Below are 43058 nucleotides of genomic sequence, written 5' to 3' on the forward strand. Positions count from 1 at the left end.
GGAAAGCTACCTCGCCGGCCTCCACCTCCGCGGCGCAATGATCTGGATCAAGGACCTCACTCGAACCCATTGATCACGACCGAATACGCGTCCTAGGGCGCGGCCGGCGCGGTGAGCGGACTCGACCAGGGGGCTGTATTCGACGTCGAGCATGCCGTCCTGGGGGAGGTTGGGCCGGGTGATGGCGCCGGGGACCTCGTCGAAGGACTTGCGTTCCTCCGCGCGGCGCCAGCCCTCGGAGTTGGGATCCTGGGAGGCGGCGGCGCTGGCCGGGTGGGTGTAGGTGCGCCACGCGGTCTCGGGCAGGTGGGTGAGGGCGCGGGCCAGGCGCATCAGCGCGCCGGTGTCCGTGTCGGCGGGGAGGGCGGCGATGCGGGTGGCGAGGTCGCCCTCGCCGGTTCCCCAGGTGGCGATCAGTTCGTGCCGGGAAGGGTCGACGCTGTAGCGGGTCATGAAGCCGCACCTCCGGTGATCTGCTCGGCAACGCCGCCGGGCATCGAGCCATTCTGACGCACCGCCAGATAATGCCGGACCGTGCAACCGGCGGGCACAGACGGCTGCGAGAGGCCGAGGCCCCCAGGGGTAGAGGCGCTTGAACCCCCATGTTGCAGGCTCCTCGACGGGCTCGGCTGAGACCAGCGGTGCGGGGGAAATCACGGAAACCGGCGTGCTTGAGAGATCACCGGATGGGAGGTGACTTGCTGGTGCAATGGGCAGGCTCGGCCTTCTTGTGCCGGGATTCGTCGACTACACCTGGCGGCGTTCTCGGTCGGTTCCAGGAGGCTGCGACTGCGAACGGCCGAGTGGCCGGGGGGCTGGGTGTTCTCCGCTTGGTGGGACGCGCGGCTGGAGTGGGCGGTGGCTCGAAGGGGCGATCCATGAGTGGCGGGCTCCCTTCTCGGGATGAGACATTTCGAAGCATGTCATATGGTGCAAATCTGAACTATTGGTGCCGCCATCTCGGGCTCTGGCGCGGAAAGGGGAGGAGGGCAGTGCCGTGTCCGACAGTGCTGAGCCGATCCATGCGCGCCTTGCGGAGCTTGCTGGCCCCCAGGATCCCGACCAGGTTGTCGTTGATCTTGGCTGCGGTGCGGGACCGACGCTGCAGGCTGTCAGTCGGATAGCGCCGCTGGCTTCGCTCGTAGGGATCGACCGTTCGGCGGAGTCGCTTCGCCAGGTCCACGCGGCTCTGGCAGGACACAGGGGGGCGACGGCGACGATCGTTGCGGACTTGCGCGACCCTCTTCCATGTTTCGATGAGAGCGTGGACGTCGTTCTGTCCTACAACACCATCGAGTGCCTGCCGAACCCGCAGGAGATGCTGGCCGAGGTGGCGCGGGTCCTGCGGCCTGGCGGGCGGGCGGTCATCGCACACGTCGACTTCGACTCGATGGTCATCGCGGGCGCGGACGCCGATCTCGACCGACGGGTATGCCACGCGTTCGCGGACGACGCGCAGAGCTGGATGGACCACGCGGACGGCAGGATCGGCCGCAAGCTCGGGCTGCTCCTCGCCCGTAGCCCGCTGGATCTCGTCGGCGTCGAGCCGTTGCTGGCGTGGTCGACTGAGTTCACGGGGCATGCGAAGGACCGGATTGACCAGATCCGGAAGGCTCTGGTGTCCGCCGCCCGGCACGGTCGTGGCGCGGTTGCCCCTCAAGAGGTCGAGGCTTGGTACACCGCGGTGTGCGAGGCGGACCGGCTGGGCGGTTTTTTCTTCTCCGAGCTGGCCTTCATCGCGGTGGCGGAGAAGGCCAGGAGCGGTCGCAGCGGGCATGGGGCCGCCTCGCACGACGGCCGGCAGGCGGCACCCGTGCGAGCCGGATCGATGCCGCATCTCCCGACTGCTGCTTGACCAGCGTCTATGGGGAAGCGGCGTTCGCGAGGGCGGTGGCGGCGAAGGCGCACAGGGCGTTCGCGGTGGTGCTGAGCGGGGCCGTGGTGTCCAGCGCCAGCGTGGGCTGTTCGGGGTCGGACCAGGACAGCTCTGGTGCGTCCGGTGCCGGGTTGGTCCGGTAGGCGCGGACGGTGCGGAGGGCGTCGCGGGTGTGGCGCACTGGTTCGGGTGCGTGGACGTGGATGAGGTGGAGGCGTTCTCCGAGGAGGTCTGCGGCGAGCTTGCGCTCCGCCTCGGTGGAGGTGACCAGGGTGACGATGCCGACCTGGTGCTGGCTGGCCGCGTGCGCGAGGGCGTGGATCGTGGCGATGCGGTCGGAGGGTGACCAGCCCAGATCTCGCAGGACCCCGGTGGCGCGTTCGACGTCCGCGTCGTAGAGCCCGCAGTCGGCGCCGTGTTCGGTGCTGAGGTAGTCGAGGAGGTGGCGAGCGAGGGTGGTCTTGCCGGAGGCTGGCAGTCCAAGGAGCCAGAAGACGGTTGATGATCGCGGCTGGTTCACGAGGTGTAGCCCCAGTTCTGGCACCAGGAGTTGAGTAGCGGCGGGATGTCGGCGTCCGCGGGCGGCGGGGTGGCGGCCTGGATGTGGCCGGAGGCGATCTGGGGTGACCAGTCGCCGATGCCGTAGACGAAGGGGCCGTGGTCGTGGCGGCCGTAGTCGAGCATGCTCGGATCCCAGGGGATGCCGATGTGCTCGCACAGGGCCTTGCAGGTGGCTTCCGGATCGGCGGTGAGCTGCTCGTAGGTGACGTGGACGGCGCCGGGTAGGTTGGCGGCGGCTTCGTCGAGGGCGGTGGCGAACTTGTCGACGGTGACGGCCGCTTCGGCGAGGTCGTTGGCGTCGCCGGCGCGGCGGATGGAGTCGGCGATGGCGACCGGGTGGCGGCGCAGGACGATGTAGCGGGCCTGGGGCCAGTAGGCGGCGAGGCGTTGCCAGATGAACACGTTGCCTGGGGACTTCTCGACGAGCACATTCTTGCCGGCCTCGGTGAGTTGGCGGTGCAGCAGGCGGTCCCAGAGCAGGTGCTCGAGGTCGGTGCGGGCGAGGCCGAGGGTGCGCATGGACAGGTCGGTGAACTCGTCGTCGACGGCCACGGTGTAGCCGGCGAGGTGGAGTTCGTGCGGGGCGTGGACATCGGGGTGGGAACCGAGCAGGCAGCGCAGCAGGGTCGATCCGGAGCGGATCGGGGAGAGGAGGAACACGGGCGACGGGACGAGACGGTGGTCAGGCACCGAGTTCCTCCTTCACGGCGTGCTCGCGTTCGGCGAAGACACGCAGGCGGGTGCCGATGTCACGGCGGTAGTGGGCGGAACCGGGGGTGGTCTTCTCGTCGCAGTGGTAGATCCGGAGCGGGAGGCGGTGCAGGTAGCCGATGCCGGGGCCGGTGGGCTGGGCGAAGGTGTGGGAGAGCCAGTCCTCGTAGTTCATCCAGCGCTGGCCGTCGTCGTGGAACTGGTCGCCGGGGATGCCGCCGGCCGCGGTCATGACGGGGCGGGCTCGCTGGGTGTCGTAGATCAGGAAGTGCGAGGAGACGCGGTTGACTGAGCGGGCTCGGTCGCTCAGCGGCGGGCCGACCTCTTCCAGCTTCCACTGCCAGCAGTCGTGGTCGTCGATGCGCTGGGCGAGTGCGAGCTGAGGGCACTGGTCGAACGTCTCGGCGATCTCGGCGAGGACATCGGTGGCGTTCGGGTCGCGGAAGGCGACGACGTCTCCTTCGACGGTGATCAGGAAGCGGCTCTTGTCGCTGACGAAGTGGGTGTGGATGTTGTTCGCCTGGTCGCCGGAGGCCCGGTGGCGGGTGCGCCAGCGCAGCCGGACCTCGTCGAATCCCCAGGTGGCGTGGGCGAGTTCGAGGATCTCGTCGGCCGGGGCGCCTTCTGCGCCGTCCACGACGAGCACCAGGTCGTACGGGTGGCGGGTGCCGCGGGTCAGGGCGTCCAGGGTGGTGGGGATGGTGTGGCGCAGGAGTTCGACGTCGCTGTGGACGAGGTAGGCGATCGTGAACGCAGGTGGATAGGTCACGGCGGTCACCATCCCGCCGGTCCGGTCACGTCCGACCCCCGGGTGCTGTCGGCCAGGTCCGTGGACGTGAACAGGACGCGGAGGTCCGCCAGCATGCGGCCCGTGAACTCGTGGGCAGCTTCGGTGATGTCCCGCTCGATGCCGCGCTCAACCTCGTCGGGGATGTGTGGATGGCCCACGCACATCCCCATGACCTGGTACTTGGCGCTGCTGCCGAGCCCGACGCGGTCGGCGAGGTCCTGCAGCGCGAACAGGTCGAAGACGACCGTGCCGGCGCGGTACAGACGGTTGGCGAAGGCGGCGGTGTAGCGGGAGATGAGGTCGCGCACCGCGGCGTGGTGCGCGGTCGGCAGGGTGCTCTGTTCGAGGGCTTCGGCGACTGGGGTGGGGAGGAAGACGAAGGCGCACCGGTAGAAGTCGGAGGTGCCGAGCATCCGAAAGCAGCCGGTGTGCTCGAGCAGGTCGACCATCTTCTGGAAGGTGGCTTGACGGGCTTCGACGAGTCGGCCGATGCCCTCGGCGCCCTGGTGCTTTATCAGTGCCCAGAGCTTGAGCGATTCGAAGCCGCGGGATCCGTAGAACGGAGTGATCAGTCCGAGGTCGAGGCAGTCGGGGTCGTGGGCGCGGTCCGGGTAGCGGGCGAAGCGGCCGAGCTCGGCGGGGTCGCGGAAGAGGACGTAGCTGGAGGGGTAGCTGACGAACAGGCCCTTGTGCGGGTCGAGGGCGACCGAGTCCGCGTGCTCGATGCCGGCGAGCTGGGCCTTGAGTTTCTCGGAGAACAGCAGGCTGCCGCCGTGGCAGGCGTCCACGTGAAACCAGACGTTGTGCTGCTTGCTGAGCTCGGCGAGGGCCTGCAGGTCGTCGATGCCGGTGGTGCGGCAGTTCCCGGCGACGCCGACGACCATGAAGATCCGCTTCCCAGGAGGCGGCGAGGCCAGCAGACGGGCGATGGAGGCAGGGTCGCTGGTGAAGTCCGCGGTGGCGTCCGCCCAGAGGAGCCCGTCGGTGCCGAGGCCGAGGGCCTGGGCGGCGGCGAGGTAGGAGAAGTGCTCGACGCCTCCGGCCAGCAGGATCACCGGTTGCTCGGGCAGGGCTCGCAGGCCGGTGGTGCGGATCTCGGGGTAGGTGTGGGCGAGGGCGGCGGCGATGGCGATGTGGTTGCTCATGTTGCCGCCGGAGGTCCACATGCCGCCGAGCGAGGCGAGTCCCTGGTAGTCGGTCAGCGGCGTGACGGGGTAGCCGATGAGTTCCCGGAGCCAGGTGATCAGCTGGGCCTCGATCACGCTGGCGGCGGGAGCGCTGCGGTCGTAGGCGATCAGGTTCTGGTTGAGGAAGGGCGCGACGATGTCGGCCGCGAGGGCGGCGATGCTGTCGCCGGTGTCGGGGAACGCGAGATAGCGCGGGTCTGCCTGGGAGATCGACCATCTGGCGATCTCGGTCAGGGACTCCAGCAGCTGCTCGTCGTTCTCGCCGGCCTGGGGGAGCGGGGCGGCGAAGCGGTCGATGAGTTCGCTGACGGTCGCGTGCCGCAGGACGAGGTCGTCGCGCAAGGCTCCGGAGGCGAAGTCGAGGCCGAGGTCGACCGCCCGGTGCAGTAGCCGCCGGCCTTCCCCGGTCGGGCGATTGTCCAGGAGGGCGGGTGGTTGGGTGTCAGACACGTCCGAACTCCATTCGGTACACGCAGTCTTCGCACGAGGACCAGGCAGGGGCCTGGGAGAGGAAGGAGTCCCGCAGAGCCCCGTACGGCTTCGAGGTCCAGATCTCGGCCATCGGCGCCTGGTGGATGTTGCCGAGCACGTTTCCGGGTGAGGACTCCATGTGGATGCAGCACGGCGTGACGTCGCCGTCCTTGGTGATGTAGCTGGCGTCCCAGGGCCACGGGCACACGGCCCGGCCTGCGGACGGGGAGGCCAGCCGGGAGTAGTCGAAGATCGAGAGCTGCAGCCCCAGCTCGTCGGCGCGGGCGAGGCCAGCCTCCAGGTGCGGCACGACCTGCGAGGGTGGGGCGGCGACCAGGGACTCGGTGTTGAGGGTCTTGTCCTCGCCCCAGTGGTGCAGGCTCTCCACGCTGATGCGCGTGACGCCGTGGTCCGCGACGAAGTCGACGATCGCCGGGAACTGGTTGAGGTTCGCGGTGGAGAGCGTCACCGCGGCCGACAGCTCGGTGTCGCGCTGGTGCGTCATCTCCGCAGCTTCCCGCAGCGCGGTGGACAGTTGGGAGCGGCGAAGGCTGGAGCGCATCCGCCCGAGCGTGGCATCGTCGGCACCGTCGACGCTGATGGCGAGCAGGCCCAGTCCGGCGTCGAGGACCGGCTGGAGACGACGGCGCACGAGCAGGCCGTTGGTGTTCGTCGAGGTGAAAACGGACCGGTCGGTGCATGCCTGGACGTAGGCGGCGAAGTCGCGGACGATCAGCGCTTCACCGGCGCCGACGAAGGAGACGTGGCCGAGATCGGGCAGCTGTTCGAGCAGCGCGACAAAGGCGTCCAGCGGCAGGTGCCCGCCGCTGCTGTCGTGTACCGCTCGCACGCATCCGGCGCAGGCGAGGTTGCACAGGTCGGTGAGTTCCACCTGCAGGTACTGGGGAGTTGGCGTTGGCTGACCCGGTTCGAGCCCGTAGCGGTCGAAGTCGTCGGTGACGAGGAACTTCCGAAAGCGCTCCGGTACCACGATCGCAGGCACCTGCTCCGGCATCACCTGGTCACCTCCTTCTGGTAGACGGAGACCGTCTCGTCGACGAACGCCTCGAACGCCGACGTCCGGCGGCCGAACGACGGCACCCGCGGCCCCGGGTATCCGGCCGCGGCATCGATCGCCTGTCTCCACGAAGCCGGGTCGGCGTACTGCTCGACGAGGTGGACGCCCTCGTCGTCCGCGAGGTGGCTCATGGACGGCACCGCCGAGGACCACACCGGCACGCCCAGGGCACGGGCCTCGTGCGCCACGATCGGATGGTTCTCCCACCACTGCGAGGGCACCAGCAGTGCCCGGGCGCTGGCTATCACCGGTCCTACGTCGGAGCGGGAGAGCGGCGGGAGCCAGCGCACCCGCCGGTCGGCTGCGGCGACCAGGCGCATTCGTTCCTCGTACGCGGCGTCGTCCGGCACGGTCGCGACCAGGAGCGGCAGCGTGGTTGGGCTGTCGGCGAGGGCGTCGAGCAGGACGTGGAGGCCTTTTTCGGGTGAGCACCGGCCCAGGAACAGCAGGTACTCGCCGCTGGCGCTGCTCTCGGCCAGCGACTGCCAGCTGTCGGGCAGCCCGTAGCAGGCTCGGTCCCGGACCATCTTGTCCACCGCGACGCCGGCCTTCGTGAGCTCCACAGCCTGGTGCGGGGTCTGCGTCCACAGCGCCCGCACCCGCCTGTTCAGCCACGCGACATTGCGCACCCGCCACGACTCCACGTCCCCAGCTGCCGCAGTCGGCGCACCCAGGCATCCCAAGCAGCCGGTCGAGGGCGCGGTGCTGGTGCACTGGCCACCGGTGGAGCGCACGAGGAGCTGGTGGTCGGGACAGACGGCGGTGTAGTCGGTCAGCGTCGCGACGACCGGCACGTTCCGCAGCGGCGCGGTGTCGAGGAACGCCAGGCCGATGCGGCTGAAGTGCAGGACGTGGACGAGGTCGACGGCAGGTCGCGAGGCGAGCAACTGCTCGATGCGCGCTGCCTGCTGGGCCTCTTGGGCGCGCCAGCCAACCGGGTAGTCGCATGCGAAGACCGCGGGCACGCTGATGTGCTCGGCTGCGGTGCGTCGCTGTGGCGACGGCGGGTTGTCGGCTGCCAGCCACGCAATGTCCAAGCCTCGGGCCATCAGGGCCCGGGCGAGGTCGTCGGCCAGGATCTCCGTCCCGCCGGCCTCCTCGCCCGCGAACCGGTGGGTGACCAGAAGAATGCGCATCTCGCCTCCTGTCAGCAGGTGTTGCCCTGGAGCCCGGTCCAGCGACCGAGCGGGGTGAGCTCAACGGGCATGCGGCCGTTGACTCCATCTGCGATCGGTCGCCCGGGTGCTTCCGGGCCGGACAGGCGAAGCGGACCCCCGGTGTTGTCGGCCAGGGCGGCGAACGGCTCGTGCAGCGTCAAGGCCGTCCACCCGCCGTCCGTGAAGTCCGCGAACACGTTCACACCGAGCTCCTCGCCGGAACCGGCCGGTTCGGGAAGCGGTACCACCAGCTCCATGTGATCGGCCTCCCAGGAGAGGCGGACATCAGGGGCGTTCTCCCAGACAGGATCGGGGTGCGGAACACGGCGGAACCGGGCGGAGGGTGCTTCGAGCCACCAGGCGCCGTCGCGGGTGCATCGCAGGAACCGTTCATCGGGCCACTGGCCTGCGGCGAGATCATGCAGGGTGAACTCGCCCTCGCTCAACGGCTGCAGGCGGACGCGGACGGCGTGGACGATGTCGGGCGTATCGCCCAGCTCCAGCCGCACTATGAGCCCTTCGGTACGCCGGGTGAGCGTGACAGTGAGTCCCGCAGGGTTGGCCAGTCCGTCTCGCACCCGGCCCGGACCGGCGAGCGGGATGGACATCGGCTGATCGTCGACCGTGGCATCGAGGCGGGCCGCCGGCAGGTATGCGGCTTCGGGGGAGGAGGCCAGTGCCTCGGCGGTGAGCCCGTACGGAGATGGCAGCGCGTCCAGCACCTCGGGGTGCTCCTCGCGCAGGGCGACGACGAGGCGGATCGACAGGTCGGTCAGGAACCGGATCAGGTCGCACTTCACGCCGTCGGGCTTGGTGATGTCGTCATTGGCGAGCACCGCCTGGTAGTAGCAGCCGCCGCCGCACACGTACCGCGACGGGCAGGAGGAGCACTCGTCCCGCTGGTCGACGACCAGGTCGAGGTACTTGCGGCGCTCGGAGTCCTCGACGCCAGTGGAGGCGTGGCCGATGTGCCAGCCGGACTTGCCGATGAAGTGCGCGCACGGGTAGAGGTTGCCGTTGGTGTCCAGGTAGGTGCCGCTCTTGCCGGCCCCGCACCGGTAGACCTGAGCCGCGCGGTCCTTCACGCGGTAGAAGAACCGCATGAAGAAGTCCTCGGAGTTCAGCGCGAGCAGGCGGGCGAGGATGCCCTCCGGGGGCTGGGTGAGGATGTGCTCGACGAGGTCGGCGTAGCCCTGGCGGAAGGCCGGCAGGGTCTCGGCGTTGAGCACGTAGTCCTTGTCGTGGGTGGCGTTGACCGGCTTCATGTAGATGTTGCGGGCCCCGACGTCCTCAAAGAGGTGGCGGAAGATCGCCACGAAGTCGGTGCAGTACGCGGTCAGGACCGCCGAGACCCCCATGTCGGGGTGGCGGGCCAGCACCTGATCGAGCACGGAACGCACGTGGTCGTACGTGCCCCCGCGGCCACCGGTGTAGAAACGCACCCGGTCGTGGACGTCCCTGGGCCCGTCCAGGCTGATGTCCTGGGGCGGGCCGAGCTGCTCGGCGAGCTCGGCCGTCATCGACAGCGTGGCGTTGGTGACCATGGGCCCGGCCCAGACCACCGTGACGGGGGAGTCGGCGAGGTTGTCGGCGACCAAGTCTTGGACCGTGTCGTGCATGTGGCGCACGAGCATGGTCTCGCCGGCCAGGCCGAAGTCGATCCGGCTGTACCGGGCGTTCTCCTCGACCAGCCGCTCGCGGTGGGTGCGAAGGCCCTGCACCACGGTCTCCAGCGGGATCGTGACGGGCTTGCCGTCGGCGTGCACCCGGTCCCGGAACGAGCAGTACGTGCAGCCCATGTTGCAGACGTCGGTCAGCGACAGCTGGGCCTGCGGGTACGCCTCCCGGTAGGAGGTGATCTGGTGGACCGGCTCCAGCGCGCCGCACGGACACGGCTGGCCCGGGGCGGTGATCTGGCCGCCGCGGACATGGAAGGTGTAGCCGTCCGCGAAGGAGACGTGCGAAGCATCGCTGGTGGACAGTGGAATCGCGTCGCTGATCACGGTTGACCTCTCGGGTTGAGATGGCGCGGATCGGGGCGGAACGGGATTACAGGTTGAGCGGGCCGGGCAGACCGAGGCGGCGACGCAGCACGTCCAGCCGGCCGGCCAACTGCTCCACCTCCGTGTCCGGGCCGGTGGTCGGCGGCGCGGGGTCGGCTGCCTCCCGCAGGGCGAACGCCTGGCGCACCAGGGCTTCGACTTCGGCGGCTTCGCCGGCCGGAACGAGCTCGTGCAGGAGCGACAGCTGGGGGACCAGCTTCACCGGAGGCGGCACAGCTGCTCCACGGGTGAACACGAGCCGGGCCAGCAGCGCCCGGGCCTCGAACCACAGGTACTTGGCGGTGAGTTCGCGGCCCCGCCGCTCGTACTCGCTCGGGCAGGTGATGATGGTGGTAGACGGGGCGGCGATGGCGCCTGCGATCCAGCCGGGGCTGTGACGGTCCGCGCCGGGCCGGCGCAGCTCGAACCATTCGTGGAGATCGCGGCTCAACATCCCGTCCGCGCTGACGACATCCCGCTCGGTCGGCCGGGCGGCGGAGCCCTCGGCCGCAAGACCCAGACAGGCGAGCGCCTCGATCACGAGGTCCTCAAGCGCCCGATGCCCGTTGGGGTGGTTGGGTGAGCTCAGTTCGAAGTCGACGTCGCTGCCGTGTCCGAGGACTCCCTGCGCGCACGAGCCGCGCAAGATGAGCTCCAACCCCTCCAGTCCCAGGATGGCTTGAGCAGTCCGGGCAATGCGGGCGGTGACTTCCTCGGCGACCTCGGCGCGCTTACATGCCGCATTCCACCCGCCGGTGCCCCGCAGCTCCTCCAGACGTGCGGCCAGCTGTTCGAGCGATCGGAGGCCAGCGGCCAACGGGCGCTCGGCCGTGGAGAACATCGCGAGGACCCACGGTCGGCGTAACCGCTCCAGGCGACGGCTGCCACCGCTACCGGCGCATTCGGTGAGGGCATCCAGCCGGTGAAGGAGATCCGCATAGGCGTCCTCGCCCTGGTCTGCTCGCAGCCGCGAGGTCAGCACCGTGTGGAAGACACCGAGGCCGGGCGACAGGACGTCCTCGGCGAGATGCCCCAGACGGGCAGCGCTTGCGGACTTCGGCCCCGCAGCGGGCAGTTCGCTCGCGAGCGTCAACTCGATGCCGCGACGACGCACCTCCTGCGCGGCCAGTCCGGCCGGCAGCCAGGCAGCGAGTACGGACTCGAAACCGTCCAGCGTCGGCTCGTCGACGCTCCCCGCCGTGATGCGCCTTCTGAGTCCCAGATCGCGGCCGAACAGGTCAGACCACCCGATGTCCCACTTCATCACGGTCAGCGCACCGGGGGCGGCGGTGCCCGCCGGGACGAGCAGCGCGTCTTCCCAGTCGATCAGGACCGTCCGGCCGCTCTGCCGGAACATGTTCCGCGGAATGCACCCGGACGCCTCCACACCGCGTCCCAGCACCGCCAGGAGGAGATCCTCGATCTCCTCCGTTGACAAGCCGGCCAGGCCGTCCGTTGAGGCGGAGAGCGGGATCCCGAGGTAGGGCGACACCAGAGCCGCCGTACGGTCATCCAGTGGCACCAGGTCGGGCACGCACACCTCGATGCGCCCGAACCCGTCCACCGCGAGCGCACCCAGGCGGCGCACTGCCTCCGCAGCGAGGGCGCGCTCCGCGTGCGCCGCCGCCCACGACCGACGCTTGGCCACAAGGTCTCGGCCGTCATGGCGCAGCCGCCGCACGGCACCGGTGATGTCACCGAGTTCCGGATCGTCGAGCGCATGCACTGCGCCGTCGCTGACGAACACCGCCCGGATCGCCGCAGCGATGCCCAGCGAACCATCCGCACCCCCAGACAGCCTGCTCACCCCACTCCCCTCCCGAGTGCCGCACGGCAGGCTTGCCACCGTAGCCGCTCCATCACGCTGTGTTCGATCGAATTTGCGGATTCGGCTCAAGGGGATGCGGAGCGCCGGCTTCCTCGCGAGCTGGCGGAACTTGCGGGGATTGCTGATGAACACTCAGGATGATCTACGGCCAAGGGCCTTGAGCGGGCCGGGTTCGCTCTGCGGCGCCCTTAATCGGGCCGCCGGCTGTGCGGAGCATGGGATACTCGGCAGACGGCGCCGACCGCTCGACGGAGCTGCGCCGTGCGACTCCCGCGACCCGTCCGCGGATCCGCCCTCTCACAGAAGTGGTCCTTCGATCTATGCCTACGGTCCTCTCCATCGCCGACGCGCTGCGCGAGCGCTTCGCACAGGCGATCTCCACTGCGTTCCCCGACGCCGCGGACAGCGACCCCCAGCTGCGACGAAGCGACCGCGCCGACTTCCAGGCCAACGGCATCATGAGCCTGGCCAAGCCACTGCGGGCCAACCCCCGCGAGGTGGCCGCGCGCGTGCTCGAGAACCTCGGCTCTGACCAGGTGATCGCGAACCTGGAGGTCTCCGGGCCCGGCTTCATCAACGTCACCGTCACCGACGCCGCCATCCTCGAACGCCTGGCCGCCCGCGCGGCCGACACCCGACTCGGTGTCGGCAGCAACGCCGAGGCCGGCGTCACGGTGATCGACTACAGCCAGCCGAACATCGCCAAGGAGATGCACGTCGGCCACCTGCGCTCCACGATCATCGGGGACGCCCTCGTGCGCGCCCTCGAGTTCAGCGGCGAGAAGGTCATCCGGCGCAACCACCTCGGAGACTGGGGCACCCAGTTCGGCATGCTCATCCAGTACCTCATCGAGCACCCCGCCGAGCTCGACGAAGGCACCGAGCCGGACGACTCCGGGCCGTCGATGTCCCGACTCAACCGCCTGTACAAGGCATCGCGCGCCAAGTTCGACAGCGACGCAGACTTCGCCGACCGCGCCCGCCGGCGCGTCGTCGAGCTGCAGGCCGGCCACGCCGAGACCGTCGCGTCCTGGCAGGGCATGGTCGACGAGTCGAAGGTCTACTTCGAAGCCGTCTACGCCCGCCTCGGCGTCCTCCTCGAAGACGCCGACGCCATCGGCGAGAGCTACTACAACCCCATGCTCGCCGACGTGTGCGCCGACCTCGAAGCCTCTGGCGTCGCCGTCCGCTCAGACGGAGCGCTGTGCGTCTTCTTCGACGACATCAAGGGCCCCAACGGCGAACCGACCCCGCTCATCGTCCAGAAGAGCGACGGCGGCTACGGCTACGCCACCACCGACCTCGCCGCCATCCGCGACCGCGTCGGCATGCTCGGCGCCAACCAGCTCCTCTACGTCGTCGACAGCCGCCAGGCCCTGCACTTCCAGATGGTCTTCGAGACCGCCCGCCGCGCCGGCTGGCTCCCCGACAACGTCCGCGCCCTCCACCTCGGCTTCGGCACCGTCCTCGGCAAGGACGGCAAGCCCTTCAAGACCCGCTCCGGCGAGACCGTCCGCCTCATGGACCTCCTCGACGAAGCCGTCGACCGGGCCCGGACCGTCGTCGCCGAGAAGAGCCCCCAGCTCGCCACCGAGGAACTCGAAGACCGTGCCAAGCAGGTCGGCATCGGCGCGGTCAAGTACGCCGACCTCTCGACCTCCCGCACCCGCGACTACATCTTCGACGCCGACCGCATGGTCTCCCTCAACGGCGACACCGGCACCTACCTCCAGTATGCCTACGCCCGCATCCAGTCCATCCTGCGCAAGGCCCCCGACGGCGTCACCCCGACCGCCCACCAGGACCTCGCGCTGGAGCCGGCCGAACGCGCCCTCGGCCTCCTCCTCGACGAATTCGGCGCCACCATCGACCTCGTCACCGAGACCTTCGAACCCCACCGCCTCTGCGCCTACCTGCACAGCCTCGCGGCGGCATACACCACGTTCTACGAGCACTGCCCCGTCCTCAAGGCCCCCAGCCGCGAGGTCATGGAGGCCCGGCTACTGCTCTGCCAGCTCACCGGCCAGACCCTCCGCCAGGGCATGGACCTCCTCGGCATCGGAACGCCCGAGCGGCTGTAGCTGACGAAGAGCCTTCGAGTGAGCCGATCACGGCTGGCCCACTCGAAGGCTCTTCGGCCAGTGGTGGGCGAGGTCCGCTTGCATGGAGTCGGCGGCCTGCTGGGACTGCGTACCGCTACCCGGTGGAGCGCATCAGGCTCATGCTGTGGCCTCGGTCCTCGATGCCGACGTAGGCGTTGACGAGGAAGGGAGCCAGCTTCGGGGTTGCCCGGTCGGCACCGGTGCGGGCGTCGAGGATGACATTGCCGTTTGTTGTCCGGCCGTACGCCGCTCCATGCCACACGGCGGTGACCACCGGCACGAGTCGTCCTCCCGGAGTCTCTGTGATCGACCAGAGCCATTTCATCGACGTCGCGTCCAAGGCCGCGATCGAGTGCGTCTGGCCGAACAGCTGGTCGTTGCAGAGAATGACGGACGTTCCGTCGAAGTCACAGTGCCACGGGTGCACATACGCCCCTGGCCCCGGGTGGGCGCGGACCGCTCCGGTACGGGCGTCAACGATGACGAACCCATCGGAAGCCGACATCGCGAGCAGGCCAGGGCCGGCGGAGGAGGCGACGGCGTGGCTTTCCGTGTGGACCGCCGACCACCGGGGACTGCCGTCTGATGCGCCGTAGCCCGCGAGCTGACGCTCGCCGTACGTCGGAGCCTCGGCACCCGCCACGATGCCGTCGACAAGCTGCATCGCGTGGAAATCCGCCCTGGTCCATCGAAGCTGCCCGGATCCCGCGTCGACCACATAGGTCGTCTCGTCGTCGGACACGACCACGCTCTGGTCGTCCACGGCCACCACCTGGGCCGCCCTGATGCCGTCGGCGAGCAGCGAATCGTCGCGGCTCAGAGCCTCCTTGTCCAGAGGCGTTATCACGAGGTCGACCTGAGCGGTCCAGACGGTCTTGCCCGTCGTGGAGTCGGCGGCCAGGACCTCGATCACGTTTCGGCCCCTGCCGGTACCCGTGCCCGGGATGAAACGGGAGAACGCCACGAGCACGGCGTCAACGCCGTGGAAGCGGGTGGGCAGTGGCGCGGCCCTCTCGGACCCGAAGCCGCTCTTCGTAGCGGGGATGGTGCTGCTCGCACTCCAGAGTGTGTTCCTGGTGACGGCGTCGACGGCTTTCATGCCGTCCTCGGTGGTCACGAAGGCGGTCGTGTCCTTCAACGAGATCGCCGGCCGTTGCCGTGTGGGGCTCGATGTTGAGGGCTGGACGCCCTCGTCGAGTGCGTCCCCCGTGCCGTTGCCGTCGCCGAAGTCGAATGACGTCGGCGGGTCGTATGCCTGGAGATGCCGGGCCGCCGGAGGAACCCCGTCCGCAGACAGGGGAGTTGAACCGCTACAGCCCGACAGCGGGCCAGCCAACGTCACCGCCAGGGCGACAGCACCAGCCCAGCGCCGATGCCGAGAGCGAGCCGCGAAGATCATCATTCCCCCTTTGCTTGATCACCGAAGCAGTGCAGACTGTACCTGACAGTGATCGACCGGTTCCGGAGTGCCGCCCTGGAAGGATCCACGGCACGGCGCAGCGAGAACCGTAGGGCCGGTTGATCACGGGAAGGACTACACGCCTCCACCTGTCGGCCCCGACCGATAGGGTCAAGGCCGTGGAGGAAGGCCGTGGTTCGTCCGCGGCCGAAGGTAAGGAACAGGGAGGGTGCAGGGGTGTCGGCAGTGGGCAAGGACGGCAACTCGGGGGCGCGTCGGCCGAAGCCTGCACCGCCGCGCGTGCAGCGCTGGTTCCAGGAACGCCCCTCCCCGTTCCCGCACGAGCAGGAAGCGCTCGACCACGTCAAGGCGTTGATGCCGCAGGCGGAGCCCTTCCGGTCCTGGGCAACCTTCTCGTTCACGGCCTCCTCGGGGCGCGTCAACGAGTGCGACCTGTTCATCCTCGTGCCGCGCGGCCTCTTCCTCGTGGAGCTCAAAGCGCACCCGGGGCGCCTCGTCAACAACGGGAGTACCTGGAACTTCCACGGCCCCGACCGACTCCGCACGATCGACAACCCGCTGCACCTGACCGACCTCAAGTCCAAGGAACTGCGGAGCAAGCTCTCCTGGGCTGCCGGGAAGTTCCATACCGGCGTGCGCATCCCGTTCATCTCCCCGGCGGTGTTCCTGTCCGCCCCGAGCCTGCGATCCGAACTCGACGCCGGCCAGCAGACCAACGTCTACGGCCGTGACGACGGCGCCAGCGGCCTGCCCCGCATCTGGCAGGACTTCCTCGGACTGCCGCCGCAGCGAGACTCCGAGGCCGCCCGGCGCGAGCGATTCGAGCTGGCGCGGGCCCTGCCCGATCTCATGAAGAGGATCGGCGTCAAGGCATCCACCGCCCACCTGACCTTCGGCGACGGCTGGAACCTCGCAGGGCGTCCCCTCGATGGTGGCCCCACCTGGGAGGACCGCCTTGCCATCCGCGAGCAGCCCATCCGCGAGGAAGGCCGCGTCCGCGTCTACCTGGTGAGCCTCCAGGCAACCGCGGAGACCCGAAACTCGGTCGAACGAGCCGCCCGGCGCGAGTACCAGGTCCTCCAGGGAATCAGCCACCGCGGCATCGCCCAGGCCCGTGAGTTCCGCGACCATCAGGGTGGCCCGGCGATCCTCTTCAACCACCGCGCCGCCGACCTGCGCCTGGACGCCTACCTGGCCACCTACGGCGCTTCGTTGACCCACGAGACCCGGCTGGAGCTGGTACGCCAGATCGCCGACGCGCTGCGGTACGCCCACCAGCGCTCGCTCTACCACCGCGCGCTTGCGGCCAGGTCGGTGTACGTCTCCAGCAAGTCAGACGGGTCCAACCCGGTCGTGCGCATCATCGACTGGCAGGTCGCCGCCCGCGACTTCGATAGCACCTCGCACACCTCCCTCGGCACCCCCAGCGCCGGCGGCGACCACGTCGAGAACGCCGCACAGGTCTACCTGGCGCCGGAGTTCGAGATGGAGTTCGCCGACCCGGTCGACCTGGACATCTTCGGCCTCGGCGCCCTCGCCCACCTCATCCTGGCCGGCGAGCCGCCGGCCGAGCGGCGCAGCGCCATGATCGAGCGGCTGACGAACGACGGCGGACTGCGTCCGTCCGCCGTGTCGGACGCCGTGTCGGAGGAACTCGACGGCCTGGTGTTCCAGGCGACCCGGGCGGATGTGGCCGAGCGACTCGACTCGGTGGACCGGTTCCTGGACGAACTCGACCGAATCGAGCACGCAGCCGCTGCGGAAGTGTCGGCGCCGGTCGGCGTCGACCCGCTCGCGGCGATGGCAGGGCAGAGCGTCGATGCGGAGTGGACGGTCGAGAAGGTCCTCGGCACCGGTGCCACCGCCAGGGCCCTGCTCGTGCGGCGCGAGCTCGAGGATCTCGGGGGCGCGATCCAGGTCGATCGGCGCGTGCTCAAGGTTGCCCTGGACGAGACCCGCGACGACCGTCTGGAATCCGAGGCTGGCGTGCTGGCCAAGATCGGCGGTGGGGCCGTCGTGCGGCTGCTCGATGGTCCGCGCAAGATCCACAACCGGACGGTGCTGGACCTCGAGTACGCCGGCGAGCGCTCACTCGGTGCCCGACTGCGTGGGGACGGGCGCCTGACCTACCACGAGCTGGAGCGTTTCAGCAGCGACCTCTTCACCGCCCTCGACCAGCTGGCCGGCAAGGGCGTGTGGCACCGCGATCTCAAGCCGGACAACTTCGGCGTCCTCCAGCGGGCCGACCGGTCCTGGCAGTTGGTGCTCTTCGATTTCTCCCTCGCCGAGGCCACGGAACGGGACGTGAAGGCCGGCACCCGCGGCTACCTCGACCCGTTCCTCGACACACCGCGCCGGCCGGTCTTCGACAACCACGCCGAGTACTACGCCGCTGCCGTCACCCTGCACGAGATGGCGTCCGGCGAGCGCCCCCGCTGGGGCGACGAGATGACCGATCCCCGCACCACCGACGACGAGTACCCGGTGATCGCGGAGGACGTCTTCGAGCCCGCACTGAAGGAAGGACTGACGGCGTTCTTCCGGCGGGCACTCCACCGGGACGCCGATCGCCGCTTCGACACCCTGCGGCAGATGCACGAAGCCTGGCAGGCCGTGTTCGCCAAGGCCGATGCGGTGGCTCCGGACGACGAGGACGACGAGACGGAGGATCTGGAGGCCGCCCGCGACCGCGTCGCCGCGCAGGCCGAAGCGGACACCCTGCTCAAGGACGCGGGTCTTTCGCCACGCGCACAGTCGGTGGCCAACTCGTTCGGCGCGACCACCGTCGGCGAACTCCTCAATGTGCCGCTGCACCAGATCGCCCGGGCCCGAGGCGCCGGTGCGGTGATCCGCAAGGAACTCAACAGACGGCACAAGCAGTGGACGGCGAAGCTTCGAAAGGCCGCAGCGCCCGCCCCGAAGCCGGCAGGAGCTTCGGGGACCGCGACCGCGACCCCGCAGGTGGACCTGGCAGGGCTGCCGACGGACATTGCCGCCCGTGCCGGCATCGACGAACTCGCCGCTCACCTCGACCCAGGCCCTGCCAGCAAGGGCTCGCGCAGGCGCGACGTCATCCGGCTCACGCTCGGCCTTCCCAGCGCCGACGGCGAGCTCTCCACGCTGCCGGTCTGGTGCTCGCAGACGGATATCGCCAAGGCGCTGCCCACCTCGCAGGCGACCGTCTCGCGGAGCCACGTGGCTGCGATCCAGACATGGGCGGCAGACCCCGTACTGGCGACGCTGCGGGAGGAGATCGTCGCCTTCGTCACCGGGGCAGGGCGTGTGGCCACCGCACAGGAAGCGGCGACCGACCTCCGGATCCGCAAGGGCGTGCGGGAAGAGGACCCACAGCGTGCGGAGGCGCTCGCGCTCGCCGTGGTCCGCGCGGCTGTCGAGGCGGAAGCCTGGCCGCAGGACAAGGACGACGACCGTCAGCCGCGGCTCGCCGTGCTTCGGCGCAGTGGCCGGGTCTTCATCGCGTGCGAGTCCCTGACGGGGACCAACGACCCCAGCGCGCCTGAGCTCGCCGACTACGCGCGGTCGCTCGGACAGCAGGCCGATCGGCTCGCGCAGACCGAACCGCTGCCGGACCGTGCCGTCGTGATCCGCGACCTGCGATCCGTGCCGGTACCGTCGGGCATGACTCCTCTGTCGGACGGGCGGATGGTGGCGCTGGCGTCGGCCGCCGCTCAGGACGCCCTGTACTCCCCGCGCCTGGAGCTCTACCCGAGGGGCCTTGGCCTCGCGCAGGCGATCCGAATCTCGCAGGCCGCCGCCGGCGTCCGGCGCGACCGGGGCGCGACTGCGGAGGAACTCCTCGCCAAGGTGCGGCTGCGCTTTCCTGATCTGGATCTGGGTGAGCCGACTGCGGTCGAGCTGGAAGAGGCTCTGGCCGAAGCGATGAAGCAGGCGCTTCAGCATGCCGGATTCGTCCTCGAATACGACCGGGAGACCAAGCGTTTCCGCGCCCCGGTTCCGGAGGGCGTTCGCTCGATGACCGCCTCGGCGACCGCGACCACACTGTTCCCGAGCGCGGCAGGCGTGGCCGCAGCATCGGCGGCGGCCGGACGAGACCCGAAGGTACTCCTCGGGGCCAAGCTGGAGGACGCGCTGCGCCGCGGCGGCTTCCTCGCCCTGACTCTTCGAGGCAAGCACCTTCCGGGAGCAGCAGACCTCATTGCACAGGCATATGGGGTGGAGCCGGTCTCGCTGCGCGGGCTGTTCCTTCGGGAGTTCCGTGCCCTCGCGACCCAGTACGGCACCGAGTGGGAACGCGTCCTGACCATCGACACCAAGTTCACCGAGTCTGGCGAACTGCCGCGAGGGCTTGCGTCGTACGTCAAGGGCGCATGGTCTCGAGTGGGTGAGCACCTGCGTGAGCGAGTCGAGACAGCTGGGTCGACGGACGTGCTCTTCCTCCACGATGCGGGTCTGGTTGCCCGATACCAGGACGCCGGCGGGCGGGAACTGCTGGTCACCCTGCAGAACGCGGCCCGCCGGGAGGCCGACGCCCCGCACGGGCTGTGGCTGCTCTGCCCGCAGGAGGCGCCGCACGAGACCCCGCAACTGGACGGAATGATCGTCGAGGTGCTCGGCGAGGCCGAGCGGGCCGTGCTGATCAAGGACTTCCTAGACGAGCTCCGAGCGCGGAGTGCCGCGGCCTGAGGGTATGCGCCTCTGCGGCTGGCTCGGTCTTCGGAACAGCCGATTGTTCGGATGCGCCGAACTGGCAAAATGGGGAACCGCACGGTCCGCCTGGACCGACGGATGGACGGACAAGGGACGGGCGCTGTGGCGGGTCGGGGAGTGGACCAGAACGAGCTGCTGAAGGACCTGCGCAAGCAGGTGGCGGCTCTGGAAGACGACCTGCGAGAGCGCAGCCAGGACGTATCCGAGTTTGCCCATACGCTGAACGACGAGTACCAGCAGGCGTGGGAGGCGGGGCGTACAGCGGCGCGGTACGAGAGCTGGCGCGAGGAGCGGATCACCCAGTCTGCAGTCGCTTGGGTCCTCGGCACGGTGTTCGTCCGTTTCTGCGAGGACAACGGGCTGATCGAGTGGCCGTGGATCGCCGGCCCTGGGGAGCGACTGGAGATCGCAGAGGAGCGCCATGAGGCGTACTTCCGGGATAACCCGGCGCAGAACGACCGCGACTGGCTCGTTGCTGCGTTCGATCACCTCGCGGCGGCGAACGAGACGGCGGGCGGGCTCTTCGACCGCAACCACAACCCGCTGTGGGGGCTCACACCGAGCTATGAGGCGGCGCGGGCGCTGCTGGCGTTCTGGCGGCGCAGGGACCAGGACGGGGAAGCAGTCCACCTCTTCGAGAGTGAGGACTGGGACACCCGGTTCCTCGGCGACCTGTACCAGAACCTCAGCGAGCACGCGCGGAAGACGTACGCACTGCTACAGACGCCCGAGTTCGTGGAGGAGTTCATCCTCGACCTCACGCTGGAGCCGGCGGTGGAGGAATTCGGGCTCTGGCCCGAGCTGACCGTTCGCGAGAGCGAGTCGCGTGTTGTTGAGCGGCGGGGGCTGCGGACGATCGATCCAGCGTGCGGTAGCGGGCACTTCCTTCTGGGGATCTTCCAGCGACTGCTGGCGAAGTACCGGGACGAGGCGGGGCCGGGCGTCGACGACTGGGCGAATGTGCGGGCCGCACTTGAGGCGGTGCACGGGTGCGACAAGAACCCGTTCGCGGTGAGCATTGCCCGCTTCCGGCTTCTGGTTGCAGCACTGAAGGAAGCCGGCGTCGAGCGGCTGGACCAGGCGCCGAAGTTCCCGATCAACGTTGCGGTCGGCGACTCCCTGCTGCATGGACGAGGCGTCGGCAAGCGTAAGCAGAAGGGCAAGTCGGAGGACGACCTGTTCTCGGCCATGGGGCTGGACGAGGATGGGGATGAGGGTGAGTCCGAGGGGGTGTTCGCGTATTCAACGGAGGACGTGAACGAGTTTGTCCGCAGCCGCGACCTCTTGGGGCGGCACTCCTATCACGTGGTGGTCGGAAATCCGCCCTACATCACGGTCAAGGACAAGCAGGAGAACGAGAACTACCGGGACGCATACTCAGCATGCTCGGGGAAGTATGCACTGTCGGTGCCGTTCGCGCAGCGGATCTTCGAGCTGGCGACGCGCGAGCAGCAGGGCTTCACTGGGCAGATCACGTCAAACTCTTTCATGAAGCGGGAGTTCGGCAAGAAGCTCATCGAGGAGTTCTTCCAGACGGTGAAGCTGACACACATCATCGATACCTCCGGTGCCTTCATCCCCGGTCACGGTACACCGACGGTGATCCTCGCAGGTCGCAACACCGAGCGGGGCTGGTCGGACCCGGTGCGTGTGGTGCTCGGTGTGAAGGGTGAGCCTGGGCAGCCAGAGGTGGCGGCTGAGGGCTTGGTGTGGCGTGCAGTCGTCGAGCAGGTGGGGAAGTCGGGAAGCGAGTCGGAGTACATCACCACAGCGGATTTGGATCGCGCGACCTATTCAACGCATCCATGGTCGTTGAGCGGTGGCGGCGCAGGTGATCTTCTGGAATCTCTCGAGCGTGGTGCGCCGGAAAAGCTTGAACCGCGAGCAGACTCACTCGGGATCACCTCCGTCACAGGCGAGGATGACCTGTTCTTGCAGCCTGTCAATGGGGCCGCCCGGCGACTGCGGCTGTCGGAAACCCGTCCGATGGTGACGGGGGACGTAATTCGAGACTACGCGCTCGAGCCTGCGTACGAGGCGATCTGGGTATACGACGAAGACTTGAAGCCTTTGCCTCTCGAGCGACTTGGCCATTCCCGCAGGTTGCTAAGTACCTACCGCACGGCCATTTCTAGCCGAAAGCGCTTCGGTGTTCCAATGTTGGAACGCGGGATGGCCTGGCACGAGTGGCAGGAGCTGTACCCGAGTAAGTTCCGGACGTCCCTTTCGATTGCGTTCGCTTTTGTGGCCACGCACAACCACTTCGTGCTGGACCGAGGCGGGAAGGTGTTCAAGCAGTCTGCGCCGGTGATCAAATTGCCGGAAGGTGCGTCGGAAGATGAGCATCTGGGCCTGCTTGGTCTGTTGAACTCGTCGACTGCATGCTTCTGGCTAAAGCAGGTGAGCCAAGCTAAAGGCGGGGCAGACAACTCCAGCGGTGGGGGCAACCGGTGGAGCGCGGAGGCTTGGCTTGAACGTTACGAGTTCACGGGGACGAAGCTGCAGGAATTTCCGATTCCGGCTGTTCTTCCCCGGTCGTTGGGCGAGAGGCTGGATGCACTTGGGCAAGCCGCCGCGGCACTCGAACCCGCTGCTCTGGTAGGCGGTCCGGGGGCGCCTACCCGCGCTGATCTCATTGCCGCTCAGGCCAGTCATGCCACCATCCGTCGCCGGATGATCGCGCTACAGGAAGAGTTGGACTGGCAGGTCTACGGCTCCTATGGCCTGTTCACAGACGCCGAGGCGGCATCTCTTACGGTTCCTAATCTTGACGACGTCCCAGAACTTGCTCTTGGCGAGCGTGCGTTCGAGATTGTGCTCGCCCGAAAGGTGGCAGCTGGCGAGGTGCAGACCGTCTGGTTCGACCGGCACGGCTCTACGCCTGTATCCGAGATTCCCTCGCACTGGCCCGAGTGGTACCGCGAGATCGTGCAACGGCGGATCGACACCATCGAGAAGCGCCGCGACATTGCGTTGATTGAGCGTCCTGAGTGCAAGCGCCGTTGGTCGTCGCCCACGTGGGAGAAGAAGGAAGCCGAGGCTCTCCGCACCTGGCTGCTGGACCGCTGTGAGCGTGCGGACCTGTGGTTCCACACCCGCGACGGCATGCGCCAACCGCGAACTCTCACACCGGCGCAACTCGCGGACCTGTTCGCCAACGACGTCGAGGCCGAGGCCGTCGCCGAGCTCTACGCCGCAGATCACCTCGGCAAGCCGGACCTCCGGCTTGCCGAGGTGTTGCGAGAGATCCTTGCCGACGAGCACGTTCCCTATCTCTCCGCCTTGCGCTACAAGGACTCCGGTCAGCGCAAGCGTGAGCAGTGGGAGAAGGTGTGGGAGCGGCAGCGCGAGGAGGACCGGACGGGGAAGCGGCTGGACATCGCCGTGCCGCCGAAGTACTCAGGTGCGGATTTCCGGAAGCAGTCGTACTGGTCGAACCGGGGCAAGCTCGACGTGCCGAAGGAGCGGTTCATCTCCTACCCGGATGCCGGGCCAGAGGCCGACCCCAAGCTGGTTCTCGGCTGGGCGGGTTGGGACCACCGTGACCAGGCGCAGGCCGTCATCAACTTGGTTACCGACCGTGTGGAGCGGGACAACTGGCAGGGTGACCAGCTGATCCCGCTTCTCGCGGGGATGCTGGAGCTCCTCCCCTGGCTGAAGCAGTGGCACGGCGAGTTCGATCCCGAGTGGGACGGCATTCCCGCGACCGACTGCCAGGAGTGGCTGGAAGCCCAGCAGCGCGACCACCACATCACCACGGACGCACTGCTCTCCTGGCGTCCGTCCGTCCCCAAGCGCGGCAAGGCCGCCGCCAAGTAACGTGCAGCCATTGCACGATCGCACAGACATGAACCTCCACGACGAAGGGACCGCGACCCGCGATGTCCAGCACTGAGCTCTTCCTCCGGGACGTCCTGGACATCCCCGACGCGGTCCTCGCCGGCAAGTTCAAGGTCGAGCTGTCCGGCGGGTTCGAGGAGACCCAGCGACTGGTCGACGAGTACGTCGTCACCGATCAGCTGAAGGAAGCCTTCGGCAAGGCGCTCACCCTCGTTCGCAGCTCGGTTCGCGACGGTTCGTCCAACGCCGCGTACCTGCACGGCTCGTTCGGCTCGGGTAAGAGCCACTTCATGTCCGTGCTCCACGCCGTGCTCAACAATGAGCCGGCCGCCCGTTCCAAGCCGCGTCTGCAGGAGGTCATCGCCGAGCACGACGACTGGCTTCGCGACCGCCGATTCCTCATGGTGCCGTACCACCTCGTCGGCGCCGCCGACCTGGACTCCGCGCTGCTCGGCGGCTACGTCCGTGCGATCCGCCGCATAGACCCGAACGCGCCGACGCCGCCGGTCTATCGGGCCGACGCGATGCTGGACGACGCCCGCTACAACCGCAGCATCGAGGGCGACGACCTGTTCATCCGCAAGCTCGGGGACCGCGCTGTCAGCGGCGGAACGGGCCACCCCAATGCCGCGGACGAGGACGACCTGGTCCCGCTGGAGGAAGCCGCGGCCCCCTCCACCGGCTGGACCAGCGCAGACCTGGACCGCGCGTTCGCGGCTCCGCCCGGCGACCCGCTGCGCGAGGCGCTCGTCTCCGCGCTGCTCAGCGGACCGATGAAGTCCTACGCTCGCGGCGCCAGCGGTGACGCGAACGCCTTCATCCCTCTCGAGGACGGCCTGTCCGTCATCAGCCGGCACGCCAAGTCGCTCGGCTACGACGGCATCGTGCTGTTCCTCGACGAGCTGGTCCTCTGGCTTCAGGCCAGGATGAGCGACCAGGACTTCGTGAAGACCGAGGTCGGCAAACTCGTCAAGATCATCGAGTCGGGGGTGGCGGACCGGCCGGTGCCGATCGTCTCCTTCGTCTCGCGGCAGAGGAACCTGTCCCAGCTCGTCGGTGAGGACGTCACCGGCGCCGAGGTGAAGAACCTGGAGTCCCAGGTCGGTTACCTCGCCCAGCGCTTCGACGTGATCAACCTGGAAGACCGGAACCTCCCGGCAATCATCAAGGAGCGCGTGCTCAAGCCCCGCTCCCCGGAGGCACGGGACGCCCTGGACACGGCCTTCGCCGACTTCGAGCAGGCGAACGCACGGGTCAAGGACGCGCTGCTCGACTCGCAGGGTGCGACTCAGGCGGACTGGTCGGACTTCCGCGACGTGTACCCGCTGACGCCGGCCCTGCTGAACGTCCTGGTCGCGCTGTCAGGTGCGCTCCAGCGCGAGCGGACCGGTCTGAAGCTGCTCCAGGACCTGCTGTGGCGGCGCCGCGAGGACATGAAGGTCGGCCAGATCATCCCGCTGGGCGACTTGTGGGACGTCCTCTCCGGCGGCATGGGCGATGCGTTCACCGAGAAGCTCCGCAAGGAGGGTGGGCAGGCCAACCGGTTCTACGAGAAGGTCCGCCCCTGGATGGTGGAGCGCTATCAGGGCGAGGAGAGCGCCGACTTCCAGGCCACCGACCGGCTCGTCAAGACACTCCTGCTGGCCTACCTGACCCCCGAGGTCCCGGCCCTGGCCCGGCTGACCGCGCGCCGTCTCGCGGACCTCAACCACGGTTCCGTCAAGCGCACCCGAACGATCACCGACGACAAGGTGGCCCTGGCACGCCTGGAGGAACTGCAGGGCGAGTTCGGCGGGGAGCTGCGCTCGGACGGCGGCAACGACCCGGTGTTCGCCCTGCACCTGTCCGACCTTGACGTCGAGCCGCTGCTGGACGCTGTCGGCGAGGTCGACCGGGTGAGCGCACGGCGCGTCTGGATCAAGGAGACCCTCTGGAACGCGCTGGACATCAAGGACACCGAGGGGTTCGTCTGCGAGCACGAGATCGTGTGGCGCGGCACCAAGCGCACCGCCGAGTTCGTCTTCGGCAACGTCCGTGATGCCCAGGAGATCCCGGACGACCACTTCATCCCCTCGGTGGACGGGCGGGTGCGCTTCGTCATCGACTACCCGTTCGATGTCGCCGGCCAGTACCCGAGCAACGACGCCGCGCGGGTCCGTCAGCTGCTGCGGGACGAGCGGCACCACCAGCCCACCGTGGTGTGGCTGCCGGCGCACCTCTCGCGTCAGCGTGCCGGCCAGCTCGGGCGTCTCCTGAAGATCAACTACGTGCTGGAGCGGGAGCGCCTCGACGACCTCGCGGTCAACTACTCCGCCGAGGACCGCATCCGCATGCGCCACCAGCTCCAGGCGCAGCGGGACAACCTCACCTCCCAGCTCACCGTCACGCTGGGCCAGCTGTACGGCATTAGCCGCCTGGACGAGGCCAACGCCGGTGCACCGGTGGGGGAGGACGGCCACCTGCTGTCGATGCTGCCCGGTCACCGGCCCCGGCTTGAAGCCGCTGCCGGCTTCAAGGGCAACATGCTCCGGATCGCCGACGGTGTCTTCCAGGAGCTGTACCCCAAGCACCCCAACTTCGACCCGTCCGGCAACCGCAAGGCAATCACCCCGGCCGAGCTGAAGACCGTGCTCGGCTGGATCACCAAGGCCATGGAGGACGGCTCCGGGCGCGTGGAACTCGACCGCGGGCAGATGGCCGTCGTCAAGAAGATCGTGCACCCGCTGGAGCTCGGGGAGGTCCACGACGGCCCGCTGACCCTGAGCACCGAGTGGCGCCGGCGGATCGACCAGTACGCCGCCCAGCAGCAGGTCACCGGCGAGTACAAGGTGGAGGACATCCGCCAGTGGATCGCCAAGCTCGGCTGGACCGGGCTGGACAAGCAGGTCAGCAGTCTGCTGATCGCCACCTACGCCCTGCTGGCCGACCGCTCCTGGGTCTACAACGGCAAGGCCGAGTCGGCGGCGCCGCCCCTGCAGTCGATCGGGGCCGGCCACGTCCTGCGGGCCCAGGAGAAGCCCAGCGAGGCTGAGTTCGCCACCGCGCGGGACCGTGCGGCAGCGTTGTTCGGCGTCTCCGGAGTGCCGCCGGTGCTGTTCGCCCGCAACGTCGCGAAGCTCGCGGCAGCGGTGCGTGCGAAGGCCGAGGCAGTGGAACCGGCCGTCGAAGGGGTGCGTAGCTCCCTCGGAAAGCCGCAGCACGCCATCGCGCTGGGCCTTGCCGATTCGCGTGCGCCCCGCCTGCTGGCGGCCCGGCATGCCGCAGACCTCGTCCAGCGGCTGACGCGGCACCAGGACGACACCCCGCTGATCAAGGAACTCGCCGCAGTCGCGTACGACATCACCGATCAGGAGCTGGGTGCCGCTGTCGGCTCGGCGGAGACCGTCCTCAAGGCGCTCGACCGTACGCAGTGGGATCTGCTGGAGAGCGTGCGCGAGTACACGGGACGGACCGACGGGATCGGCGACCGCGCGCAGCGACTGATCGCCGAGGTGGAACGTGCCGCTCACGACGACGAGTTCGCCCGCCAGCTCGCACCCGTCCTGGACAAGATCCAGCCGCAGTCCCTGGCGCTGATCCGGGACGCGGCCCGGCTGGCCGCTGTCGCCGCACCGGCGGCACCCCCCGCAGCGCCAGTGTCCGCCCCGGCGCAGGAGGAGCCGCCGACCGAGGCCGGCCAGGTCAGCCTGACCTTCCACGGCCAGCCGCCCCTGCCCACCTCATCCGCAGAGCCGAGCGTGCCTGCAGCTCCTGCCGGAAGCGCTGCTGTGGCTGGTCCTGCGGCAGCCGTGCCGCGCCGCTCCACGCGCAGGGTGGCAGCCCGGGCTGGAGAAACCGCGTTCGAACGAGCATTGGCGGATCTGCTGGGCGAGATCCGGGAGTTCGCCGCCACCAACCCCGATACGGAGATCGAGATCGGGTGGAAGCCCGCGGACGAGCCCGGAGCGGGCGGTAGCGTGAGCGAAGGGGCGGCGCAGTGATGTCGGCCCAGCCACCCCTGGTCAACCGCCGGGTCATCGAGGCGCTTCTGCGTCTGGAGCTTCCCAACGAGCCGGACCGCCGACTCGTCCTGGTCCACGGCCGGTACGAGACCGGCGCGGTTGCCGAGTTCACCGCCTCCCTGGCTGAGGACAAGCGCCGGATCGAGGTCGTGGAGCACCACTCCGTCCTCGGTATCTCCGACGCCTGGCACCGCCACCAGGAAGAAGCCACAGGCCCGGGTTCGGTGCTTGTGGTCACCACCACGGTCGAGGACGAGCAGCTCGGCTGGGACGTGCTCGGCCACGCCCTGCGCCGCCAGGTCCTGAGCGTCGACCGGGCGGAGATCGTCCGGCTGCGATTCGGCGCCACCGGTCTCGACCCGCGCATCCGCGCGGAATCCTGGCTGGTGAACGCCCTCCTTGAAGCGGAGCCCCACGGTGGCTGGCCGCGGCTCGGCTCCGTGCTCACGCTGGATGCGGCGATGCGCGCACTCGTCGAGGCCAGGCTGTCGATCAGCCAGGCATCCCCCGACGCGGCCGGCACCCGCGGAGATGGCCGCCGCGACACCCCGCTGGACGCTGACACCCTGCTGGCCTGGTCCCGCAGCCCCTTCGGGCCCGCCGCTTACGCGGCACTGGCCAAGGACGAGCAGCAGGGGATCCGGGACTGGCTGGCCAAGGTCGCCGGCAACGCGGCGTCGCTGCTGCTCGACCTGTGCGCCGCCGGCCGCGGCCAGGAAGCCATGGCCCTCGGCGTCGTCGGCTCTGTGGTGGCAGGCCCTGCTCCCTCGGCAGAGACCGGCCTCGCGCTCGGCGGGCTGTTCGGCACCATCCGGCCCAAGCCCGCCGACCTGCGTCCCTTCGCCCTCGCGGTCGAAGGAACACTGGTCCGCTGGCTGCTGCAGGCCGAGCAGGCAGGACCGGAGCAGCACGCGGCCCACAACCGGGCCCGGGAAGTCCTCGAGCAGGCGGACCGGCAGGCCCAGGAAGCCGGCCTGACCGAAGCCCTCGCGGGCAACGCGTACCTGCCCTCCGGGTTCCAGGCTCGCCTCAACGCACTCGCGGCTGTCCTCGACCCCTCCGGCCCCCGCACACGCAACGTTGCCGCGGCCGAGGCAGCCCTTGAGGAACTGCGTCGCCACCACCTCGCGGGCCTGCTGCGCCCGCGTGTCCGCACGGCCGAAGCCGCGGTGCGCCTGGCCCGGTGGCTGGCCGGCCCGCAGCCGACCATCACCTCCGTAGCGGACGCCGTTGAGCAGCACCTCGGCGACTGGGGCTGGGTGGATGCCGCCCTCACCGTCTTGTGGGCCGGCGACGCCGATGCCCAGGAATCGGTCAGTGCCGCCTATCACAGCGTCTACCACGCCGCTCGTGGTCGGCGTGCCGTCATCGACGAGATCTTCGCCCGGTACCTGCGTGAATGGGCACGCACCGCGACCGGCCAAACGCCGGCCGGGGCGCTCCTGGTCGAGAACGTGCTCGACACCATCGTCGTCAAGGTCGCCGGAAAGTCGGGCCGGGCACCGCTGATCTTGCTGGTCGACGGCATGAGCAGCGAAGTCGCGGTCGGCTTCGGCGAAGAACTCTCCCGCCGCGGCTGGCTGGAGACCGGCCCCGCCCGGGGCCGCCGCACGGCCGCAGTCGCCGCGATCCCCTCACTCACCCGCATCAGCCGGGCCTCGCTCCTCACCGGTAGCCTCACCCAGGGCGGCCAGTCGGTGGAGAAGCCCGGCTTCGAGGAGTTCTGGTCCCGGCAGCGCCGTTCGGCGGCCTTGTTCCACAAGGCGGACATAGGAGGTGCGGCCGGCCAGCGGCTCTCCGACAGGCTGCAGCGCGAGCTGGCTGGCGAGGCGGTCGTCGGAGTCGTGCTGAATACGGTCGACGACTCACTTGATCACGCAGCCCAGGGCGACCGCACCCGGTGGCGCCTGGCCGACGTGACCTACCTGGAGGAACTCCTCGCCGCCGCACGGCTCTACAGTCGGCCCGTCGTCATCGTCGCCGACCACGGCCACGTCCTTGAACGAGGCGAAGGACTTGACTCCCCGGCAGCCGCCGGGAGCGTAAGTGCCGCGCGCTGGCGCCTCGGCGAACCGGGCTCCGGCGAAGTCCTGCTCAGCGGGCCGCGCGTGCTCGAAGGCGATGGCCGCATCGTCGCGCCCTGGCGCGAGGACATCCGGTACACGCCCCGCAAGGCGGGCTACCACGGCGGCGCCTCCCTCGCCGAGATGACCGTCCCGGTGCTGACACTGCTGCCTGTGGACGCTGACCCGCCCAAGGACTGGTACCTCCTCGCACCGGAGGACGTCACCCCGTACTGGTGGAACGCAGGCAACCCCACCCGCGATGCGGCACGTGCTGCCGAGCAGACCAACACGTCGTCGACCTCGGCCAAGTCCACGGACGGCCAGGAACCGGTGGAGGAGACCCGCGAAGCCGCTGAGACGAGCATCCCGGCACACGGCCCGTCCTTCGGGAGGACGCTGGTGGCGTCCGAGACCTTCCGTTTCCAGCGGAGGTTCGTCCGCAAGCCGCCCGAGCCCGAGGTCATGGCCGCCGTCGTCGACGCCCTGGTGGCAGCGGACGGCGTCCTGTCCCTGACCGCGGTGGCGGCGGCAGCGGGCAAGGCCGGCCGCAACGCCGACGGCTTCGCCGCCACACTGCAACGACTCATGAACGTAGAGGGCTACCCCGTGCTGGAGTTCAGCGACAACGGAAGCAGGCTGCGGCTCAACGTGCCGCTCGCCCGTGAACAGTTCCAGGTGGACAGCTGATGAGCACCATTCAGCCCCCCTCCGGAGGCCAGGCGGCTTCCGTGAGCGCGGCCCGCCGCCGCGACGTGGTTGACGCCCTGCGCCGCGGCACGGTGCCCCAATTCGGGCTCGATCTCTTCGCCGTCGGCCTCGACCGCTTCGAGCGAGCCCTCGACGACGACCTGACCGTCGTCACCCGAGGCGGCGCCGCCTTCCACGCCGTCCGCGGCGACTACGGATCCGGCAAGACCTTCTTCGCCCGCTGGCTCGCCGAGCGCGCCAAGCGCATGGGCCTGGCCACCGCCGAGATCCAGATCTCCGAGACCGAGACCCCGCTCCACCGGCTGGAAACGGTCTACCGGCGCCTGACCGAACGCCTGTCCACCGCGAGCCACGCCCCAAGCGCCTTGCGCGCCATCGTCGACTCCTGGTTCTACACCCTCGAAGAGGAAGTCCTCGACGCCGAAGACGTCCCCGAGGACGACACCGAAGCCCTCGGCAAGGCCGTCGACGCACTCATGGAGTCCCGCCTCGCCGACGTCGCCCGCACCACCCCCGCCTTCGCCGCCGCCCTGCGCGGCTACCGCCACGCCAAGGCCGCAGGCGACGCCGCAACAGCCGAAGCGCTCATCGCCTGGCTCGGAGGCCAAAAGTCCGTCGCGGCCGGCGCCCGCCGAACCGCCGGCGTCCGCGGAGACCTCGACCACTTCGCAGCCCTCGGCTTCCTCCAGGGCCTGCTGACCGTCCTGCGCGACTGCGGACACCCCGGCCTGCTGCTCGTCCTCGACGAGATCGAGACCCTCCAACGCGTACGAGGCGACGTCCGGGAGAAGGGCCTCAACGCCCTGCGACAGCTGCTGGACGAGATCGACGCCGGCCGCTTCCCCGGCCTGTTCCTCGTGATCACTGGCACGCCCGCGTTCTACGACGGACAGCAAGGTGTGCAGAGGCTTCCCCCACTGGCACAACGCCTGGCCACCGACTTCACGACCGACCCGCGCTTCGACTCACCCCGCGCGGTCCAGCTGCGCCTTGCCGGTTTCGACCTGGAGCGGCTCGGTGAGCTCGGCCGCAGCGTCAGGGACCTCTACGCCGGTGCTGCCCGCAACCCGGACCGGGTCGCCGAACTCGTCGACAACGCCTACATCGCCGAACTCGCCACCGCCGTCACCGGAGGGCTCGGCGGCCAGGTCGGCATTGCCCCGCGCGTCTTCCTGCGCAAACTCGTTGCCGATGTCCTCGACCGGGTCGACGAGTTCGATGATTTCGACCCGCGCCGGCACTACGCCCTCACCCTCTCCTCGGCCGAGCTGAGCGAAGCCGAACGCAGCGCCGCCTCGGCGGGCGACATCGAGCTCGACCTATGAGCGACGCCCCCACACCCTCCGGCTCAGGAGCCGGGACGGCCGCGCTGTCCCGGCTCCAGCCCGCTCTCGTCCACCACATCGTCAACTCCCTCGGCTGGCGCGAACTCCGCCCCCTCCAGCAGGAGGCCATCGCCCCGCTGCTCGACGGATCGGACGCGGTCCTGCTCGCCCCCACCGCCGGCGGCAAGACTGAAGCCGCGTCGTTCCCGCTGCTGTCCGCCATGGAACAGCACCGCTGGACGGGCCTGTCGGTGCTGTACGTGTGCCCGCTCAAGGCCCTGCTGAACAACCTCCTGCCCCGCCTCGAAACCTACGCCGGATGGCTCGGACGGCGCGCGGCACTCTGGCACGGCGACATCCCCCAGACCGCACGCCGGCGCATCCTCACCGACCCGCCGGACATCCTGCTCACCACGCCCGAGTCGATCGAGGCCATGCTGGTGAGCACCAAGGTCGACCAGCACCGCCTCTTCGCCGACCTGCGGACCATCGTCGTCGACGAGGTCCACGCCTTCGCCGGCGACGACCGCGGCTGGCACCTGCTCGCCGTCCTCGAACGCCTCCAGCACCTCGCCGGACGGCCCATCCAGCGCGTCGGCCTGTCCGCCACGGTCGGCAACCCCGACGACCTCCTCCACTGGCTGCAAGGCTCGGGCCGCGGACAGCGCCCCGCCCAGGTCGTCGCCCCCGGCGTCGACCTCGCCCCACGAGCCGTCGCCGACGCCACGACGGTGACACCACCGGGAGACATCGAACTCGACTACGTCGGATCGACCGCCAACGCGGCCAAGGTCATCGCCGCCCTCCACCGAGGCGAGAAGCGGCTGGTCTTCTGCGACTCCCGGCAGCTCGTCGAAGAACTCGGTGCCGCACTTCGCGCCGCCGGCGTCACCACCTTCCTCTCCCACGCCTCCCTCTCACTGGACGAACGGCGCCGCGCCGAAGCCGCCTTCGCCGAGGCCCGCGACTGCGTCATCGTCTCCACCAGCACCCTCGAACTCGGCATCGACGTCGGCGACCTGGACCGCGTCATCCAGATCGACGCCCCCGCCACCGTCGCCTCCTTCCTCCAGCGCATCGGCCGCACCGGACGCCGTGCAGGCTCCACCCGCAACTGCCTCTTCCTCGCCCGCAGCCACGAGGCACTGCTGAGTGCCTCGGCCCTGCTTGTCCTGTGGGGCCGCGGCTACATCGAACCGGTCACCGCCCCGTCCGAGCCCCGGCACATCGTCGCCCAGCAACTCCTGGCCCTCAGCCTGCAAGAGCACAAGATCGCCCAGGGGCTCTGGAATCAGGGTTGGAACGGCCTGCCCCCGTTCGACCGCACCGCCGAACCCATCCTGCGGCACCTAGTCGACCACGGCTTCCTTGACCAGGACGGCGAGCTGCTGTTCATCGGCCCGGCCGCCGAGGAGAAGTTCGGCCGCCGCCACTTCATGGGCATCACCGCCGTCTTCACCGCACCACCCGAATTCACCGTCCTCGCAGGCCGCCAGGAGATCGGCCGCACCGACCCCATGCTCCTCACCGAGAAGATCGACGGCCCCCGGGTCCTCCTGCTCGGCGGGCGAAGCTGGAAGGTCACCTGGATCGACTGGACCAGGCGCCGCTGCTACGTCGAGCCCTCAGATCTCGCCGGCCGCGCACGCTGGTTCGGCACCGGCTACAGCGGCACCTCCTACGCCCTCAACCAGTCCGCCCGTGACGTCCTGCTCGGAACCGACCCGCCGGTCAAACTCACCCGCCGCGCCACCCAGCAACTCGCCCACGTGCGCGAGGAGAACGTCGACACCGTCCACCCCGGCGGCACCGTCATCACCCGAGCCGGCGACGACATCCGCTGGTGGACCTGGGCCGGCTACCGCGCCAACGCCACCCTCACCGCCACCCTCGCCGGCCTCACCGACGAACGCCAGCGCTTCACTGACGAATACCTGCGCCTACGCACCGACCTCACCCCGCAGATGTGGAAGGCAGGAGCGGCGGATGCGGTCTCACGGCTGTGCCTGCCCGACGTCGATGTGAAAGCCATGCGCGGACTGAAGTTCCACGAGGCACTCCCCGAGCGGCTGGCTCTGGCCACACTCGCCACCAGGCTCGCGGACCTCGACTCAGCGGCGTCCGTCTTGGCCGAACCAGTCAGGTTCTCCGTCCAAGTGAGCTGAGAGCACCGGGCCGGCTCTCCGGCCTAAGCACGAGGGTGCTCCGCTCGGAGCGGCCCTGTCCCGGGAACCGCTACAGTGGTGGGCGATGCTCTGCGGCGTCCAGGAGGATTGCGCCGCCGTCGACCTGGGCCTAGGCGGAGTCGCGGTTGAGAGCGGAGGCGCATTCCGCAGTTGGTTGGCATCAACCTGTAGAGCGAGTCGAGTGTCGGCGGCGATGGTCGGAGTGCTTCGCGCGGTGCTTCATGCGGTTGCGCCAGCGGGTCAGAAGCCTGCGTTCGGGATCCGGCAGGGGAGTGGCCAGCTGGCGGCTCAGACGGTCGGCTTCCTGCACGACAGCGCGGATGTCGGTAGCGGTCGCCGTCGCCTTGCGCTGTCCGAGGTCCTGGAGAAGAACGCGGATACGTTGGAGGGCAGGGTCGGTGGCCCTCTGATCGAGAACCCACTGCTTGAACTCGCGCATCAGAGGGGTGACCGCCTCGCGGTCCTCCGGTGATAGCCGCCGCGCGTAGACCGGGCCCATGGTTTTGCGGATGCGCTTCGTCGCGCCCAGGTCGCCCGCGTCTCGAGCGGCACGGAACTGCATGGCGAGATCGTCGAAGAGCACGCGCGCCTCGGAATAGTGCGCCCCGGGGCCGTCCCCGCCGATATGGCGGTTGGCCGACGCGTCGGTCGGGGACTGGCTGGTGCCAGGGTCCCGGAGTGGTGTGGCACTTCCGTCTGTGGGAGGCGTGGTGCGGAACACAGTCCGCCAGTCGTAGAGCCGTTTCCGAAGGGGCAGCGGTATCGACGGTTCGCCGATCCGGTGTGCGATGCGGTCGGCTTCTTCGAGGGCTCGGTACTGGTCGAGGAAGGTCGGGACCGTCTCCTGAGCGTCGAGCAGGTCGAGCACGGTTTCCAGACACGCAAGCGACTCGCTGTCGGTTTGGCTCTGCCGGTTCAGGTCGTTGTGACTCTGAGTCGGCAATGATCCGATACGCGTGGGTGCCTCAGGAGTCCGCTGGAGCTCATGTCCAGCGGTGGCAGGAGTTTCGACCGGTGCGGGGGAGAGCAGTGGATCGTCGCTACGAGGTTCGCTCCGAGCTGCCTCGCGCGTTCTCTGTGCTGCGGCGATGGCGCGGGTGAGCGCTGTGGTGTGGAGCTGTGCTTGGGAGATCCCCCGGTTGTTGAGCGCGAGAAGACGTACGGCTGCGCCGCGCTGCCCCTGCAGGCCCGTCAGCCATCGCTGCGCGCTGGCGATCACCTTCGCCAGATGGCGGCCAGGCTTTCCGGGTGTCGTCCGCCGACATCCGAGTGCTTCGGTGACGAGCCTCTGGACCTGCTCCACACTTGCGCCGCCGTCCCTCGGCCAGGACGTAGGGGGCGTGGGGCTCTCAGGCAGACGGTCGGTAGGCCGGGCATCGTCGGTGGGCGGGGGTACTTCCAATCCGACCGCCGACGCGATGTCGGCCAGGTATGGCAGCCGGGTGCCGGTAGACGTCCTGACCCGAGCGGACAACAGACGCCCGCTTCGTCGGTCCACCTCGATGAGGAGGTCCCGGCGGACGGAGATTGGAAGACTGGAGAGCACCAGGTTCGTCGCTTCGGCGAGTTCGTCCCAGGTCACCGTCGCCCCACGGCCAGCTGCTCTCTCCAGCGCCATCTTCAGATCGTCCACCGCGGCACGGGCATGCTGCGGTAGCTCGCCCGGCATCACTGGCGGTCGCTTCTCGGGGGAAGGCACCACGGCCTGGCGCTGGGAGGTCCGATGCTCAGGAGGACCACCCTTGGAGGGTTCCTTCCGAGGTGCGCTCTGGGCCGGAAGAGCGGGCGCGAGCTTCTTCGCGGGCCTCGGGGTGGGTGTGGTGGCTGGAACCGGTGACACGGGCTGAGGGGGTGGGGGCGGCGTCCACAGGCCGGTACGGTGGGCCTCGCGCGCGTTGAGACGCTCGAACGTCCCCGCCTGGATTAGCCATTGAGGGTCACCAGTGCCGTCCGGCTCCGTCAGTGCGATCCGTGTGGTGCCGGTGAAGCGGTAGACGTGTTCCGCGGATGGGTGGGGTACGTCGTCCGGGATTGAGATCAGCGCACGGACGATCCGGCTGTCCGGAGGTCTGACGTCGGCGGCCACGATGTATCGGCCGACGTCGGCGAGCGGCGAGTTGGCCGGGGCGGGGGCTGCGGTGTCCAGGACGAAGGCGGCGCCGCCCTGGAGTGCAAGGGTGGCAGGGCGAGGGCGGGGCCGCACGATCGTGCCGACTGTTATGTGTTCCTCGGGCGTCTTCGTGAGCAGTCCTGTGGGTGTCAGGGTGCAGTCCTCGAAGGGCGTCCAGTCGATTGCTGCCTGGTGTGGCCGTTCGGCGCCGACGTAGACGCGACGGGCCGCGCCCTCGGTTTCGCAGCGGACCCGGAGGGTGTAGCCGAACCGCCCCAGCATCTCCCGTGTGATCGGGCCGTCTTGGTTGAAGATCCAGTCGATGCCGTCCGCATCGTCGGCGAGTTCCATGTCGGCTCGGCGCCAGGCCCGGTAATCGAGACCGCTAAGTTGGAAGCGGAATCGCTGGCGAGTCTTCGGGATATGGACGTCGACGGCGTCGCCCGGGCCGGTACCGAGATTGCGAAGTGTGGCGGTGCCGGAGAGCTGGCTCTTCCGGAGCCAGCGTTCCACGCCCTGCTTGATGAACAGGTGATCGGCGCTGTCCTCGCCGTTGGCGGTGCGATGACAAACGAACGGTGAGCCGTCATGGTTGGGGTGATGTGCGAAATGGCACACCTTGTCCCGATAGAGGCGGTCCGCCAACTGTCTCCCGCATCCTCCGAGTTTGGTGCCACACCAATAGGTGTAGCTCGGGTGCAGCTTCCGCCAACGCTGCAGCTCGTGCGCCTCCATCGGCAGGATGATCGGTGTCTCGGAACTCGCATCGCCGATGACGCCGGTCTGGACGAGACGATGGTCGAAGGCTGCACACACGGGGGGACTTCTCCGGTCAGGTGTCCGATGGTGGTGAAGGAGGAACGGGATCGCCGACACGTTCGGGCGTGGCGCATGGTGCCAGCGTAGAGCGAGGCCGCCAAAAGGGGCGCCTGCTTGCATCAATATGGCGAGCTGCATAGCATTCTGGATTCGTCGCACGTCGCACGTCGCACTGAGTAGGTCTTGCTCTTACCGGCGAGCTGACGGAGTGCCCAGGATCGTGGATCCCCTGTGCGCCCGGAGCAGCTGCATCTGCATGCTGAGGCAACGAAGCCCTGCCGGCGTGGGAGTCGGGGCTTGTCGGCCTGGCTGCGAGCACGGCCGAGGTGGGGCCGTTACGGGAGTGCTTCTGGAACTCTACCCGGGCACGGCGTTCACGTCGGCGTCCGGAAAGCGCGGGTGTGAGGACGCGTCGTGGCTTCTACAGTTCCCTTAGACGGCGAGAGTAGTGGGGTGCGATGTGGCGCGTGTGGTCATGGTCCACGGAATGGGCAAACAACTCTTCGGAGAACAATCACTCTTGACGCAGTGGTGGCCCGCCATGGCCGATGGGCTGCGCAGAGCCGGTGCCGATGGGGCTACGAAGCGCTCGGACGTTGCCATGGCGTTCTACGGGGACGTGTTCCGACCCGCCGGACAGTTCCTCGCGGCGGGCGATCTCCCCTTCAGCGCTGTGGACGTCGGCCAGGGCTTCGAGCAGGAGTTGCTGCTTGCGTGGTGGCGCGCGGCGGCCGAGTGTGACCCGGCGGTGATGCCACCGGGCACCCCCGACACGCTCGTAGCCACTCCGAGGCTGCCGCAGGCCGCGCTGCGGGCTCTCTCAGGATCGCGGTTCTTCGCCGGTCTCGGGCTGCGGGCCATGGTCTTCGACCTGAAACAGGTGCACGGTTACCTGCTCGACCCGGATGTACGGGCCCGAGCGCGGGGTCGGGTGATGGATGCGATCGGTGAGGACACTCGTGTGGTCGTGGCCCATTCGCTCGGTTCGGTGATCGCCTACGAGGCGCTATGTGCCATGCCCGGTCACCGGGTGCGGGCCCTGGTGACCATAGGGTCGCCGTTGGGCATCCCGAACCTGATCCTGCATCGCCTGGAGCCCGAACCAGTCGCATTGGACGGAACAACCAGAGGAGCCTGGCCTGGCGGTGACAAACTCATCTGGACCAACCTCGCAGACAAGGGCGACGTGGTGGCACTGGTGAAAGACCTGCGCCCGGCGTTCGGAGACGCCCTACGCTGCGCTGTTGTGCACAACGGCGCCCACGCGCACGACGCTACCTCGTACCTGACCGATGCGGTGTGCGGCCAGGCAATTGCCGAGGGCCTCGGGTGAACGGCTCGGCGATGGGCGGTGTAGGCGAGGAAGAAGCGCGCCGGTTCCTGATTGCCACGGCCGTTGCCAGGTATCCGAAATGCCCCGACTGGGACCGGCCTACGTTGGATGACGCTCGTGAGCGTGTCATCGACCTGTTCACCCGTGACCTTGGATACGAGCACCGGACCGCGCTCGGCCTGAGCCCCACTCGCACTCAACTGACTGACCAGCTTCGGGCATTCTGTATGTCGCCGGACCGGCGCGAGGATGACCTACTCGCGGTGTACATCTCCAGCCACGGTGCAATCCTCGACGACGGTGACCACGTGCTCCTCACAGCCGACACCGACCCCGACGACATCAGCTACACCGCCCTTCCCACCGCTGAGCTGGCCAGGGTATTGCTGCGCGACACGCGGCTCCGCCGGTTGCTTCTGGTGCTTGACACCTGTTACTCGGGGCAAGGCGGTAACGAGATGGCCGCGGCGGCGTTGGAACGCATCAGTACTCAGTGGGGCCAGGCGAACGGCTCTGGGCTCCTGATCGTCTCCTCCGCCCAGCCGCATGAGCAGGCCCAGGCCGGTTTGTTCCCACGCTTGTTCGCTGATTCTGTGGGCCGGTGGGCTACGGCGGGGCATGGCCCGGACGCGCTCCCAGTTTCTGCGGTGGTGCAGCAGATGAACGATCACCCCGAGCGGCCCGGCTACCAGCACATCACTCTGTCTCAGATCGGACTTACTGGTGAACCGCCGGCCTTCCTGGCCAATCCGCGTCACAACCACCGCCTGGCCGGAGTCGACCTCGCTCTCCAACAGGCCTCCCAGTTCGACGAACACGCTCGACGCCGTGACACGGAACTGACCTCTCGCCTGCTGATCCGCGCTATGGGATACAACTCTGGCGATGCTCCGGCGTGGTGGTTCTGTGGCCGCGGCGCCGCGCTGTCTGATCTCGCCCAGTGGCTGGGAACCCCCGCCCATGGCAGCCAGCAGGCCTGTCGGATCGTCACTGGTGCTCCCGGGTCGGGTAAGACCGCCGTTCTCGGACTGATCGCCGCCCTCACCCACCCCGAGCGCTGCCGCACAGTTCCAGTGGGCGCCCTCGGCCTCAAGCGCGATCTGATTTCGGAGGAGGCCGTCGACGTTGCTATCTACGCTCAAAACCTCTCTGACACCGATGTCCTGCAAGGCATCGCCGCCGCAGCAAAGGTGCGTGTGCACACCGTCGGCGAACTTCTTCACGCCCTTGGTGCGCAGACCACCGGGCGGCCGTTCACCGTGCTTGTCGACGCCGTTGACGAAGCCGCCACACCCGAGACTCTCTGCACGCAGGTCCTGCGACCGCTGAACGACCACGCTGGCGGGCGGATCCGGCTCCTGTTGGGGACTCGTCCCTATCTCCTCCACCGGCTCGGCATTGATCCGGCCGCCGGTACCGGGCAGGTCGTCAACCTTGACGACCCACGCTACGCAGACCCGGAGGCTCTGCAGGCGTACACCGCCCGGAACCTCCTGGAGGCCTATCCCACATCCCCGTATCGGCGAAGCCCGCGCATACTCAGGCTGGTCGCTCAAGCGGTTGCCGAGGCTGCCGGCACCTCCTTCCTCGTTGCCCGTATCACCGCCAGCACCCTGGCAGCAGCAGATGCCGTTGTTCCAGACCCACTGGACCAGGCATGGCGCGCCAGTCTGCCGCGCTTGCCCGGGCGAGCCATGCATGATGACCTAGCTCGCCGCCTTGGTCCGGATGCACAGAAAGCCTCGGACCTTCTACGGCCCCTGGCCTTCGCTGAAGGCCAGGGCCTGCCTTGGGAGGACATCTGGGCACCGCTCGCCTCGGCCCTTTCCGGTCGTCAGTACACCGATGAAGATCTGCTTTGGCTGAGGCGGTCGGCCGGCTCGTACGTGGTGGAGGCCACAGAATTCGGCCGCTCTGCCTACCGTCTTTACCATCAGGCATTGGCCGAGTACCTGCGAGACGGCCCTACGCTGCAAGCGGCTCACGCCGCATTCGCTGAGATCCTCACCAGTCGGGTCCCCTACCACCTTGACGGCACTCGTGACTGGTCTCGCGCCCACCCCTACGCCCTCCACTACCTGGCTACCCATGCAGCCGCCGCTGGGCAGCTCGACGATGTCCTCGGGGATGCCGAATACCTGGTTCATGCAGACCCTGGTGGCCTAGTCCCGTATCTGCGTCTCGCTAATACTGAGCTCGGTAATTTGGCATCAGCGGTTTACCTCTCTTCTCTCGGGGTTCATCGGCAGCTCGCGCCAGCCCACCGACGCTGCCTTTTGGCAGTCGACGCGATGCGCTACAACAGTGCTTTCCTTTCCTCCGCCTTCAAGAGCCGAGCGCGCCCGGGAAGCTGGCAACCCATTCACGCCACCGGCGGACACGTGTCTCCTGCACTCAGGAATACGCTGATCAAACACTTTGACCCTATGTATCGGGTAGCGTGCACAGAGCTTGATGGGCGCCCGATTGTCGCCACCAGCACTGACGGGCAGGTATGGGTATGGGATTTGGCATCCGGCCTACCGATTGGTAAGCCGCTCGACGGGCATAGTGGCAAGATCGTGGACGGGCTGGCATGTGTACTAATAGAAGGCCGGCCGATCGCTGTCACAAGTGGGCATGACGGCACGCTGCAGATATGGGACCTGGCTACTGGGCAACCGATCGGCGAGCCGCTGACTAGGAAATACTATCCAAACGAAATCGCATGCACGATACTTGACGGGCGACCTATCGCGCTCACAGCCGGAGACGATGGCACGGTGCTGATGTGGGATCTTGCAAATGGGAAATCATTTGGCGTTCCTCTCGTCGGGCACCAGAGCGAGGTGGTATCGATCGCGTGCACGGTAGTTGATGGGCGGCCCACCGCTGTAGTCGGTGGACAGGACGGCACGCTGCGCGTGTGGGACCTGACTACTGGGCAACCAATCGCTCCACCGCTCGCCGGACACGGTCGCAGACTTTTCTCAATCGCCTGCACGATGCTGGATGGTAAGTCAATTGCTGTTACAGGTGGAGATGACAGCACCGTCCTTGTATGGGACCTGGCTACCGGGCAGCTGATTGGCGACCCTCTGACGCAGTACAGCCGTCGTGTAGTGCCTGTGGTGGCATGTTCTGAGATTGATGGTCGGGCGACTGTCCTGATCAGTGGGGATGACGGCACTGTCGAAGTGTGGGATCTGGGTACCCGACAGCCGATCGGCGAACCCCTAGTTGGCCACGAGGATGGAGTAAATGAAATAGCTTGTTCGGCATTGAATGGTCAGCCAGTGGCCATTACTGTAGGCATGGACGGGACCGTCCGAGTGTGGGATCTGGCCGATAGGAATCCCGTAGGAAAACCGCTCATCGGCCATCGCGATAATGTGTTCGCGACGGGCTATAGCCTCATTGATGGTGTTCCGATTGCTGTCACCAGCGACCGTATTGGCCCGATCAAGCTATGGGATTTGACATCCAGGGAACTCATTGGCGAACTATTGCCCGCGGCCCGTGGCATCGAGGAAGCGTTTTGCGTCAAAGTTGACGGGCAACTGCTGGTCGTCACCCGTTCATACGGCGGGGAGGTCGAGCTGTGGGACGCAGCTTCACATGAGTGTATTGGCGAGCTGGTTACTGCCACGAACAGCGCAATTCAAGCAGTGGCATATGTGACTGTCGATGGTCGATCATGCATAGTCACAGGCAACAGCAGAGGAACTGTCGAACTGTGGGATCTGAGCTCCCGGAAGCCCATAGCCAAGTTGCTGACTGCGCGAGGTGAGTTGCAGGCCGTGGCATGCGCTGTGGTCGGCGGTCAGTTCATTACAGTCGCCTGCGGCATGAGCCGCGAAGAGCGGCAGGTGTGGGCGGTGCTTAATCGGCGGTCGATTGATGAGCTGCTGACCACCGAGGGGGACCCGGTAGACCGTGACTGGCTTGACTGCGCCCTGGTCGGAAGCCAGTCGATTGCTAACGAAGACCGTTATCCTGGAATTCTTGCGTTCGAGCTAAATCTGGCTAACTATGGCGACTCATTTAATGACATTGCGTGCGCTCTGATAGGCGGGCGCCCTGTGGTGTTCACGGGTGGACTTGACGGACGCGTGCATGTATGGGACTTGCTCACTCAACGCTGCCTGGACACTCTCGTTCTCCCAGGTACCTGCACAAGTCTCGGGGCAGGCGCCGACTATCTGGTAGCTGCGTTCGGTCCGGATATTGCCGTCTTCACTCAGTGGACGTTAAGTCCCGTTTCTCTTGTTTCGTGATCGCTCGTACGTGTGAACGTTGGCCGTACTGGCGTGCTGGCCGGGGTTCGGGTGATGTTCTGCGGCTCATGGACAGACGGGCGTATCCGAGCGACTTATCGGATGAGCAGTGGGCGTTGATCGAGCCGATGATCACGGCCTGGAAGCAGGACAGGGTGGCGCGGTCGGCTACCGGGGATCCGGGGTCCTGTGATCTGCGGGAGGTCGTGAATGCGATCTTCTACCAGAACCGGACGGGCTGTCAGTGGCGTTACCTGCCCCATGACCTGCCGTCCTGGTCGGCGGTGTTCTACTACTTCAGCCTGTGGCGCCAGGACGGGCTCGACCAGCGGATCCAGGAACTCCTGCGTTGCCAGGTACGGGAGAGAGCCCGCCGATTAGAGGACCCGTCCCTCGTGATCATCGACACCCAGTCCGTCCGCGCGGCCGCCGGTGTCCCGAAGAGCACGACGGGTCTGGACGCGAACAAGAAGGTGTCGGGGCGCAAGCGGGGACTGGCCGT

At 68.3% G+C, this 43058-nt stretch carries 22 protein-coding genes; 11 read left to right on the forward strand and 11 right to left on the reverse strand.

The annotated features are described in order from the left end of the window. Positions 1–6: 6 nt before the first annotated feature. Complete coding sequence (locus ACZ7KX_RS40215; RefSeq protein ID WP_470330896.1) at positions 7–453, reverse strand: hypothetical protein; 447 nt, start codon at positions 451–453, stop codon at positions 7–9. 544 nt (positions 454–997) lie between these two features. Between ACZ7KX_RS40215 and ACZ7KX_RS40220 the strand changes: the two genes are divergently transcribed. Then, entirely contained in the window at positions 998–1855 is an 858-nt protein-coding gene (locus ACZ7KX_RS40220) for a methyltransferase domain-containing protein (protein ID WP_470330897.1), read from the forward strand. 7 nt (positions 1856–1862) lie between these two features. Here the strand turns inward: ACZ7KX_RS40220 and ACZ7KX_RS40225 are convergent, their stop codons facing one another. The 8 genes from ACZ7KX_RS40225 to ACZ7KX_RS40260 are packed head-to-tail and all read right to left on the reverse strand — an operon-like array spanning position 1863 to position 11680. Beyond that, on the reverse strand, positions 1863–2396 hold the full coding sequence (locus ACZ7KX_RS40225) for an adenylyl-sulfate kinase (RefSeq protein ID WP_470330898.1): 534 nt from the start codon (positions 2394–2396) through the stop codon (positions 1863–1865). Continuing rightward, positions 2393–3127, reverse strand: a complete 735-nt coding sequence (locus tag ACZ7KX_RS40230; RefSeq protein WP_470330899.1) for a sulfotransferase family protein — start codon at positions 3125–3127, stop codon at positions 2393–2395. Before ACZ7KX_RS40230 ends, ACZ7KX_RS40225 begins: the two co-directional genes overlap by 4 nt. Further along, on the reverse strand, positions 3120–3917 hold the full coding sequence (locus tag ACZ7KX_RS40235; protein WP_470330900.1) for a hypothetical protein: 798 nt from the start codon (positions 3915–3917) through the stop codon (positions 3120–3122). The genes ACZ7KX_RS40230 and ACZ7KX_RS40235 overlap by 8 nt, the downstream gene beginning before the upstream one ends. A 5-nt stretch (positions 3918–3922) precedes the next feature. Beyond that, complete coding sequence (locus tag ACZ7KX_RS40240) at positions 3923–5575, reverse strand: pyridoxal phosphate-dependent decarboxylase family protein (protein ID WP_470330901.1); 1653 nt, start codon at positions 5573–5575, stop codon at positions 3923–3925. Beyond that, a complete protein-coding gene (locus ACZ7KX_RS40245; RefSeq protein ID WP_470330902.1) occupies positions 5568–6611 on the reverse strand; it encodes a radical SAM protein in 1044 nt (347 codons plus the stop codon). Before ACZ7KX_RS40245 ends, ACZ7KX_RS40240 begins: the two co-directional genes overlap by 8 nt. After that, positions 6611–7810: a glycosyltransferase gene (locus tag ACZ7KX_RS40250; RefSeq protein WP_470330903.1), complete on the reverse strand. Its 1200-nt coding sequence runs from the start codon at positions 7808–7810 to the stop codon at positions 6611–6613. Before ACZ7KX_RS40250 ends, ACZ7KX_RS40245 begins: the two co-directional genes overlap by 1 nt. An 11-nt stretch (positions 7811–7821) precedes the next feature. Next, the gene (locus ACZ7KX_RS40255) at positions 7822–9834 is read right to left on the reverse strand and encodes a radical SAM protein (RefSeq protein WP_470330904.1); all 2013 of its coding nucleotides are present in this window, start codon (positions 9832–9834) and stop codon (positions 7822–7824) included. 46 nt (positions 9835–9880) lie between these two features. Next, the gene (locus ACZ7KX_RS40260; RefSeq protein ID WP_470330905.1) at positions 9881–11680 is read right to left on the reverse strand and encodes a hypothetical protein; all 1800 of its coding nucleotides are present in this window, start codon (positions 11678–11680) and stop codon (positions 9881–9883) included. Between the two features lie 341 nt (positions 11681–12021). On the opposite strand from ACZ7KX_RS40260, the gene argS reads away from it, so the two are divergent. After that, a complete protein-coding gene (argS, locus tag ACZ7KX_RS40265; RefSeq protein ID WP_470330906.1) occupies positions 12022–13782 on the forward strand; it encodes an arginine--tRNA ligase in 1761 nt (586 codons plus the stop codon). 115 nt (positions 13783–13897) lie between these two features. On the opposite strand, the gene ACZ7KX_RS40270 is transcribed toward argS, so the two are convergent. Beyond that, positions 13898–14920 carry an outer membrane protein assembly factor BamB family protein gene (locus ACZ7KX_RS40270; RefSeq protein WP_470330907.1) on the reverse strand — a complete coding sequence of 341 codons (1023 nt, stop codon included), beginning with the start codon at positions 14918–14920 and terminating at the stop codon, positions 13898–13900. A gap of 528 nt (positions 14921–15448) precedes the next feature. Between ACZ7KX_RS40270 and pglW the strand changes: the two genes are divergently transcribed. From pglW to ACZ7KX_RS40300, 6 genes are all read left to right on the forward strand, one after another. Continuing rightward, positions 15449–19888 (forward strand): BREX system serine/threonine kinase PglW, encoded by a 4440-nt coding sequence (gene pglW / locus ACZ7KX_RS40275; protein WP_470330908.1) that lies wholly within the window; start codon positions 15449–15451, stop codon positions 19886–19888. 141 nt (positions 19889–20029) lie between these two features. Next, positions 20030–23731, forward strand: a complete 3702-nt coding sequence (gene pglX, locus ACZ7KX_RS40280) for a BREX-2 system adenine-specific DNA-methyltransferase PglX (protein WP_470330909.1) — start codon at positions 20030–20032, stop codon at positions 23729–23731. Between the two features lie 62 nt (positions 23732–23793). Then, a complete protein-coding gene (locus ACZ7KX_RS40285) occupies positions 23794–27732 on the forward strand; it encodes a DUF6079 family protein (RefSeq protein ID WP_470330910.1) in 3939 nt (1312 codons plus the stop codon). Beyond that, positions 27732–30506, forward strand: a complete 2775-nt coding sequence (gene pglZ, locus ACZ7KX_RS40290; RefSeq protein WP_470330911.1) for a BREX-2 system phosphatase PglZ — start codon at positions 27732–27734, stop codon at positions 30504–30506. The genes ACZ7KX_RS40285 and pglZ overlap by 1 nt, the downstream gene beginning before the upstream one ends. Next, the gene (gene brxD, locus ACZ7KX_RS40295; RefSeq protein WP_470330912.1) at positions 30506–31852 is read left to right on the forward strand and encodes a BREX system ATP-binding protein BrxD; all 1347 of its coding nucleotides are present in this window, start codon (positions 30506–30508) and stop codon (positions 31850–31852) included. The genes pglZ and brxD overlap by 1 nt, the downstream gene beginning before the upstream one ends. After that, positions 31849–34017 carry a DEAD/DEAH box helicase gene (locus tag ACZ7KX_RS40300; RefSeq protein WP_470330913.1) on the forward strand — a complete coding sequence of 723 codons (2169 nt, stop codon included), beginning with the start codon at positions 31849–31851 and terminating at the stop codon, positions 34015–34017. The genes brxD and ACZ7KX_RS40300 overlap by 4 nt, the downstream gene beginning before the upstream one ends. A 181-nt stretch (positions 34018–34198) precedes the next feature. Here ACZ7KX_RS40300 and ACZ7KX_RS40305 read toward each other — a convergent pair whose 3' ends face one another. Beyond that, on the reverse strand, positions 34199–36964 hold the full coding sequence (locus tag ACZ7KX_RS40305; RefSeq protein WP_470330914.1) for a hypothetical protein: 2766 nt from the start codon (positions 36962–36964) through the stop codon (positions 34199–34201). Between the two features lie 490 nt (positions 36965–37454). Between ACZ7KX_RS40305 and ACZ7KX_RS40310 the strand changes: the two genes are divergently transcribed. The 3 genes from ACZ7KX_RS40310 to ACZ7KX_RS40320 all read left to right on the forward strand — a co-directional run. Next, positions 37455–38300, forward strand: a complete 846-nt coding sequence (locus ACZ7KX_RS40310) for a lipase family protein (protein ID WP_470330915.1) — start codon at positions 37455–37457, stop codon at positions 38298–38300. Continuing rightward, positions 38297–42556 carry a hypothetical protein gene (locus ACZ7KX_RS40315; RefSeq protein WP_470330916.1) on the forward strand — a complete coding sequence of 1420 codons (4260 nt, stop codon included), beginning with the start codon at positions 38297–38299 and terminating at the stop codon, positions 42554–42556. Before ACZ7KX_RS40310 ends, ACZ7KX_RS40315 begins: the two co-directional genes overlap by 4 nt. 68 nt (positions 42557–42624) lie before the next feature. Next, positions 42625–43058 (forward strand): transposase (locus tag ACZ7KX_RS40320; protein WP_470330917.1); only part of this gene is annotated, 434 nt, incomplete at its 3' end.

This window comes from Kitasatospora sp. NPDC038210 (assembly GCF_055600605.1).

What these genes read in the sequence shown, in the direction of transcription:
- ACZ7KX_RS40215 (WP_470330896.1), bottom strand. Translation starts at nt 453, where the DNA reads ATGACCCGCTACAGCGTCGACCCTTCCCGGCACGAACTGATCGCCACC.
- ACZ7KX_RS40245 (WP_470330902.1), bottom strand. Translation starts at nt 6,611, where the DNA reads ATGCCGGAGCAGGTGCCTGCGATCGTGGTACCGGAGCGCTTTCGGAAG.
- ACZ7KX_RS40250 (WP_470330903.1), bottom strand. Translation starts at nt 7,810, where the DNA reads ATGCGCATTCTTCTGGTCACCCACCGGTTCGCGGGCGAGGAGGCCGGC.
- argS (WP_470330906.1), top strand. Translation starts at nt 12,022, where the DNA reads ATGCCTACGGTCCTCTCCATCGCCGACGCGCTGCGCGAGCGCTTCGCA.
- ACZ7KX_RS40285 (WP_470330910.1), top strand. Translation starts at nt 23,794, where the DNA reads ATGTCCAGCACTGAGCTCTTCCTCCGGGACGTCCTGGACATCCCCGAC.
- pglZ (WP_470330911.1), top strand. Translation starts at nt 27,732, where the DNA reads ATGTCGGCCCAGCCACCCCTGGTCAACCGCCGGGTCATCGAGGCGCTT.
- brxD (WP_470330912.1), top strand. Translation starts at nt 30,506, where the DNA reads ATGAGCACCATTCAGCCCCCCTCCGGAGGCCAGGCGGCTTCCGTGAGC.
- ACZ7KX_RS40300 (WP_470330913.1), top strand. Translation starts at nt 31,849, where the DNA reads ATGAGCGACGCCCCCACACCCTCCGGCTCAGGAGCCGGGACGGCCGCG.
- ACZ7KX_RS40310 (WP_470330915.1), top strand. Translation starts at nt 37,455, where the DNA reads ATGGGCAAACAACTCTTCGGAGAACAATCACTCTTGACGCAGTGGTGG.